Here is a 57,153-nt window from a genome sequence, read left to right as displayed (position 1 = left end):
AGATGTTGCGCGTGCCACTCGTTGGAATACCGGTCGCCAACGCGTGCGAGATCCGGTCCGGTTCGCTTGGAGCCCCACTGGAACGGATGATCGTACATCGATTCCGCCGCCAAGCTGTAATGACCGTAACGCTCGACCTCGTCGCGGAACGGCCGGATCATCTGGCTGTGACAGACGTAGCAGCCCTCGCGGACATAGATGTTGCGTCCCGCGAGCTCGAGCGGCGTGTAGGGACGCATCCCTTCGACCTTCTCGATCGTGTTCTGCAGGTAGAAGAGAGGGGCGATTTCGACGATGCCGCCGATGGTGACCACGAGCAGCGAGCCGATCAGCAGAAGGGTCGCGTTGCGCTCGATGATCGCGTGTTTATCCATAATGGCCATGGGGCGCTCCTATTCGGCCGGCTGTGGGTAGGGAAGCGTTCCGCCGCTCGGAGCTTCGTCGCGTTGATATCCAAGGATGGTCATGGTGATGTTGAAGGCCATCAGAAGCGCTCCCGACAGATACAGGACCCCACCCAGTGCGCGGATCAGGTAATAGGGATGGAGGGCCGCGACGCTTTCGACAAACGAGTAGATGAGGAAGCCCTGCTCATCATGCTCGCGCCACATCAGGCCCTGCTGAATGCCGGAAACCCACATGACGGCGGCGTAGACGACGATCCCGAGGGTCGCCAGCCACAGGTGCCAGCTGACCATGCGCAGCGAATAAAGGCGTTCCCGTACCCAGAGCTTCGGCACCATGTAATAGAGCGCTGCGAAAGCGATCAGGCCGTTCCAGCCGAGAGCGCCCGAGTGAACGTGACCGATGGTCCAGTCCGTGTAGTGCGACAGGGAGTTCACCGTCTTGATCGACATCATCGGACCTTCGAAGGTCGACATGCCGTAGAAGGCAATGGCGGCCACCATCATGCGGATGATCGGGTCGGTGCGCAGCTTGTCCCATGCGCCGGACAGCGTCATCAGGCCGTTGATCATGCCACCCCAGGAAGGCATCCACAGCATGATCGAGAACACCATGCCGAGCGTCTGCGCCCAGTCGGGCAGCGCCGTGAAGTGAAGGTGATGCGGGCCGGCCCAGATGTAGAGGAAGATCAGCGCCCAGAAGTGGATAATCGACAGGCGATAGGAATAGACCGGACGATTGGCCTGCTTGGGAACGAAATAATACATCATGCCGAGGAAGCCAGCCGTCAGGAAGAAACCGACAGCGTTATGACCATACCACCATTGCGTCAGCGCGTCCTGAACGCCGGAGAAGGCCGAATAGCTCTTCGAGCCGAGAAACGAGACCGGCAGGCTCAGATTGTTGACGATATGCAGCATGGCGACGGTGACGATGAACGCCAGGTAGAACCAGTTCGCCACATAGATGTGCGGTTCCTTGCGCTTGATGATCGTGCCGAGAAAGACGACGAGATAGGCAACCCAGACAACAGTCAGCCAGAGGTCGACATACCATTCCGGCTCGGCATATTCGCGTGCCTCGGTGATGCCCAGCAGATAGCCCGTCGCCGCCATGACGATGAAGAGCTGGTATCCCCAGAAGACGAACCACGCCAGATCACCGCCGAACAGCCGCGCACGCGAGGTTCGCTGGACGACGTAGAAGGAGGTTGCGATCAGCGCATTGCCGCAGAAAGCAAAGATGACACCGGATGTGTGCAGCGGACGCATGCGCCCGAAATTGAACCAGGGCTCTATGTTGAGTGCGGGATAGGTCAGCTGCAAGGCGACGATGACACCGACGAGCAGGCCGACAACCGCCCAGAACATGGTGGCGATGGCGCCGTAGCGAATCGGTCCGTCCATATAGGCGGACGGATCGACCGCGGCTGCAGGCTGGAAGTTTTCCCGCCGCAGCAGAACGATCACGGAAATGACCAGTACGGCAGCGAGGACCCACATATGGCTTGCAAACGCCTTGTCATGCGCAAAGGCCGCGGCAAGAATTGCGAGGAAGCTGGATATCCCCAGACTGATGATGGACGTTGCATGCCTCATGAGAAATTCCCCGACTTTTGGATAGCCGGAGATTTCCTCCATCCGAACCGGGACTGCCTTGATTTAGGTCAAGGATTTCGCATTCGCGCAGGAGCAGTCTGTATGTCCAGGGATCAGGAGCGAGAAGCATGTGGATCAACCAGAACGACGCGACCGCCTGTCTAGGGCCATGTGAATCCAGCTGCCTGTCGAGCGAGGCGCTGGGGCGGCTCGGCGTGGCCGAAGCGATGATGCGGATCCACGACAGGAAGATCGCGATCTGCGCGGAACTCGAAACCATCGCCGACTGTCTTCCCGCCAATGTCGATCACATGACATGCCTGCAGGTCGCGGCAACACTTCTGCCGACGTTGCGGCTGGCGCATGACTATGAGGAGACCGTGGTCTTTCCCGCTTACGAGAAGGCGGTCGCGGGGAGCGGTCGAGCTCTGTCTACAGACAGGTTGCGCGGCGAACATATTTCGGATGCATGCTTCGCGGCTGATCTGACCGGCATCCTGCTGGACATCGGGCATGGCGGCATGGTCCGGCAGCCAGAAACGGTCGGCTTCATGTTGCGCGGCTTCTTCGACAGCCTTCGCCGCCACGTGGCTTTTGAAAGAGAACATGTCGCTCCCCTCGTCAGCTACAGCGCATTCACGCCCCCGAACAGATCTTCAGACGCGCGGGGTTGTCCACGACAATGTGGCGCGCTTGCACGATCCGTATGACGCCGTCGATCCGCAAGCGGGTCAGTTGACGGCTGACCGTCTCGATGGTGAGGCCGAGGAAATCGGCGATTTCCTGCCGCGTCATCGGCAAGTCGAATTCGACTGCCTGACCCTGTGGTTTCGCCGCTGATTCAACAGAACTGGCGATCAGAAGCAGGTAGCTCGAAACTTTTTCGAGTGCGTTCTTTCGCCCCAGCGTCAACATCCAGTCGCGAGCACCATCGAGTTCGCGCAAGGCCTGTTGCAAAAGACCCTGCTTGAGTTGTGGCGACTGGTTGATCAACGCATCAACTGAACGCCTGGGGAAGGAACAGAGAACCACGTTGGTCGCGGCCTGTGCCGTCACGGTGCTCTCCGCCTGAAACGGCCGTCCGAGGAAATCGGGAGCAAACTGCAGGCCCACGATCTGCTCGCGCCCGTCGGGCAGTCCTTTCACGAGCTTGACCACGCCCGACAGAATATTGGCATAGCCTTCGACCGTCGTCGCATCGCCGATCAGTTCGGAGCCCATGTCCAGCCGCTTCTTTGTCGAAGACCGGGAAAGGGTACTCAACTGTTCCGCGTCGAGTGCTGCGCAAACACCGCGTTGCCGTGCCTGACAGGCGGCGCAGAGAACCGGGACATCGGATATACGCACCTCACATCTGTCATTCATCGCAAGTCCATCCTGGCATGCCGTTCGCGGCTGATGGGACAGGTATAGGCGAGAGCCTGTTTCCGGCGATTTGATCCAGATCAATTTTAGGCCAGCATCCTGCCTGCCGGGCAGCTTCATTTGGTCGCGGGTTGCGCCGGTGCGCCAAGGCTATGCCCGCGATCAGGCGACGCTCTCGAGAGGGTCCGCATCCGCCCGCCTTGAGGACGAGACCACCAGGTGATTGTGGAGGCCCGCGCATCCGCGAACCATCCGGGCCACCTGTTCCGCTCTTTCGAAATCGTCGCTGCAGCCGACATGGCCGGTCAGCGTGATCCAGCGGTCCTCGACACGGACACGAACGTCGCGTCCCTTCATCGAGAGGTTCCACTCGATCATCCTCAGCATCCGCCGCGCGATCTCCTCATCGGTATCGAGGAATTCCAGGTCGGCGAAGACGCGGATCTTCTGGGCCAATCCCCGGACGTTCGGAAGGTTCAGGATCGCGAACTCGATAATACCCTTGTGACTGGCCTCGCTCACATGGCCGGTCAGTACCACCACGCCCTGATGCACGGCGACGCCGATGTCGGACGGCGTGATGAGGGGCAGGCGTTCCAGAATTTCGAGCACCCGTACCCGCAAGCTGAGATCATCCATCGTCGCATTCCCTTCACGCTTATTACGCGTCACAAGATGCGCTCAAGCGGTGCCGGGGTCTTTGACGGGGATCAAACAACCGAAACAGTACAGCCTTTCCAAAGGCGAAAACTTAGCCGCACAGCAGGGCAAGCCGCTCCGGCTGCACGATCTCAATCGTCTTCACACCATGAAACTTGACAATGCCTTCATCTCGAAGCCTGGAGAAACTGCGGGAGACCGTCTCGATGGTCAGACCCAGATAATCGCCGATATCGAGCCGGGTCATCTGCAGATCGATCGTGTCGACATCACCCAGGCGTACGGCAATATCCACCAGGAACGCCCCGATCCTTTCGAGGGCGCTCTGGCGACCGACAACGAGCAAATGTTCGCGCGCATGCAACATGCTGCGAAGCGCGAGCGCCATCAGTTCCTGCGGCACCATTTCGCCGGCGAGCGAGACCTTCGACAGGCCGGTATGAACCGTCGTCTCGGCGAAGAAACTGTGCGTCCCGCCGGCCTCCAGGCCGAATGTTTCGCCGGCAAGATGGAATGCCACGATCTGGCGGCGGCCGTCTGCGTGCAGCCTGTAGACGCGAATAGCACCGAATTCGACCCGATACAGGAACCCCGCCCTCTCCCCTTGCGCGAAAATCTCGGCGTCGGGAGCAAACAGCGCGATCTGTCCGACACAGGGCGGGTAGGAGCCGGCAAGCGGGCGTAACGCTGCGGGGGTGCTGGGCTGGGTGAGGTTGCGTGCGCTTGTGAACATTGTCGTTTCCCCGTTGACCGTGGAGCGACTATGGCCTTGCGCTTCAATCCGGGAAATTCGGTTGTACCACTACGGGTTTTTACGTACGTGCCCGATCGAAGTGCCTGACGCCCGCGACGATATCGCTCCCATCCAGCGGCTTGGGGATCAGGCGGATGGTGGCGGCGACGTCCGGTTGCGGCATGCCGTCGGTGAGCATAACGATACGATTTTCCGGCTCCAGCAGCGCTTTTCTGGCCTCCACCTCCTTGCGGCAGATATCGACATCGACGATCACGCATGCCGACCGGGGGATCAGGTCGCGCGCCGCCTGCCAGGACCCGCAGGGTTGAACGGCATATCCCTCGACGCCCAGCGCAAACGCCAATGAACGCAGCAAGGCGTCATCACTGGCGATCGCGACGATGGGCTGAGGCGTTTGCAATTTTATTGTCCGTTATCCGCAGCCGGAACGCGTGCGGCAGACGATCAGATAACCTGCGAACGTTAGCGCCGCCTTGTTCTCGATCAATTGCGTCTCGAAGAATCACGCTGGCGAGGTAAAGCCCGCTGCAAGGACCATGCGCACGAGTTCGGGAAGACTCTTCGCCTTCATTTTCGCCATGACATTCGAGCGATGCACCTCGACCGTGCGCGGGCTGATGTCGAGATCATAGGCAATCGACTTGTTCGGCAAGCCGGCGACAACGGCGGACAGAACCTGCCGTTCACGGTCACTGAGCGTTGCCAGCCTGTCGCGCACATCCGCCACGGAATCGGTCATGACGGTCTTGTCGTGCAACTGCTCGGCGGCCCGCCGGATGGCTTCGATGATGACGGTATCTTCGAACGGCTTCTCGATGAAATCGATGGCACCGGCTTTCATGGCTTCCACGGCCATCGGCACATCGCCGTGTCCCGTTACAACCAGCGATGGAATCCTGTTCGGAAGCTTGGACAGAATCCGTATCAGGTCCACACCCGTCATGTCGGGCATGCGCAGATCCGTAACCAGAACGGCATGGCGCGCACCGGGCGCAAACTGGGCGAAGGTCGTGGCGGATTCGTGTACCCGCACGGCAAATCCGTTGATGGTCAGCATGAAGGCGAGCGATTTCCGCACAGCGTCCTCGTCATCGACGATGTGAACGGTAAAATCATCCTTCGACATGGTCTTCTCTTTCTTCGTGGGCCGGCAGGGTGAACTGGAAGCACGCGCCGCCGCGCGCCGTGTGCGACACGGTCATGGTTCCGCCATGGGCTTCGACGATTCGTTTCGATATCGACAGTCCGATGCCCATTCCTCCGGGTTTCGTCGTAGTGAATGGCTTGAACAACTGCGCCGAGATTTCCTCCGGGATACCAAAACCCGTATCCTCGACGGTGATCCGGACTTCTCCCGGCTCTCCCGGTTGAATGCGCACGACGAGATCTTTCTCAGGCGCATCCTTCATGGCCTCGACGGCGTTTCGCATCAGGTTGATCAGCACCTGTTGAATCTGGATACGATCGACCATCACCATGTCGGCGCCCGGGTGATAGTCGAAGACGGTCCTCACCCCTTTCTCGCGGGAGCCGACCAAGGCGAGAGCGGCCGCCTCCTCGACGAGCTGGCGAATGTTCTGCGGGGCTTTGTCCGTCTCGCCCTTGGTGACGAATTCCCGCAGGTGCTTGATGATCTGCCCGGCCCGCAACGATTGGTTTCCCGCTTGAGCCAGGGCGTCCCGCATCATCACCGCGACATCGGTATCCATGTCACGCAACAGTCGGGAGCAACCATGCACATAGTTTGCGATCGCCGACAGCGGCTGGTTGAGCTCATGCGCCAGGGTCGAAGCCATTTCTCCCATTTCATTGAGCCGGGCGAGACGTGCCAACTCCCCTTGGATTTCCTCCAGCCGCGCCGCAGACTCCTGTCGTTCGGTAAGATCGCGAATGAAGCCGGTGAAAAACCGCTTGCCACCGGACCGCATCTCGCCGACCGCGAGCTTCATCGGAAAGGTCGATCCATCCTTGCGCTGGCCGACGACGACGCGATCGAGACCGATAATCCGCTTCTCGCCGGTGACGAGATAACGGTTCATGTAACCATCATGTTGCTGGCGATAGGGCTGGGGCATCAGCATGCGCAGATTCTGGCCGATAACTTCATTTTCGGCGTACCCGAATTGCCTGACGGCAGCCGCATTGAAGGAAACGATCGTACCATCCTGCTGGCTGACGATTGTCGCATCGAGGACGGTGTCGAAAATCGATTTGAGATGCGCTTCCCTGACATCCAAAGCCTCCTCGGCGCTCTTTGCCTTCAGAAGCGCCGTCCTGAAAATCTCGCCCATAAAAGCGATGATTGCCGCGATCCCGATGAACAATGCAAGCTCGGGCCATAACGGTTCATAGGCGGCACTGTTTGTGGCCTCGATAAAGGTGGCGACCACGCACAAAAGCCCGGCAGTCACCAGCGTCGGAACAAGCCCTCCGACTGCGGAAACCACGAGGACTGCCGGAATGAACAGGTCGATCACCGAACGACCATCGAGGAAACCTCGCACCTGAAATGCGACGACAATAGAGAAGCAAATGACAAGAAGGGCCAGCAGGTGCAATTGCCTTCTGGAGATTTTTCGATCGAGAATCAATGAAGCGATGCTTGCCCCCGAAGTCTCTTTCCACTGCGACTTCATTCGAAGCTAGACCTTACTACCATACTCACCTGATCATCTCCGACAGATACCTGTGGGCGCGCGGTTCTAGCATGGCGAAAGATGCAGTGTCCACGCGGAGGGCTGGGCTCTGACGCCCGAGGAATGCCTTCCCTCCTTCCACGGCGCCTTAACCCTACCGGATAACCCTAACCGCCATGTTTGCACACAATCTGAGATCATTGTGGCATACCACTCTGGCCAGGTGCGGACCTGGCGCATTTGATAACCCAAGACTTTACGCCCTCGTCGCAAATGGCGAGGGCTGAAGTCTTGGCGTTGGTCCATGCAGCAGCCTTCACCAGTTCCGGGAAGAGCAGATGTCTGCTTAGCAGCGTTAAAGTTTGTCCGCCATCCAACAATCACGAAGCAGGCCCGGCGCAAGTGTCGCCTGCTAGTAGATGGGTCTTTCTTCTGGAGCGGACCAATGAAATACGATTGGAATGGCAAGGACCATCAAAGTCACGCAGAGTTTCGGCTGCTCATTGTTAGTGTGTTTTCGATTTTAGTCGCTTGTGTATATTTTCTGAGGGTCTGAATGACCTGAGTGAAACTTATATTGGAACCACGATGCTCCGCTTTATCGAGCAGGTATGCGGCATCGCGTTGGCTGTGTCGGTTTTGACGGTGCTTGGGTTGCTTGCTGCAATCGCCTTGAGCAACGGCGGAGGCGCGGGACCGCCTGCCTCGATGTCCGTGGCTCAAAACAATTGAAGTCATCGCCACTCGTGGAAGCGCGCCGAATGGTGCGGGCGCTCTTGAACGAGCTCGTTCGGACCAGCGATGGTTTCAGCGTAGCGCAGCGCATCCGTCTCGTCGTTCAGCCCGATGAATACCATCAGCATCGAGCGCGCCGACGGATGCCCCTTCTTTCGATAGGAAAAATTGACCGCGCAGTGTGGGTACTGAGGATCGATCGGCCGCCGCTGCTCGTCCGCGAACGCCGTGTCGCCTGCGAGCGCGACGAACTGGCCGAGTGCCAGGAAACGGTCGATCGCCGAGAAAGCCGCAGCTTGAGAAATCCGCTGGTTCGCGGCGTTGTCGCTTGAACGGCCATAATAGAGACTATCCGTCTGCCCCTTGCGACGCCTTGTTTCGTAGACGATGAGGCCGCCCGGCACTGCCAGTTCGAGGCGGGCATCGAACGTCTGAAAACCCTCTGGCTCACTATCAAGTTCCGTCAACAGGATCCGGAGGTCTGAGACGTAATCGGCGTAAAATGCAATGCTCATGGGGCGGACCTGTGGTGGATCGATCGGCTGACGCTTTCCTGGCATGTATACCACGAAGGCTACGCTGCTTCTTTGAACGCATCGCCGGGAAAAAGAAAGTGATTGATGAATACGAAAATCAGCGTTGCGGCTGCCGCGTTCACCATCGATCCGATCTGTTCAATTCTTGCCGATGACAGCGTTGGGCAACGTGCATCAAGCTATTGCAACAATAGCCAGCCGACGCAGTGGACGGGCTACCGACTGCTTTAAGACGTTGCCATTTGCCCCTGCTGTTTCCTCGGTAACGCGACGCCAAGCCAATCTCGGCTACTGGAGTTCCCCTATCTTAGGAGCACAGATCATGGAAACCCGCCACTTTCTCAAACAGCCCGAACGGATGATTGCGATCGCAGCAATTGTCATCTGGCTCGTATCGATCGCGCAGGCCGTAAACCTGGCCTGAATCGGCGCCTCAGTCCCGTGCTGAAATCCGTGCAGAAGTTTCGGCTATCCCCCAGGGCGCAATGACGCTGCGCGCGGTTTGGGTCACGCCAACAGTTGGCCGCGTCAAAATGGTCGTTCGGCTTCCGGTCACGCAAACCGCGCCCGAGTCGCTATTCGATGGACAGAGGAAAAATTCAGTGCTTCATTTGCCAACAGGAGGACCCCGGTATGGCGTATGAATGGGATCATGGGACAGCGCTGCGAGCGCGACGTCTAAAACTCATGTGCATTTTCGCACTGTGCTTGGCGGCTGCCGGTGTGCCGGCCGTGCTATTTATCTCGACTGGCATCTAGGCAGCACCCGAGATTCCAATATCTGCCATTTGAATACTGTGATTTGATGCTGAAGCGCGACTTGCGGGCCTGTCAAGCCAACCGGCTCGTTGAACGTGGGCGAGCCGTTTTTTGCCAGAAACTTTTACCGTCGTTCGATAGCCGAGGCGTTTAACTGGTGCGCCGTTTAACCTGTTGCGGATCGCGATAAGGTCGGGGTCGGTCCATAGCTATTTGCGCGTTCGTCTGCTTGTGTTTTCGAGGGTCGCTTTGTCAGGCCGATTGAGGGTCGGCAGAACCAGATTTGGACACCGATAGGAGCCGATTCATAGGCTAAGTATTGCGGTAACGTCGCACGCGCGAAAAAAGTGCGCGCAGATGCCTGAGATTTGAAGGCGCTAGACCGAGCGGCCTTTCTGTTCTCGATTTGCCTCAGCGGCCGCAATATTTTCGGAGCTCCAAGTCCTTACGGCTGGCTCTAGCTTCGAACACTCTGCGACCTATTCAATCGGATTTCACCCGACCAGCCATGCTTTCCCGGACGATCAGTCGACTGGGAATAACCCTTCGCATGGCTGATGGAGCGTCGGTGTCCTCGATGGCTTCAAGAAGCATATCGACTGCGGCAGTGCCCATCTCCTCGGCCGGCTGTTCAATCGTCGACAATGGCGGCGAACAGAAGGCGCAGACAGGGGAACCATCGAAGGAGACGATTGAAAGATCGTCCGGAACCGCGAGCCCCATACCCTTCATCCGGCTCATGAAGGAGATTGCCATATCATCGCTGGTGGCAATGACAGCCGTCGGCTTTTCGGCAAGTGCCGCGAAATCGTCGGCGGCCTGAAGGCCGATCTCGAAGCCTTGCTGATAGTCAAGCTTGCCGCCTGAACGAACCACTGCCGTTTCCGGAAGCCCCCCTTCCCGAAATGCCTCCAGCACCCCGCCGAAGCGCTCGACGTCGTGGTAGTTGCCTTCCGGACCTGCCAGATAGAAAAAGCGGCGATGACCGAGGCGAATAAGGTCCGCGGTTGCATCCCGAACGGCCTCGCGATCATTGGTCACGACACTCGGTACCCCGGATGCGCTCATATCGAGCAACATGGAGACGATCGGCAGGCCGGCATTGGCAAGCGAACGTCCTTCCAGTTCCGGCAGCTTGGAAGCCAGGATGATCGTGCCGCGGACCGTGCCGCCGAAAGCCAAGTTTAGGATATGCCGCTCGGAGGCTTCGTCACGGGCAAGGTTGGCAATCATCAGCGTATAGCCGCTCTGAAGCAGCGACTTGTTGATGGCCTGCAGCACCTGGGGAACGATCTGCGAGGCGCCATAATAGAGCGAGCCCGGCAGGACGATCATGATGATATTGGACTTGCCGACCCTGAGGCCTCGCGCCATGGCATTCGGCGTGTAGCCAAGCTGCTTGGCGGCGGCATCGATCTTGGCGCGGGTTTTCTCGTTCACGCGTCCTGGGTTTGCCAGCGCCCGGCTGACTGTGGAAATCGCCACGCCAGCGAGTTTTGCCACATCGGCCATTAGCGGCCCGGACTGCTCCTCCCCGAGCATCTCCTTGTTTTTACTCACCTTTGTTTTCCTTCCCGGACGCTTCGAGCTGCAACTCTAAGGCAAGCTGCGATTCATAGCAAACGTTTGCCAAAAACCGCTTGCGTAAAAAAGAAGCTTGTCTATTATCTAGTCATGGCAAACGATTGCCATAGCGTAATGCATTGAAATCACATGGCTTCCGGAATGCGAAAGCACAGTTTTCGCAAACGGCGTGCCATGTCTCAAGGAATGGTTGGCCATGACGACTGGTGAAAAGCTCCGCTTCGGCGTTGATCTCGTGACGTTCTTCCATCCCGGTTTCTGGGAGGTCGAGGACTATGACGCCATCATCGAGCATGCCCGCACCGAACCCCGGGCCTTCTGGGACAAGATCCTCGACAGCGTCCAGGCATCCGGCGTTACCGGCGTCGAACTGACCTTCTCGCCGTTCAACTGGCAGGATGCGGTCAAGACCTACGGCTCCGTTGAGGCCTTCGCCGGCGAACTGTCGCGCCGAGGGCTGACGCTCTGCAGCGGCTTCTTTGCGGAACTTGAAGCCGCCGGCGACTTCACCAAGGCCGAAGCTCAGGCGGCCATCATCGCCAAGGCCGAGAAATACGCCGATTTCCTCAAGGCCTGCGGCAGCGACATCATGGTGATCGGCGCTCCCTTGCGCCAGACGCTCGGTGCCCAGCCGGTAGAATTCTATGATTTCGATCGCGCCAAGGTGATCGCCGACTTCCTCAATCGGCTTGGTGCGACCCTTTATGCGCGGGGCGTCCGTCTTGCCCTTCACACTGAAGCTCACTCGATCTTTGCCGCCGCCCGCGATGTCGATCTAATGATGATGCTGACCGATCCGGCCTATGTGCATATGTGCCCGGATACGGCGCATGTCATCGTTGCCGGCTCCGATCCGGTGCAGCTTGTCGACCGCCACCATGAGCGCATGATCATCGCCCATTGGAAGGATGCAATCGGCCCGATGCCGGCCGATACCCCGATCGACGAACATATCCATGATCGCCATCGCCCTTATTTCTGCGGCTTTGGCCTCGGAAGGGTCGATTGGCCGGCCTGGGCGCGGTTGCTGCGCGACCGTCACTACCAAGGCTGGGCGATCCTCGAACTCGATGCCGCGCCGAACCCCGTCCGCGACATTGCAAACGGGCTGACGCTCGTCCGGCAGGCGCTCCTGCCGATTTATCGCTGATCAATCACTCCCAAAAAAGATAAACGCCCCGCCAAGAGGGCTTTTCAAGAGGTGGAACGATGAAGAACATGATGAAACTTTTTCTGGCCGGTGTTGCATTTGCCGGTTTCCTGACCACGGCCCAAGCCGAAGACAAGCCGACGATCGAAATGTTGTCGTCGTGGACGTCTGGCGGTGAAGCGGCCGCAATCAACGTCATCAAGACGGAATTCGAAAAGCGTGGCGGCGTCTGGAAGGACTCTTCCATCGCCGGCTTCGGGGCCGCGGACGCAGCCTTCCAGAACCGTGTTGTCGCCGGTGACCCACCGGGCGCCAAGCAGGGCGTTATCGGCCTCGCCGCTGCCGATTTCGTAAGCCAGGGCCTGTTCAACTCGATCGATGATGTCGCCAAGGCCGGCAAATGGGCGGATGTGCTGCCCAAGTCGATCCTCGACCTCATCTCCTATGATGGCCAGACATACCTCGTGCCGACCGGTGCCCATGGCGAAAGCTGGGTGTTCTACTCAAAGGAAGCCTTCGCGAAAGCCGGCATTGCCGAGGAACCCAAGACCTGGGACGAGTTCTTTGCCGGTCTCGACAAACTGAAGGCTGCCGGTCTCGTGCCTGTCGCCTGGGGCGGTCAGCCCTGGCAGCAGTCCAAGGTCTTCAATATGGTGCTTCTGTCCCAAGTCGGGATTGATGGGTTCCTGAAAATCTATGTCGACAAGGACAAGAGCGAAGCCTCGGTGGAGGGTGTCAAGAAGACACTGGCGATCCTTCACAAGCTGCACGGCTATATCGATGACGGTGCTGCCGGCCGCAACTGGAACGATGCGACCGCGATGCTGATCACCGCAAAGGCTGGCGTGCAGTTCATGGGTGACTGGGCCAAGGGCGAATTCACCGTCGCCGGCAAAGAAGCAGGCAAGGATTACGGCTGCATGATCGTTCCGGAATCGCCAGGTATGGTCTACATCGCAGACTCCTTCTACTTCCCGAAAACCGGCAATGCTGAAACCGATAAGGCGCAGAAGCTGCTCGCCGAAGTCGTGATGGACCCGGCCGTTCAGGTTGAATTCTCGCTGAAGAAGGGCTCTGTTCCCGCCCGCTCCGACGTCGACAAGTCGAAACTCGACGCCTGCGCCCAGAAGGGTGTGGAACTGATGAGCGCCGGTGCGATCGTGCCGGATCAGGCGATCGTGTTGACGCCGCAGCAAGTCGGCGCGCTCGACGATTTCGTCGATGAATACTGGAACAGCGGCTCCGACGACACGGCTGCCGCCGCCGAAAACTTCTTCGCCATCTTCGAGTAAGATCACGCAGACGGCGCCGGACTGGTTCCGGCGCCACGTCCCGCTGCCTTGCGGCGCGACGTCTGCTGTCCATCCGTCAACGAACTGGCGATATCCATGAAACGCAAGACCAATCTATCCGCGACCTTCGCGCTCCTGCCAACTTGGCTCGTTGCCGTGGTGGTCTTCATCGGCACCATGGCATGGTCGATCAATCTGTCGTTCACGAACTCGACAATCTTCCCATCTTCGACTTATGTTGGCTTCGCCCAGTATGCGAAGCTGTTTTCCTCCGCCAAGTGGCTCGCCTCGCTCCAAAACGTACTGATCTTTGGCGTTCTCTATGTCGGCGGCTGTCTGCTTCTGGGTTTTCTACTGGCCGCAGCGCTCGACCGCAAGATCCGCTTCGAAAGCGCCTTCCGGACAATCTTCCTCTACCCCTACGCCATGTCCTTCGTCGTGACCGGCCTGATCTGGCAATGGATGCTCAATCCGACGCTCGGCATTCAAGCCAGTGTGCGCTCCCTCGGCTGGGAGAGCTTCGTGCTCGATTGGGTGGTGAATCGCGATTTGGCGATCTACGCGCTGGTGCTTGCCGGTGTCTGGCAGGGTGCCGGTCTCGTCATGGTCATTGCGCTTGCCGGCATGCGTGGTATCGAAGCCGAGCAGTGGAAGGCGGCAAGGATCGACGGCATCCCGGTCTGGCGCATCTATGTCTCGATCATCCTGCCGCAGCTCGGGCCTGCATTGGCCGCCGCCGGCATGCTGCTCGCCATGGGTGTCATCAAGACCTACGATATCGTCGTCGCCATGACCAATGGCGGTCCCGGCAATGCAACGGAAGTGCCGGCCAAGTTCATCATGGACAATCTCTTCGGCCGCCAGAACCTCGGCCTTGCCACGGCGGGCGCCACGGTTCTCGTGCTGGGCGTGATCATGATCGTCGCTCCATTCCGCTACGCTATGCACATGCATAGCAAAGCCCGGGGAGCCCGCTGATGGCCCGCCTCCATCCCAACGGCCCGAAGCCGACGCAGATTACCGCTGGCCGCATCGGTCTTTATGTTTTCCTTCTTGTCGCGGTGCTGTTCTTCACGCTGCCGCTCTACACGATGGTTGTCACCTCGCTGAAAACCATGGACGAAATCCGCCTCGGCCAGATCTTCTCGCTGCCGTCAAAGCTGGACTTCTCGGCCTGGACCACGGCCTGGTCCGGCGCCTGCATGGGCACGGTCTGCGTCGGCATCCGCAGCGGTTTCTGGAACTCGTTGGCGATCACCATTCCGTCCGTCGCGCTCTCTGTCTTCGTCGGCGCGGTCAACGGCTATGCCCTGTCGCTCTGGCGGCCGCGCGGGGCGAGCGTACTGTTCGGCCTGCTGATGGCAGGCGGCCTCATCCCCTACCAGATATTCCTCTATCCGATGGTTCGGGCCATGGCGACGGTCGGTCTCTACAACTCGCTGGCTGGGATCATCCTTGTCCATGTAATCTTCGGCCTGCCGCTGGTGACGCTGCTCTTCCGAAACTACTTCGTCAGCGTGCCGGAAGAGCTGTGTAAGGCCGCGCGCGTCGATGGTGCCGGCTTCTGGCGCATCTTCTTCGAAATCATGCTGCCGATCGCCGTGCCGATGGTCGTCGTTGTGTCTATGCTGCAGTTTACGGGCATCTGGAACGACTTCCTGCTCGGACTCGTCTTTGCCGGCCGCGACAACCTGCCGATGACGGTTCAGCTCAACAACATCGTCAACACCACCATGGGCGAGCGCACCTACAACGTGAACATGGCGGCGACGATCCTGACCGCTCTTGTTCCGCTCGCCATCTATTTCCTGTCCGGCCGCTGGTTCGTGCGCGGCATCGCCGCCGGCGCAGTCAAGGGGTAATGCTGCCATGCAATCCGCTGTTTCCATCAAGGACCTGAAGATCGCCTATGGCGACAACACGGTCATCGAAAAGATGTCACTCGACATCGCGCCGAAGGAATTCCTGGTCCTGCTCGGCCCTTCCGGCTGCGGCAAGTCCACGCTCCTGAACGCAATCGCCGGCCTGCAAGACATCACCTCAGGCGAGATCTGGATTTCCGACAAAAACGTCACCTGGGAAGAGCCGAAGGATCGCGGCATCGGCATGGTGTTCCAGTCCTATGCGCTTTATCCGCGCATGTCGGTGCGCAAGAACCTCTCCTTCGGGCTGCGCGTCGCCGGTTTGCCAAAGGCGGAAATCGAGGCGCGGGTTGCCCGCACTGCCGCCCTGCTTCACCTCGATAAACTGCTGGACCGACGCCCGGCCGAACTTTCCGGCGGCCAGCGCCAGCGCGTCGCGATTGGCCGCGCGCTGGTCCGCCAGGTCGATGTCTTCCTGTTCGACGAACCGCTTTCCAATCTGGACGCAAAGCTGCGCAACGAACTCCGTGTCGAGATCAAGAAGCTGCACCAGAGCCTCGGCAATACGATGATCTATGTGACCCACGATCAGGTAGAAGCCCTGACGCTGGCAGATCGCATCGCCATCATGCGCGACGGCGTGATCCAGCAGCTGGCGTCTCCCTCGGAAATCTACCATCGCCCGGCAAACCTCTTCGTGGCGGGCTTCATCGGGGCCCCGGCGATGAACTTCATCGAGGGCCGCATCGAAACCGCCAATGGTTCGCCCACGTTCCAGAGCAATGAGCTCAGCTTCGATCTCTCCGGTTATGGCTTCAAGACACCTCCGGTGTCGGGGCAAGCAACCCTCGGTTTCCGGCCGGACCATCTGGTTCTCGATGGCGCGGCAAGCGGCCTGCCGACCATTCCCGGCCGCATTTCCGTCGTCGAGCCGATGGGATCGGAGGCTGTGCTTTGGTTCGACTGGGCCAAACAAACCCTCTCGCTTCGACTGATGGGCGATGTGACCTTGCTGCCCGGCGACGCGCTTTCGCCCGGCCTCGACATATCGAAGGCGTCGCTCTTCGGCGCGGACGGATCGCGCCTGTAACGCTGATCGCATGTGTTTTTCTGCAATGTCCAGAAGGCGTTTCTCCGGACAGTGCCCCACGACAGGATTTGGACTGACATGACTGAAATACTCTATGATGCGCTGGTGATCGGCTCCGGCGCTGCGGGCTCGTTTGCGGTCAAGGAACTGACGGCACAAGGATTGTCGGTGCTGCTTCTGGAGGCCGGCCCCGATGTCGGGCCGAAGGATTTCGATCCGTCCCGCAAGAAGCCGCCGGCGAGCAGCATCAATATCTGGGAACGCGCTCGCGCGACGATGAAAGGCCAGCCGATCCAGGCCCGTGCAGCATTCTTCACCGAGCGCTTCAGCCATTTCTTCGTCAACGACCGCAAGAACCCGTATACGACGCCGAAGAACGAGCCCTTCCTGTGGATCCGTGGCCGCCAGAGCGGCGGGCGGCTGCACAGCTTCGGGCGCGTGCTGCTGCGCTGGACCGACGAGGACTTCAAGATCCACTCGAAGACCGGTAAGGGCGTCGACTGGCCGATTTCCTACACGGAGATGGCACCGCTTTATGACGAAGTCGAAAGCTATCTCGGACTCTATGGAAACACGGATAATGTCTCCACCCTGCCCGATGGAGCCTATGCCAAGCCCGCGAGCCTCACCCCGGCGGAACAGACGTTCAAGCAAACGGTCGAAAGCCGTTGGCCGGACCGGCATGTCGTGTCCTGGCGCTATATCGCGCCGGATGCCGCGCGCGTTCCAAAGCCGCTGAAGGAGGCGCTTGCGAGTGGGAACCTGACTGTGAAGTACAACGCCGTTGTACGCCGTATCACAACGGATGGCACGACCGGTCGCGCAACCGGCGCGGAATTCATTGATCGCACCACGGGTGCGCCCTCGACCGCCCACGCGGCCATGGTCGTGCTTGCAGCGTCACCGATCGAAAGTGTCCGGCTCCTCCTGAATTCCGCCTCGGCGAGACATCCGGGCGGACTTGGAAACAGTTCCGGAGCGCTCGGCCGTTATTTCATGGACCAGTTGCCGTGCCTCGCTTTCGGCTCTTTCTCCGGCGCGAAAGGGTGGGCGCTGGATGAATCCGCGCCGACGGACGCCTTCTATAATCCCTCCGGCGGCATCTTCATTCCGCGTTTCGGAGAAGGCGATACAGCCCGCGGCGATTTCGACTATCAGGGCAGCGTCGGACGTGCGCCAGTGTCGGATCAGGAAGATGCCCGCCTCGCCTTCTTCGGCTTCGGCCGCATGCTGCCCTATGCCGATAACCGCATCACGCTGGATACGCGGCGCAAGGATGCCTGGAACATTCCCGTGCCGCATATCCGCTGCGTCATGCAGGCGGAAGAACATGCTCTTCTGAAGCGGCAGGAGGAAATGCTGATCTCGATGATCAAGGGCGTCGGCGGCGATCTGGAATTCATCGGCTCCCCGACGGGCCTGAAGGAGATGGGGAAGGGCGCCTTCCCTGAAGCCAGTGCCTTCAGCCGTTTCATGTTCCGCACATGGTTCAAGAAGACCATGTGCATGGGGGCCGCCATTCATGAGACGGGTGGCGCCCGCATGGGTGAGACGTCCGAGGCATCGGTTCTCAATCCCTACAACCAGCTCTGGGATGCGCCGAACCTCATCGTTACCGACGCAAGCGCCTTCCCAGGCAGTGGTATTGCCGGCACGACGCTGACGGTGATGGGGCTGACGCTACGCGCCTGCCGCAATCTCGTGGCACAGTACCGCAGGGAGGATTTTTCCGCGCACTGAAGCACGACGCCCCGCGAGCGGCGGATGAGACATAGGGGAGCGCACCCACCGCCGCAAACTGCAGCGCTTGGCGCGTTAGGAATCCCGTGGTTTGCTCTGGATAAGCAAGTGCGGAAAGGAAATAGATTTGCTCGTAACGCGTCCTCGGTGGTCCGCGGCTGAAGATATCCGCTCGATAATCGTCGCAGTCATTGCAATGACGTGCTCGCAATTATCGATGATCAAAAGGAGTTTGTTGCGACGGAGGGCGTCGATCACGCCTGCGATAAGATCGCCCAATCCAAGAATGATGTTGAGTGCGAAGACTATCGTCGCGGCCTCATGCCATCGCCGAAACCCCGCAGGAAACCTGGCGCTCAAGTTGTCACGCTCAACTGCTCATCAACACCATGCCTCCTGCTAACGGCCACTAAAAAGAAGTAGACCCGCCTCGGAATTTGCTGGGCGCCCATGGAGCGCCCCGCACTTCTTGAACCTCAGCTCCAGGCGTGAAGCGGCGGCTTTTCGCCGTTGAGGAAATACTTGCCGAGGATTGAATATTTCCATCGCACCGGATCGTGCAGAGTATGTGTGCGGGCGTTGCGCCAATGGCGGTCGAGGTGATGTTCCGCAAGCGTGGAGCGGGTGCCCGCAAGTTCGAAGAGCTTGTTGGTGGCCGCGATGGCGATCTCGGTCGAAAGGATTTTTGCCTCTGCCGTAACGATCTGCGCCTCGGCAACCGTTTCGGCGGTCGGGTTCAGGATGGCCCGGTCGATGGCGTAGCCGGCTTTTTCGAGCAGGGCCTGCGCTGCGTGCAGGCGCAGTGTCAGGTCACCCACCGCCTGGATCGTGTAGGGATCATCCCAGGCATGATCAACACCGCTATCCACCCATGCGCGGCTCTTGGTGCGCACGAAGGAAACGGTCTCGTCGATTGCAGCCTGCGCAATACCCGTATCGACCGCGACCTGGATGATCTGGAAGATCGCACCATCCGCCGTCGGTTCCGCATAGCCCTTGTAGCCGGGAACGAGGTGGGTCTTCGGTACCTTGACATTGTTCAGGAGCACCGTGCCGGAAAGCGTCGTGCGCTGGCCGAAAGATGACCAGTCGTCGATAACGGTCAATCCGGGTGCATCCCGCTCAGCAATCGCGTACCAGGCACGGCCTTCGTCATCGAGTGCTACGATCGGCACGAGATGGGCGAGAAGCGCACCGGAGGAATAGAACTTCTGACCGTTGACGATTACATGGTCACCGGCATCCGTGAACTTGGTCTCGAAATCCACCGCCCGTTTTGAACCGAATTCGGAAAAGGCATTGCCGAAGCGCGTGCCGCGCAGAACTTCGGCAAACAGCAGCTTCTGCTGGACTTCGTCGGAAACCGTGCGGATCGCCGCAACGACGCCGAGGTGGTTCTGCGCGATCTGACCGATGGAGGAATCGGCCGCGGAAACGATCTCGATCACCTTGGCGAGTGTCGCATAGGAGACTTCCGGACCACCGAACTGTTTCGGCACATTGATCGACCAGAGACCGCTTTGCGAAAAGGCGTCGAGTTCCTTCACCGGCCAGATACGGTCACGGTCGCGAAGGGCAGCGCCCGGCGCGATTTCGGCGGCCAGTTTCTTAGCGACTTCAATCGCCTCGGCATCGCTCTCGATGATGTGGGCCGGCTCGCTTGGCCGCGGCACGGCCGGAATGCCTTCGACGGCGTCCTTCGTATTAATGTTCGAAATGGTCATCTCACGTCTCCTCTTCGATGTTGTTGTCAGTGAATATGTGCGGCGGCGGGTGCCGCCGGTTTCTGGCCGAGATAGAAAGCCTTGACGTCATCCCGTGCCTTCAGTTCGGCAGCCGTGCCGGAAAGTACGCTGACGCCGTTTTCCAGGATGACGGCTCTGTCGGCATAGGTAAGCGCCACTGCCGAGTTCTGTTCGGCAACAAGGATCGACAGCCCTTCCTCCCGGTTGAGGCGTTTCAGCGTGCGGAAAATGTCCTGCACGACAAGCGGTGCAAGCCCCATCGACGGCTCGTCGAGCACCAGCAGCCGTGGACGCGACATCAGCGCCCGGCCAATGGCCGTCATCTGCTGTTCGCCACCCGAGGTGAGGCCGGAGAGAACCCGGCGCTTTTCCCTGAGCCGCGGGAAATGCGTGTAGATCTTTTCAAGATCGACAGCGATTTCAGCGCTCGAGGCGGAACGGCCAAGGCCGCCGGAGATCAGGTTTTCCTCCACTGTCAGCGTCTTGAAGCAATGGCGTCCTTCGAGCACCTGCACCAGACCGAGTCGCACCAGGCTCGCCGGGGCTTCGCGCGTCACATCGCGGCCTTCGAACAGGATCTGGCCAGCGAGCACCTGGCCGCGCTCGGCCGGAAGAAGGTTCGAAACCGCCTTCAGCGTCGTCGTCTTGCCGGCACCGTTCGCGCCGAGAATGGCGAGGATTTCGCCTCGGTCGAGCGAAAGGGTGACGCCATACAAAGCGGTGATGGCATGATTGTAGGTGGCATGGAGGTCCTCCACGGTGAGCAGCCTGTTATCCACAGTCATCACAAACTCCTTGAGGCATTTCAGGATTTGCGGCCGGGCACGGAGAAGGAATCGCGCCCGGCCATAGGGCATCAGTTCGTCACGGCGTCCGCGTCTTCGGACGTGCGAAGCTTGATGCCCTTTTCAGCCGCATAAGCCTCGGACGACTTTTCGATGATCGGGCGAAGCAAGGCCCAATCCGGCGCGATCCAATCGGAGACCACGTTCCACTTCTTGCCGTCCCATTGCTGGAACGTCACGTAGCCGTTGCCCTCGTGGTTATCCCAGGTGACATTGATCGAGTGGAAGAGGTCCTTGGCGCCGAGCGCTTCGACACGGGCCTGATCGAGTTGCAGATGCTCGAAGCCCCAGCGAACTTCGTCGCCGGTGAGCGTGCGCTTGCCGAATTTCTCTTGGGCGATCCGCACCGCCTCGACGTTCAGGATGCCGTTGACGATACCCAGATTGTGGTAGACGGAGCCGATGCGGTTCTTGTCTTCAAGGTTGCCCTTGCCGGCATCGTAAACCGTCTTCACGATTTCCTTGACGACCGGATATTCGGCGCCCGATGCCTGGGTGGTGATGGCGGTATAGCCCTTCGCTGCATCGCCGGCGGGGATGACGTCCTCTTCCGAGTTCGACCAGACATTGCCGATGATATGATCGACCGGGAAGCCGGTCTTCGCCGCCGTCTTCAGCGCCACCGGGTTCATGACGCCCCAGCCGCGCAGAACGACATAATCCGGCTTGGCGCGGCGGATCGTCAGCCACTGCGACTGCTGCTCGTTGCCCGGATGCGGGACTTCGATCTGCTGCAGTTCGAAGCCATACTTTTCGGCCAGCAATTCATAGATCGGGATCGTTTCCTTGCCATAGGGCGAGCCGTGGTAGAGTACCACGATCTTCTTGCCCTTGAGGCTTTCGACGCCACCTTCCTTCGATGCGATGTAGTTCACGATACCGGAAGTTTCGCTGTAGGGATTGAGCAGCAGCGGGAAGACGTAAGGGAAAACGCGGCCATCGGTCGAATCCGTACGGCCGTGATTGATGGTGATAAGCGGCACCTTGTCCTGAGTGATGCGGTCGATCATGGCATAGGCGATGCCGACCGACAGCGGGTTCCAGGCGGCAATGCCGGGATTGCTCTTCAACCGTTCATAGGCCTCGACTCCGCGCTCGACCTCGTACTGGGTTTCGGCTTCCGACCAGGTGAGTTTCACGCCGTTCACGCCACCGTCACGGGTGTTGATGAGGTTGAGATAATCGATGAAGCCGCCGAAGAAGCCGGTGCCGCCGGCCGCATAGGGGCCGACCCGGTAGCTCTGGAGGGGAAAGTGCTGTTCGTCGGCCACGGCCGGAAAGGCGATTGCAGCAAGGCTGATGCCGGCGGCGAAGGCTGCCGCTTTGATCTTGGTGTAAAGGGTCATTTTTGGACAAACTCCGTCTGTCGGCTGGCGCTCTGCCATCCGTGCTGGTTTCAGGAATTGAATGTTTTTCTTGTTGGAAGCCCCCTGGCTTTTCAGGGCCGAGGCTTCGAGGATTTCACGCCCGCCTGATGGCGGCCGTAACGCGTGACCTCAAGCGATCCCACAACGACACCAGGCCGTCAGGCTCGAGGATCAAAAACAAAATGATGAGCGCACCAAGGACAATCCGCTGCGTCATGTCGAGCACGCCGGAATCGAAGACATCGCCTAAGAGAAATGCGCCGAGCCGCGACAGGATGAGGGGGAAGACAACGATCAGCGCGGCCCCGAAGAAGGCACCACGGATCGACGCGAGCCCGCCGATGATGACAATGAACAGGATTTGGAACGAACGGTCGAGATTGAAGCCCGCCGGTTCCACCGTGCGCAGATAGGCAAAGGCCCAGATCACACCGGCAACCCCGATGATGAAGGAGGAGATCGCAAAGGCCAGCAGTTTCGTGCGCAGGACCGGAACGCCGATGATGCGGGCAGCGGTCTCGTTGTCACGCACCGCGATGAAGTTGCGGCCAGTCTGCGACGAGACCAGACGATAGGAGAGGAAGGTAAGAACGGCGACGATAGTCAGCGCAAAGAAATAGCGCCCGACCGGCCCCTCGAAGGAAATTCCGGCCAGCGACAAGACTGGCGCATCGATCACGCCCGACGCGGAATCGTTCGAGAACCAACTGAATTTCGTCAGCGCCCATTGCACGAAAAACTGTGCCGCCAACGTCGAAACCGCGAGGTAGAAGCCGCGCAGCCGAAGGCTCGGCAGGCCAAAGACGATACCGATAACTGCTGCAGAAAGACCGGCCAGTACGATCGAGACGAGGAGCGGCAGCCCATCGACCCGCAGATTGAAATTGTAGGCTGCGAAGGCACCGACAGCCATGAAGGCGGCCGAACCGAGCGACACTTGGCCGGCATAACCGGTGAGAAGATTGAGGCCGACCCCGGCGAGGCTAAGCGCCAGGAACGGCAAGAGGATCGCCTCGAAGAGATAACTGGTGCCGACGAAGGGCACGATGAGGTAGGCGATGGCAAGCACCGCAACCGTTCCGGCGTAACGTGGCAAGGAAAACGGGAGCGAAAAATCGGCTGTGACAGCGGACACATCAGACCCTTTCCACGAGTTTCTGACCGAACAGGCCGGAGGGACGGATCAGCAGGAAGGCAAGCGCTACGACATAGGCGAACCAGCCCTCGATGCCGCCGCCGAAATATTCGCCGATATAGACCTCGGCGAGCTTTTCCGACGCGCCGATGAGCAGGCCGCCGATGATCGCTCCGAGAATGGAATCGAAGCCACCGAGAACCAGCACCGGTAGCGCCTTGAGCACCACTAGCGACAGGGAAAACTGCACGCCAAGTCGAGCGCCCCAGAGCAATCCCGCGACGAGCGCCACGAGCCCCGCCGCCGCCCAGACGCTCGCCCATATCCATGGCAGCTTGAGGCCGACGGCCAATGCCGCGAACTGGTCATCCGCGACGGCGCGGAAGCCGAGGCCAATGCGGGTGTAGCGGAAGAAAGCCGAGAGAGCGGCTACCATGCCGGCCGCCACGACAGCGGCGAAGATATCGAACTGGCTGATGAACACGCCGCCGACATCGAAGGGAATGTCCTCGATGCCGAGATCGAGACCATGAACCTGCGTACCCCAGAGCAACTGCGCGGCACCCTCGATGATGTAGGACAGGCCGAGCGTCGCCATGAACAGCGTGATCGGCGGCTTGTTGGTCAGCGGCCGAAGCACCGTGCGCTCGATCGCGATGCCGATGACCACCATGATGGCAAACGTAATGGCGAAGGCAGCCGCAAAGGGAACGCCGCGCTCGACGAGGCTGACGAAGGTCAACGCGGCGAACAGGAGGAGCGCGCCCTGCGAAAAGTTCAAGACACCGGACGTCTTGTAGATCAGCACAAAACCGATGGCGACGAGCGAGTACATAACTCCGGAGAGCAAGCCTCCGATCAGCACCTCGGTAAAGAAAAGCCAGTCGAACTCGGCCATCAGATGCCCTCCCCATCTTCATTTTCCGGCGGCACGCCGAGATAGGCATCGATCACACGCTGATCACTGGCAATTTCCTGCGGCGTACCGTCGGCGATCTTGCGGCCGTAGTCGAGCACGGCAATCCGGTCAGAAAGCCCCATCACGACGCCGATATCGTGCTCAATCAGCACGACGGTGATCGCATATTCGTCCCGCGCGAGCCGCACATAGTCGGCAAGTTCGTTTTTCTCTGTCGCAGTCATCCCGGCCATCGGCTCGTCAAGCAAAAGGATGCGCGGCTCAGCGGCAAGGGCGCGCGCAAGCTCGACCCGCTTTTGCAGGCCATAGGGCAGCGTGCCGGCAAGCCGGTCGGCATAGGGCGTCAAATGCAGGAAATCGATGATGCGTCCTGCCCGCTCGCGGGCATCGGCCTGCTCGCGGCGTGCACGCGGCAGACCGGCGATCTGGCTCAGAAAATTCGACCGGCCGACGTAAGCACGTCCGGCGGCAACATTGTCGAGAACGCTCAGCCCCTTGAACAAGGCAAGGTTTTGGAATGTGCGTGCTACGCCAAGTCGGGCGAGCTTCTGCGTCGGCACCGGACGATAGGCTCTTCCATCGATGGCGACATGGCCACGATCCGGCCGGTAGACGCCGGAAATGACATTGATCAGCGAACTCTTGCCAGCGCCGTTCGGACCGATGATCGCACGGATTTCACCATGCCGGACGGCAAGATCGACACCTTGAAGCGCCACAACGCCACCGAAGGAAAGGTCGATGCCGCGAAGCTCCAACGCCACGGGCTCGTCCGGGCGCGGTACAGCGCGGTCATGCTCGAGGCGTTCGCCATGGAGAGCGAGGTGTTCCCGAATATCAGGCGGGATCGCCACCTCGGCGCCGAGGTTTGCAAGCAGAAAATTCGATGCCGACATCGTTCAGTCCATGCTTCGCCCAACGGGCACAGGTTTCCGGTCGCAGGCGCGATTGCGCCCGCGTTACAGGCAAGGCGAAAGGCCCGGCCTCTTCAGTTTGTCGTGTTACTCGGCGGCGATTGCGGCGCCGGCTTCCGCCTCTTCCAACTCGCGTACGAGCGGAATGACGTGCTTACCGAAATATTCGACCTCTTCCTGGAAGTGCAGGAAGCCCAAGAGGATAAGGTCGGCGCCGGCGCGTTTCAGGTTGACCACGCGCTCCGCCACCTGACGCGGCGTGCCGATCAGGTTGGAGCGGAAGCCGTCGTTGTATTGCACGAGATCTTCGAAGCTGGATTTCGCCCAGTTGCCCTCGCCTTCCGGTGAAGACTTGCCGGCATTTTTCACTTCATGACCAAAGGCGTTGACAGCTTCCGGATTGGCCTTTTCGATGATCTCGGCGAGTACGGCCCTGGCTTCTTCCTCGGTCTCGCGCACGATGGCGAAGGCGTTTACGCCGACCTTGACCGAATGATTGTTTTCCTTGGCCTTGGCGCGGATGTCGTTGACCTGCTTGGCGATCTCCTCCGGCGTGTTGCCGTTGGTGAAATACCAGTCCGACACGCGGGCCGCCATGTCGCGGGCTGCACGCGAAGAACCGCCCTGGAAGATTTCCGGCTGCGGATCGATCGGCTTCGGCTTCAGGGAGTAGTTGTTGAAACGATAGAAATCACCGCGGAAGGTGAAATTTTCTTCTGTCCAGATACCGCGCAGCGCCCGGATGAACTCTTCCGAACGGCGATAGCGCTCGTCGTGATCGAGCCACGGTTCGCCGATGGCATGGAACTCGCCGCGGAACCAGCCGCTGACGACATTGACGGCGACGCGGCCGTTGGTGAGGTGATTGATCGTGGCGATCTGCTTGGCGGCAAGCGCAGGATTCCACGGACCGGGCAAAATGGCGGCGATAACCTTCAGCGTCGTCGTCGATTCCAGCAAAGCATGGCTGAAGGAGACGGATTCATGCTGGAATTCGGCGCCGTAGCCGGCCGTGAAACGGATCTGGCTCAGTGCGTAATCGAAGCCATTCGCTTCCGCGATCTGCGCGAGCTTGCGGTTATAGTCGATGGTCCAGCTGGTGCGCTGCTCGATATTCGAGATGACGAGACCACCGGAAACATTCGGCACCCAATAGGCGAATTTCACGGGCTCGGCGTGGTGTTCAGTCATGATGATGTTCCTCTCTGGCAATGTCAGTTTGCGAGCGCTTCGCGCGAAACGACGCGAAGAGCCGGATGGTGATCGGTGGCGGCAAGCGCCGCGGCTGGCAAAAGATCGATCAGTTCGGCGACGGCGCGATCGATTCGCGCTTCAACAGCCGGGTTCGAAAGTGTGTATTCGGTGAAATCCGCCTCGACGGCGTAGACTGTCGTCGGCACAGTGACGGCGCCGAAGAAGCCGAATAGCGGCCGGAACTGATGCTCCAGCATCAGGCCATGCAACGGCGTGCCGCCCGTCGCGGCCAGGACCACGCGCTTGCCCTGAAGCGCCCGGAAATCGACGAGATCGAAAAGGTACTTCAACGCACCGGTGTAGGACGCGCGGTAGACCGGCGAACCGACGACAAGAACATCGGCGGCTTCCACGGCATCGACAATCCTGCGGCCCTCTTCGTCCAACTGGTCGGAGCGGAGAGCCCTGAAAAGGATTGGTGCTACCACGGCCAGATCGATGGTATCCGCGGTGACATCCGCCCGTTTCTCGATTGCGGCGATAATGTCCGACACCACGCGTGACGTGCGTGACGGTTGTTTTACGCTTCCGCTGATGCCTAGTACCTTCATGTGCTTCCTCATCGGCCAATAATTTATAAAATCTATTATTTTAATAGATTATCAAAGGTGCATATTCCAAATTGAGCCTGATTTGGGGAATTCAATCTCGCCCCGGCGCATCGGGGCGCAACACGTCCTTGCTGGCTTCGATGATCAGATGTCGGACTGCAAATGACGGCGAGTGTGCCTAAGATCGTCGCAATCGTTTGAAGACCCACCAGGGACCTGCGCCGCAAGTCACCGCAGCCCTCATCCTATGGAGCGGCACAACTTGCGCCTCAAAGTACCCATGTTCCAGCCAAATGCCCGATCCTGATCAATTATCTTGGCCGCGGCACCCACACCTTTACTCGATCTCGTCGAGGCCGAACAAGTATCCGGGCGATGTGCATCTCATGGTCGGCGAGGTGCATTACCGGCTTCAGGATCATCCGCGCACGGGCGTGGCCTTAACGTATGTCGGCAACCGGCTGCAAAATGGCGGAGCCGTCGGCGTGTATGTCCAGCGCTCCGCTCACTTCCATCTGCCAGAAATAACGATGCACCGGTCATCATGATCGGTCTTGGCATAGGTATTGCCCCTTCCGCTCCTTGGAGCGCGAAATGCGCGGCGCAACGGGTCCGAACTGTTTGTTCTTTGGCGACCAGCACGAGGCAACGAATTACCTCTACCGCGAAGAAATCGCCAATTCGCAGAAAATGCGGCTTGCTGACGAAACTCATGAGGCGGTGCCTGTCGGTTGCTGAGGCGGTTGGGCCGACGCCAGATTTTCCTGGCGTCGGCCTGATAAACGCTCACGCCACTTCCAGCGTCCGCTTTGCTGTCACCGCTTTCCGTCCCTTCATCGCCTTGCCGGCGACATAGACTTGTGCCACGCAGCGGTCGTCGCCCATGGTCTGCAGGATGAACAGTTCGTCGGTCAGGGATTTCGCCGTGCGCATGCGCAGTTCCATCGCCGATTTGCCGCTGGAATCGAGCACGACGATATCGGCGTCGGCGCCGACATGCAGCGAGCCGATGCGGTCCTGAAGGCCCAGCGCCCGCGCATTTCCGAGCGTCATCCGGTAGAACGAGTTGAGCGGCGACAGGCGCTGGCCCTGCAGGTGCAGCACCTTGTAAGCCTCGTCCATCGTCTCCAGCATCGAGAAGCTGGTCCCGGCCCCGACATCGGTCGCCACCGACCAGCGCGCGCCCAGCTTGTCGAACCGGTCGCGGTCGAACAGACCCGAGCCGAGGAAGAGGTTGGAGGTCGGGCAAAACACGCCGACCGCGCCGGTTTCTGCCAAGACCGAAATCTCCCGGTCGCTGAGATAAATGCAGTGTCCGAGCAGCATCTTGTCCGTCAGCAGGCCGTAACGGGCATAGATGTCGGTGTAATCCTTTGCCTGCGGGTAGAGCGAGGTGGCGAAAGCGATCTCGTCCTTGTTCTCCGAAAGATGTGTCTGAACATGGCAATCGGGATGTTCGGCAACCAGAGCCTGCGCCATCTCCATCTGTTCCGGCGTCGAGGTGATCGCGAAGCGCGGGCTGATGGCATAATGCGCCCGGCCGCGGCCATGCCACTTACCGATCAGCCGCTTGGTCTCGTCATAGCCCTTCTGCGGCGTGTCGCGCAGCGCATCCGGCGCGTTGCGATCCATCATCACCTTGCCGCCGACCATCAGCATGCCGCGCTGTTCGGCTGCGGTGAAATAGGCATCGACGCTTTGCGGATGAACCGAGCAATAGGCGACCGCGGTCGTCGTGCCGTTGGAGAGAAGCTCGTCCATGAAACGCCCGGCGATGAAGGCCGCATGTTCCGGCTCGGCGAATTTCTGCTCCTCGACGAAGATATAGGTGTTCAGCCATTCGAGCAGCTGCGCGCCGTAGGACGCGATCGCCTGTGTCTGGGGAAAGTGCAGATGCGTGTCGATCAGGCCGGGCAGGATAAGGTGCGGACGATGATCGGCGACCTCCACGCCGGCGCTAGCGCCCTTGCTGACTTCGGCATAGTCACCGACGGCGGCGATCTTGCCATCTCGCACCAGAACCGCACCATCATCCACGGTGAGGTAGGATGCGGTATCGTCAATCCCCTTTGGCTCTTCGATAAAGGTCAGCAGGCGACCACGGATCAGGAGTTCGCTCATTCGGTTTTTCCTCCGTTCACAACTGTCTCGTACCAGGCGACCAGCAGCTTGCGCTCGTCGTCGGTCACTGCGGTCACATTGGCGGGCGGCATGGCGTGGCTGCGGCCGGCCTGCAGGTAGATTTCGCGCGCATGGGCGGCGATCTCGGCGTCAGTTTCCAGCACGACGCCCTTCGGCGGCTTGATCATGCCTTCCCAGCCCGGCTCCTGCGCATGGCACATGGAACAGCGGCCAAGGATGGTATCGCGCACCTTGGGAAAGTTTTCCGCCGTGACGAAAGGCTGTTGTGCCGCCGAGACCTTCTCCGGTTCGCCGGTCAGGATTTTCGGCACGGTGGAAAGCCACATGATGACGATGAAGAGCAGCACGGTTACCAGCCAGGTCCAGGTCGGATCGCCGGCATTGGCGTGGCGCGTGTTGAAGTAGTGGCGGATGGTGACGCCCATCAGGAAGACCAGAGAGGCGATGATCCAGTTGAACTGCGTGCCGAAGGCCAGCGGATAGTGGTTCGACAGCATCAGAAACAGGACGGGCAGCGTCAGGTAATTGTTATGCGTCGAGCGCTGCTTGGCGATTCGGCCATATTTCGCGTCCGGTATGCGGCCGGCGATCAGGTCGGCAACGACGATGCGCTGGTTCGGCATGATGATGAAGAACACGTTCGCCGACATGATCGTCGCGGTAAACGCGCCCAGATGCAGGAAGGCAGCGCGACCGGTGAACAGCTGCGTATAGCCCCAGGCGACCACGACCAGGATGAAGTACAGCGCCACCATCAGCCGCGTATTGTCATTGCCGTAGGGCGACTTGCAGATCAGGTCGTAGACGATCCAGCCGGTCGCGAGCGAACCCAGAGAGATCAGGATCGCGACGGGCTTGGAGACATCGAGCACGTTCGGATCGATCAGGTAGAGATCGGCGCCGGCGTAGTAGACCAGACACAGCATGCCGAAGCCGGAGAGCCAGGTGACGTAGCTTTCCCATTTGAACCAGATCAGGTGCTCCGGCATGTTGGCCGGCGCCACCAGATATTTCTGGATGTGGTAGAAGCCGCCCCCATGGACCTGCCATTCCTCGCCATAGGCGCCAGCGGGAAGGTCCGGCCGCTTGCGAAGACCGAGATCGAGCGCGACGAAATAGAAGGACGAGCCGATCCAGGCGATGGCGGTGATGACGTGGAGCCAGCGGACGGCGAAGGTCAGCCAGTCCCAGGCAATGGCGTATTCATACATGTAGGCCTCCCTGTTTGAGAGACTTCTGCCATCGCGCGATCTTCTTCAAAATGCCGGTTAATCCCCAACACTTTCAAAAAAATCTATAAGATCAACCCCGCTGTGGTCGGCATTCCCATGTGGTACAAGGGTCTATGTCCTATCTCGATAATATCCGCGTCTTCGTCCGGGTCGTCGAACTCGGTACTCTCTCCTCCGCCGGCCGCGACCAGCGGGTGACGCCGGCTGTCGCTAGCAACCGCATCAAGGAGCTGGAGCGGCATCTCGGTGTGCGCCTATTCAACCGCACCACTCGCAAGCTCTCGCCCACCGAACACGGGCGGGTGTTCTATCAGGGCGCGGTCAAGATCATCGAGGCGGTGAACGAGGCGGAGAGCGCGATCGCCGATCTCTCGCACAATCCGAAGGGGTCGCTGCGGATCACCGCCCCGCTCGGCATCGGCCGCCGCCTGATCGCGTCCGGTATTCCCGAGTTCCACGACAAATATCCGGATATCGAGGTGCGGCTGCGCCTCTCCGACCACAATATCGATATCCTCAGCGAAGGCGTCGATGTGGCGTTCAAGCTCGGCATTCTCGAGGATTCCAACCTGCGCATGCGCGGCATCCTCAACTGTCAGCGCGTCATCTGCGCAGCGCCTTCCTACCTCGCAAAACGCGGCACGCCGGAAACGCCGGATGCCCTGATCGACGACAAGCACGACTGTCTGCTGCTGCGCTATCCGGGCTCCAAGGAATATTACTGGACGCTGCAGACCCCGGACGGCACCCGCAAGCTGGAAATCGGCGGCCCCTACGATTCCGACGATGGCGATGTGCTGACCCAATGGGCGCTCGAAGGCCGGGGCATCATCAACAAGCCTCTGTTCGAGGTGAAGAGCTACCTGAATGACGGCACTTTGGTCGAAATCCTGCAGGACACACCGCCTGCCAGCGTCCAACTCGCCGCAATCTATCCGCACAAGCGCTTCCAAGACCCGAAGGTCCGTCTGATGATCGATTTCATGGCCGAACGCTGCCAGCGGATGATCGGGAAGATGCTGGAATAGAATCCACGACGCCAGATGATGTGGTAGTCTGTCGTTCGAGAAGGTGGCTATGGGGTGCGAGCATGAAATTCCCTTCCATGAGCAGTACCGAATTCGGGAGAAACCCAAAGGCAGCAAAGAGGCAGGCTGACGCTCAGCCGCTTGTCGTCACCGAATACGGTCAGCCGCGGACCAGGATTTTGAGCCGGAAAGGATCGATTTTTCCGGTCGCGATTTTACATTCTGAAACCGGCAGACTGGTGAAACGGTCTCAGCGCAAGGCGGTCAATTTGGCCGACGCGCCGTTGCTTTGAGGGGAGCGAAGATCGCCGTCCCGATCGTAATTTAGTGCCGCCGCCATGATCTCGGCCGCCGCCAGAGCGGCGATCACCGCGGGCCTCTTGTCCTTCACAGCCGTGCCGCCGATCGGGCAGATCAGGCGGTTGAACAGGTCGGCGCGTCCGACTTCGCGCGACAGCCAGTTCTTGAAGGTAGCGCGTTTGGTCTTCGAGCCGATCATGCCGACATAGGCGGCGTCCTCGCGGCGCAGGGCCTCGGCGGTGATCAGGAAATCCAGGGCGTGATCATGGGTGAGGACAACGAAGGCGCTGCCGGCTGGTGCATCGCGAACCAGAGTTTCGGGCATCGCCGTCAGGCAGGTCTCGATGCCCGGAATATTGGAGGCCGACAGTTCTTCCTCCCGCGTATCGACCAGCACGATGCGCAGCGGCACCAGCGACAGCGCCATGGCCAGCGCATCACCGACATGGCCGGCGCCAAAGATATAGACATGCGGCCGGGCGGAAATTTCCCGGTCGCTGCGGGCGATCAGGTGGTTTGAAAGCTCGGTATTCACAGCGGTGAAGGCAAGGCCGACGCGGCCGCCGCAGCACTGACCGATTTCCGGGCCGAGCGGCACATTCATCGGCTCTGCCGGCAATCTCTGCCGCAATGCACGGCGAGCGTGGTCGATGGCCATATATTCCAGCTGGCCGCCGCCGATCGTGCCGAAGATGCATTCGCCCGCTACCAGCATCCAGGCATCGGTATCGCGCGGCGTCGAGCCGGCGGCGCCCGTTACTTCGACGAGCACGCAGTCCGGTTCGCGGCGAAGGAAGTCCCTGATGTCCTCGCGCTTGGCAGCCATGCCGATCACCCGTTCCTTGCCGCGCGGCGCATTCGCTCAATGGCGAGCAACACCCGCTCCGGTGTTGCCGGTGCATCGAGGCGCGGCGCGATACGATACTCCGCAACGCTGGCCGCCGCCATCGAGATTGCTTCCAGAACCGAGATCGGCAGCATGAAGGGCGGTTCACCCACGGCCTTGGAGCGGCGGATGGTCTCCTCCCGGTTGACCGACCATTCGGCCAGCTTGACGTTGAAGATGCGCGGCCGGTCGGAGGCGAGCGGGATCTTGTAGGTGGACGGCGCATGGGTGCGCAGCCGCCCCTTTGCGTCCCACCACAATTCCTCCGTTGTCAGCCAGCCCATGCCCTGCACGAAGGCACCTTCGACCTGACCGATATCCAGCGCCGGATTGAGCGACTTGCCGACATCGTGCAGCACGTCGGTGCGATCCACCTGATATTCGCCGGTCAATGTGTCGATGCTGACCTCTGAGCAGGAGGCGCCATAGGCATAATAGAAGAACGGGCGGCCCCGGCCTTCCGAACGGTTCCAGTGGATCTTCGGCGTCTTGTAGTAGCCGGCGGCCGATAGCTGGATGCGCGATCCATAGGCGATCTTGATGAAATCCGAAAAGGCCATGCGTTCGGCACCGATACGAATCGTGTTCGGCTCGAAGGCAACGTCCTTCTCGCTGACGCCCCAGCGTTCGGCGGCGAAGGTTACCAGTCGTGCCTTGATCTGCTGGGCCGCGTTGGCGGCGGCCATGCCGTTGAGGTCGGAACCGGAGGAAGCTGCCGTCGCCGAAGTGTTCGGCACCTTGCCGGTGGTGGTCGCCGTCACCTTGATCCGGTCGAGATCGACCTGGAATTCGTCGGCCACGACCTGCGCGACCTTGGTGTAGAGCCCCTGCCCCATCTCCGTGCCGCCATGGTTCAGATGGATCGAACCATCGGCATAGACATGCACCAGCGCGCCGGCCTGGTTGTACTCGGTCTTGGTGAAGGAGATGCCGAATTTCACCGGCGTCAGCGCGATGCCGCGCTTGATGATTTGGCTCTTGCGATTGAAGGCCAGCACTGCCTCACGCCGCGCGGCATAATCGCAGGACGTTTCCAGCTCGTCGATGATCCGGCCGATGATGTTGTCCTCGACGGTCTGGTGATAGGGAGTCAGATTGCGCCCCCCGCCGCCGTAGAAATTCAGTTTGCGGATTTCCAGCGGGTCCTTGCCAAGCGCATAGGCGACCTCCTCGATCATCCGCTCGCCGCCGACCATGCCCTGCGGCCCGCCGAAGCCACGGAAAGCTGTGTTGGAGACGGTGTTGGTCTTCAATGGCCGCGAGCGTAGCCGGACATGCGGATAGAAATAGCAATTGTCGGCATGGAACAGGGCGCGGTCGGTGACCGGGCCAGAAAGGTCGGCGGAGAAGCCGCAACGGGCCGAGAACGTCGCATCGACAGCCTCGATCCGGCCATCATCATCGAAGCCGACCTTGTAGCCGACATGGAAATCGTGGCGCTTGCCGGTCGCCGTCATGTCGTCGTCGCGATCCGGGCGGATCTTGACGGCGCGGCGATATTTGCGGGCGGCGAGTGCGGCGACAGCTGCAAACAGGTTCGCCTGCGTTTCCTTACCGCCAAAGGCCCCGCCCATGCGGCGCACATTGATGGTGACGGCATTGGAAGCGACACCGAGAACCTGGCCGACCATGTGCTGGGTTTCGCTCGGGTGCTGAGTCGACGAGTAGAGCAGAATTTCGTCGTCTTCACCGGGGATGGCGAAGGAGATGTGGCCCTCGAGGTAGAAATGATCCTGCCCGCCGATGCGCATCTCTCCTTCGAGAATGTTCTTTGCCTTGGCAAAGCCGGCTGCGATATCGCCGCGCTCCAGCTTCAGCGGATCGATGACCAGCGGGTAATTGGCAGCTGCCGCTTCCAGAACGTCGGTGACGTGCGGCAGGTCCTGATAGTCGATCCTGACCCTGGCGGCTGCGCGACGGGCCTCATCGCGGGTTTCGGCGATGACGGCGAAGATCGGCTGGCCGTGAAACTCGACCTTGTCGGTCGCAAAGACCGGATCGTCGTGCTTGTGCGCCGGGCTGACGTCATTCTCGCCGGTGATGTCGTCGGCCGTCAGGATCCCGAGGACGCCGGGAGCCGACAGGACGGGCTCGAAATCGATCGAAAGGATTTGCGCATGGGCACGCTGGGATAGGCCGAGATAGGCGTGGAGTGTACCGGCAGGTTCCGGAATATCGTCGATATATTCGGCGGTTCCGGTCACATGCTTGTGGCCGGATTCATGGCGCTCGTTTTCGTGGACGCCGCCGCGGATACGCTCGATGGGCTGCATGACGTTCATGATCTTCTCCTCACACAGCCTGCTTGCGGTCGAGCCGCACCGGCTCGTCGCCCTTCGTTTCCAGATAGAAGCGGCGCAGAAGGTTTTTCGCCACCAGAAGGCGGTAATCGGCCGAAGCGCGCCAGTCGGTGAGAGGGGTGTAATCCTGTGCCAAGGCTTCCATGGCGGCTTCGGTGCTTGCCTCGGTCCAGGCAGTTCCAGTTAGTGCCGACTCGGCATGGGACGCTCGCTTTGGCGTTCCTGCCATCCCGCCATAGGCGATCACTGCGTCCGTGACGGTTCCGGCCCCATCGACTGTCAGGCGGAAGGCGCCGCAGACTGCGGAGATGTCCTCGTCCAGTCGCTTGGTGATTTTATAGACGGCGTAAAGCGCATTCTCGGGTAGGAATGGAATTTTTACGGCCTCAACGAATTCGCCGGGCTGGCGATCCTGTTTGCCATATTCGATGAAGAAATCTTCGAGCAGAACCGTGCGCCGTTTTTTGCCCAGACGCAGCACGACGGATGCACCGAGCGCAATCAGTGCCGGCGGCGTATCGCCGATCGGCGAGCCGTTGGCGATGTTGCCGCCAATCGTGCCCATATTGCGCACCTGCTGGCCGCCGATGCGGTTCCACAGTTCGGTGAGCTGAGGGAAATGTTTCGAGATCAGCGGGAAGGATTCCGTGTAGCTGACGCCGGCGCCGAAAGTGATGCCGGTCTCATCGACCACGATGCGGCGCAATTCGTCGAGATGGCTGAGATGCACGACCGGCGCGATATCGCGCATGAATTTCGTCACCCACAGGCCGACATCGGTCGACCCGGCGACGATTCGCGCCTTCGGCTCGGCTACATAGATTTCGGCGAGATCATCGACGGAGGCCGGCAGCAGGAAGCGCTCGGATCCCTCGCCGATCTCGACGCGTTTGCCATCCTTCAGGCTTTCCAGTTTCTGGATGATCGTCGCGCGCTCCGCGATCAGCGGATCGCGGTCGAGATCGCCGATGACCGACACGGCTTCGGCGGCGCGGATGATGGCGGCATAGCCGGTGCAGCGACAGAGATTGCCTTGCAGCGCCTTTTCGATCTCGGCGACAGACGGCTTCGGATTTTCCATCCACAGGCCATAAAGCGACATGACGAAACCCGGCGTGCAGAAGCCGCATTGCGAGGCATGGGTCTCGACCATCGCCTGCTGTACGGGATGCAGTGGGCCGCCGGGCTGGGCAAGCGAATCCACCGTGACGACATGGCAGCCATCGAGCGAGCCGACGAACCGGATGCAGGCATTGACGCTCTCGTATTTCAGCCGCCCTTCAAGAAGCCGGCCGACCAGCACGGTGCAGGCGCCGCAATCGCCCTCGGCGCAGCCTTCCTTGGTGCCGCGCAGATTGCGGTCGAGTCGCAGGAAATCGAGCAGGGTCTGGACCGCCGACACGGCCGAAAGCTCTACCAAACGATGATTGAGCAGGAAGCGGATGGAACTGCGAATCTGGACAGTCATGGCTCAGCTCCCGCGATAGGTAGAATAGCTGTAGGGCGACAGCAGCAACGGCACGTGGTAGTGCGCCGACGAATCGGCGATGCCGAAGCGGATGGGAATGATGTCGAGGAACGGCACGTCTCCGCTCGCATGGCCGAGATAGCCGCCGGCATGGAAGCGCAGTTCATAAGTTCCGGGCTTCATTGTTTCGCCGCTCAGGAGCGGTGCATCACAGCGGCCGTCATCATTGGTGCGGGTTGTGCCGATCGGCACGGCGCGCTCGCCGTCTATGCGGAAAAGGTCGATGCGCAGGTTTTCGGCCGGTTTGCCGAGTGCGGTATCCAGCACATGGGTCGTCAGCCGCCCGGCTGTTCCTGATTGCATGCGATTCACCTCCCGAAGACTGCATTGGTGCGGTCACTATCGACCAGCCCACTTCCCTGCGGTAGCGCCCTGATCCTTCGAGACTTTCAAAATTTTGAGGGGGAATGGCGCGCGCGTTTTCTGGTTAGAAATTGCCCGATCACATGATTTGGAGGAGGCAATTCCATGAGATATCCCCGCGATCTGCAGGGCTATGGCGCGAAGACGCCCGGTGCTGTCTGGCCGAACGATGCCCGCATCGCCGTTCAGTTCGTCGTCAATTACGAGGAAGGCGGCGAGAATAACGTCCTGCACGGGGATATCGCCTCGGAGGCCTTTCTCTCGGAAATCGTCGGCGCCCAGGCATGGCCGGGACAACGCCACTGGAACATGGAATCGATCTACGAATACGGCGCTCGCGCCGGTTTCTGGCGGCTGTATCGACTGCTGACGGAGCGGAATGTTCCCGTAACCGTCTATGGTGTCGCCACGGCACTCAAGCGCTCGCCTGAACAGGTGGCGGCAATGCAAAAGGCCAATTGGGAAATCGCCTCGCACGGTTTGAAATGGGTCGAGCACAAGGACATGGACCCGACCGAAGAGCGTAGGCAGATCGCCGAGGCGATCCGGCTGCACACGGTCGTCACCGGTGAGCGGCCGCGCGGCTGGTACACGGGGCGCTGTTCGGACAACACCGTTGATCTGGTGACAGAAGAAGTCGGCTTCGCCTATGTCTCCGACAGCTATGCCGACGACCTGCCCTACTGGCACGAGCGTGGCGACAAGCATCAACTGGTCATTCCCTACACGCTCGACACCAACGACATGCGTTTCGCCACCGCGCAAGGGTTCAACAGCGGTGACCAGTTCTTCAGCTATCTGAAGGATACGTTCGATGTGCTCTATGCCGAAGGGGCGCAAGGCGCGCCGAAGATGATGAATATCGGTCTGCACTGCCGGCTGGCTGGGCGGCCGGGGCGCGCCGCGGCGCTGATGCGCTTCATCGATTATCTGAAAAGCCATGACAAGGTCTGGATCGCGCGTCGGATCGATATCGCCGAGCATTGGGCAACCGCATTTCCGTTCCAGCCCAATGAAAACCGGCCGTCCCGTTTGGCGGAGGAGGATTTCGTCGCCCGGTTCGGTGGCGTCTTCGAGCATTCCGACTGGATCGCCAAGCGGGCCTTTGCCGGCGAACTTGGCGCCGTCAACGATACGGCGGTCGGTCTTCATACGGCGCTGTCGGCGGTGTTTCGCGCCGCGAGCGAAGCGGAGCGGTTGGCCGTGTTGAACGCCCATCCGGATCTTGCTGGAAAGCTGGCACAGGCCAAGCGTTTGACCGAAAGCTCAACCAGCGAACAGGCTTCTGCCGGGCTCGATGCCCTGACGGATGGCGAGCGAGAGGAATTCAACATCCTCAACGGCCGTTACGTCAAGACGTTCGGATTTCCCTTCATCATTGCCGTGCGCGGGCTCGGCAAGGCGGATATCCTGGCGGCCTTCAAGCGGCGGATCGGCAATGACTGGCAGACGGAATTTTCGACTGCCTGCCGCCAGGTCGAGCGGATCGCCCTGCTGCGCCTCACCGACATGCTGCCGAACTGAAAGGGGCGATCATGAAGACGATCGATATCCAGCCGCTGACCCGCGAAGCCTTCGCCCCTTTCGGCGAAGTTCTGGAAACAGAGGGCGCACAGAATTTTCTGATCAATGCCGGCAAATGCGTCCGCTACCATGATCTGGCGAAGATCGAGACGACGGGCGAGAAGGCGCGGCCGATGATCAGCCTGCTGCGCGGCGAGCCCTATCCTCTGCCGCTGGAACTTGGCATGGTCGAGCGGCATCCGCTCGGCAGCCAGGCGTTCATTCCGCTGAGCGAGCATCCATTCCTTGTCGTCGTCGCGCAGGAAACGCCCGACGGGCCGGGCGAGCCGATCGCGTTCAAAACGGCCCCCGGACAGGGCGTGAATATCGGCCGCAACGTCTGGCACGGCATCCTGACACCGCTCGATGGCATCTCCGATTTCGCCGTGGTCGATCGCGGCGGCGATGGCGTCAATCTGGAAGAGCACTTCTACGAGACGCCGTTCCTGATCCGGTAGATTTCCGTCTCATCAGGCCTTTTGCGGTATCAGAATCGCGCTTGCGATGATGTCGAATACATGATCGGCGCGAGGCACCAGCGGCGGCTGGTCCGCAAGCCAGGCCAGCGCGCTGATCAGCGCGAACAGATCGTTGCCATCCATATCGGCGCGCGCCTGTCCCTTTTCCTGGGCGCGTTCCAGAATCCGCGTGCCGGCCGTCTTGAGTGTCACACAGGATGTGTGGAGCGCGGAATTTTCATCCGCGATGGCCGCGACCATTGCGGCAATGGCACCACTGTAATCGTGCGTCATCGCGACGGCTTCATGCAGCCATGTCGTCAACGCCTTTCCGGCGTCATCCGATCGCTCCAGTTCATCGGCCCTTTGCGCCAGCGCTTCAAAGCTGTCGCGGAGCAGGGCTTCGAGCAGCGCTTCCCGTGTTGGGAAATGGCGGTAGAGCGTCCCGTCTCCCACACCGGCCTTGCGCGCGACATCCCGCAGCGATGTATCGGCGCCCCCTCCCCTGAACAGTTCGCGGGCGACGGCGAGAAGGTGCTCGTAGTTCTTTTTTGCGTCGGTTCTCATAGCGACTCTTGACAAACGGAGCGGCGCTCCCATTATATGGAGCATCGCTCCGGATAATTCGGGGCAGTGCTCCGATTTTGTAGCACATCGATCTGAATGGAGAAAGCGATGTCCAGCGAAACAATGAAAGCGATCCGAATCCACGCGTTTGGCGGTCCGGACGTGCTCGTGTACGAGGATGCGCCGAAGCCTGATGTCCAGCCGGGAGAAGTGCTTGTCCGCGTCCACGCCGTCGGGCTCAACCCGCCAGACTGGTATCTTCGCGATGGCTACAAGGCGTTGCCGCCGGAATGGCGGCCGCAGGTATCCTTCCCAATCATCCTGGGCACGGACATTTCCGGCATTGTCGAGGCGGTTGCGGATGATGTGGAGGGCTTTTCCGTCGGGGATGCGGTCTATTCCATGGTCCGGTTTTTCAGCGTCGGCGAGAGCAAGGCCTATGCCGAATATGTCAGCGTGCCGGCATCGGATCTGGCGCTCAAACCTGCCGGCATCGATCATCTGCATGCGGCCGCGGCACCCATGTCGCTGCTGACCGCATGGCAGTTCATGGTCGATGTGGGCCATGATGAACCCAACCCGCTTCAGCCGAACCGGCACGAGCCGGCGCCGCTCGACGGCAAGACTGTGCTGGTCAACGGAGCCGCAGGCGGCGTCGGGCATTTTGCGGTTCAGATCGCCAAGCTGAAGGGGGCGCATGTCATCGCTGTAGCGTCCGGCAAGCACGAGGCGCTGCTGCGCGATCTCGGTGCCGACGAGTTCATCGACTACAAGAAGACCGCGCCCGAGGACGTCGCCAGCGATCTCGATCTCGTCGTTGATGCATTGGGTGGGCCGACCACGGGCCGCTTTCTGCGTACGCTGAGACGTGGCGGAGCGCTGTTTCCTATCTTTCCTCTCGGATTTTCTGGTGCAGACGAGGCGGAAAGGCTCGGTGTTACGGTCTCCACAACTCAAGTCCGCTCCAACGGCGCGCAACTGAATGAGCTTGGTCGATTGCTTGATAACGGATCGATCCGTGTCGTTTTGGATAGCACCTTCCCGCTCGCCGATGCCCGCAAGGCCCATGAACGGGCCGCCGACGGACATATCCAGGGCAAGATAGTCCTGACGGTGGCGTGATAATGCTCGTTCTGATGGGTTACCTTCACGTCGATCCCTCCGAGGTCGACGATTTCGACGCCGATGTTCAGGAGATCATCCGTAGCACGAGAGCCGAAAGGCTGCCTCTTCTATGGCATAAGCCTGGACGACAGAACTGCCGGACGCTTTCTCGTCGCCGAACGCTGGCAGGATGAGGACGCCCTGCAGGTTCATTTGGAGACGGACGAGACTCGGGCATTCCTCCGGAAATGGGAGGGCAGGATGAAGGGTGACCTGAACGCTTACGATGTTACTCGGGAGCGTCCGCTCTAGGCACGAAAGCAAAGCCAGAGACCTGGCTGCAGGGGGAATGCGGCCGGGTCTCTGGCTTTGGTCATGCCTCCGTCTTCGCGCGTTTGGCAATCATCAAACTCATTTACGCCCCCAATCGACACTTGACGCATTCATAGCTATGTAGCTATACGTTAATTCATAGCTGAACGGATATGGATTGAGATGACTGCTGCACGCGATGAGATTTTCAGGACGCTCGCGGATCCCACACGCAGGGCGATTTTCGAACGGCTTTGCCGTGAAGGGGAGCGGACGGTTGGCGTTCTGACGGCGGGCGCGGGCGTCTCCCAGCCTGTGGTTTCCAAACACCTTGCATCATTGAAACGCGCTGGCCTCGTGCACGACCGCCATGAAGGCCGACAGACCCATTATCGTGCTGACTATGCCGCACTCGCCCCCCTCGTCGATTGGGCTCGCGAGATGACTGGCTTCTGGGAAAAGAAATTCGACGCCCTCGAAGATTTGCTGAACAGGATGGACCAATGATCGAAATGCTGACCGACACCCGAACCGTAACCGTCGAGCGCGAGATGGCGCATACGCCGGAAAAACTCTGGCGCGCGCTCACCCAGCCGCATCTGATCGCGGAATGGCTGATGAAAAACGATTTCGCGCCCGTCGTCGGCCACCGGTTCAAACTGCGTGGCGAATGGGGTGGCGTGCTAGATTGTGAAGTCTTGGTCGTGGAGGAAGGCAAACGACTGGCTTACACCTGGAACCATGCGCACGAAGACATAACCTACAACGTGAAAAGCGTCGTCACGCTGACGCTGACGCCGACTGCCAAGGGTATGCATCTTCGCGTGGAGCAAGCGGGCTTCCTGCCCGAGCAGAAGCAAGCGTTCCACGGTGCGCGCCACGGATGGGAAGGCTTCCTCGGGAAGCTGGATGCACTCGCGGCTACCCTTGACTGACAAACACATCCTGCAAGCGCTAACGACAATCTGGAGAGCATTTTCATGAGCTGTAGCAAATTCCTGCGGCAGGCCCATCGATGGATATCGATCATCTTTACCCTGACGGTCGCCGCCAATTTCGCGACCATGGCTTTCGGGCAGCCACCTGCCTGGGTCGTCTATTCACCGTTGTTGCCATTGTTTCTGTTGCTGGCAACCGGCCTTTATCTGTTTGCCCTGCCCTATCTGGTCAAGCGCAGCCCGTGACCAGATCGCCTTTCGATCCGCGCACCGCTGATTACGGATGCCGGACTTTCGAGGCAAAAAAGACGGGGCCGCGATGTTTGCGGCCCCGCCTTTTTATTGATCATCGCATAAGACGCGATTTCTCCACCACCTGTTGCCGTTCACTCCGCGAAGAAGGCGAAGCGGATGACGAACAGCACCGCGACGATCAGCGTGGCCGGGTGGATCGCCCGCCACTTGCCGGTGCAGGCCTTGAGCACGACATAGCTGATGAAGCCGAAGGCGAGGCCGTTGGCGATCGAGTAGGTGAAGGGCATGGCGAGCGCGGTGAGTGCTGCCGGTGCGGCTTCGGTCAGGTCTTCCCAATCGACTTCCGTCAGTTCGCGCATCATCAGGCCGGCCACATAGAGCAGCGCCGGCGCCGTCGCATAAGTCGGCACGGAGCCGGCGAGCGGTGAGATGAACAGCGAGGCGAGGAAGAGCACGGCGATCACGAGCGCGGTGAGGCCCGTGCGGCCACCGGCCTGCACACCGGAAGCGCTTTCGACATAGGCCGTCGTGCTGCTGGTGCCCATCAGCGAGCCCGCCACGATGGCCGTGCTGTCGGCGAGGAGCGCGCGGCCGAGGCGGCTCGGCTTGCCTTCCTGGACGAGATTGGCGCGCTTGGCGACGCCGATCAGCGTGCCGGTGGCATCGAAGACCTCGACGAGAACGAAGACCAGGATGACGTGAACGAGGCCGCCATGCAGCGCGCCGACAAGGTCAAGCTGCAGGAAAGTCGGCGCCATGCTCGGCGGCATCGAAACGATGCCCTGAAACTGGCTGACGCCGGTGATCCAGGACAGGACCGTCACGACAAGAATACCGATCAGGATGGCGCCGCGCACCCTCAGCGCATCGAGAACGGCGATGACGAAGAAGCCGAGGATCGCCAGCAGTGGCCCGGTCTCTTTCAGGCTGCCGAGACCGACCAGGGTTGCGGGATTATCGACGACGATACCGGCATTCTTCAGCGCGATGATACCGAGGAACAGACCGATACCGGTTGCGATGGCACTGCGCAGCGAATGCGGAATGCCCTGGATCAGCCAGCTGCGGATGCCGGTCACGGTCAGGAAGAGGAAGATCAGGCCCGAGATGAAGACCGCGCCAAGCGCCTGCTGCCAGGTGAAGCCGAGGGCGGCCACCACGGTGAAGGCGAAGAAGGCATTGAGGCCCATCCCCGGCGCCATGCCGATCGGCCAGTTGGCGACGAGCGCCATGATGATCGAGCCGAGCGCGGCAGCGAGACAGGTGGCCACGAAGATCGCATCGCGGTCCATGCCGGTGGTCGACAGGATGTCCGGGTTGACGAAGATGATGTACGACATCGTCAGGAATGTCGTCAGGCCCGCGATCAGCTCGGTGCGGATCGTGGTATTGTGCTCAGTCAGCTTGAAGAGCCGTTCAAACATAGTTCCTCCCTTGGCCAGGATCTCCGATCCCGGCAAACGCCATGGCCGCTCCACCGTACTCCCCCGGCGCGGCCTCCATTTACCGATTTTCAAGTCATTTCGACTTGTCAGGGCCTCTGCCCGATCAGGAACCGGCTCCCATTGCGGAAGGCCGGACATGCCTCATTTACGGTTTGATAATTGTGCGTTTTCGCGACGAAGATCGCTACCCGTCCATTTCGACGGGGCAAGCGAAAGACTTTCAAATTTTTCGGGGTCAGTGCGAGGCGGATTTTTAGAGCGGATTTGGCCCGATATCTGGACGGTATCGCCGAATTTCGCGCGAAAGAGCTCCGTTATCGGCTCAACGGCCTGGGAATAATCTTGTGAGCAATCGCAGCAAAGTCAAGGGAGCGGCATTGCAACGCGTCTCGGCGGCTCCGGGTCATCCTTGGTCCAGTTCCAGCCCGTTTCGCCGATGATCAGATCCTCGAAGTCACAGGCCGCCATAACAATGCGTCCGCCATCGCGCAATCTCGATACCAGTGTCGCGACGGCCGACTGGAAACCGGCTGCTTGCTGCGGGGTTTCATCTGCTGTCTCGATATCCGCATAGAATCGAGCGCTTCTGATGAAGTCGTAAGGCCCTTGATTCCTCGCCGAGGAGTCGAAGGCCTCGTTGCGACGGAGAGATGTCTCCAGATTCAGGTCATGGAAAAGGATGCGGCAATGCTCGTCGAGCGCTTTGCGCAGGCCGTCAATCGTCTCGTCGGTATCGATATAGAGCTTGCAGTAAAACGGATCGGACATGCGGCCTCCTGACGAACGGGTCGAGCATAGCCATCGCTACGAGCAATGCAAAATGCGCATCCCATTGCTTCCGCGATGGTGCAATCATGTCCGGCTTTTAAGAGAAGAAAAAGGTCCAGAATCGAAAAAGCCTGCCGCGGGAGGAGGTGCGGCAGGCTTTCGAATAGAACCGAACGGCAACTGGGAGGAGGAGTGTTGCCATTCCGCAAGTGCCCTCTGGGAGGAGGAGTGAAGGCACTTACAATATCGAAGCTTTGCGGGAGGAGGTGCATCGCTTCGATGATTTGACTATATATTGGTTTCGCTTAAATCATAGGCAGAATTTTGCAATGCAGCCATGCGCCATGCGCGTATCAGATGGCTGGTGGCCCTCGGATGTCGCCGAGGCGTGCTCGGCACAATCCTCTTTATCACCAATTTCATTCTTCCCGGCGCAATCATGAGAATTTTTTGAGAAAAGGTTTTTTCAGTTGACAGTTTGCCTGGTAAAAGGTTTTCTCACCGCAACGGGAGGATATGAGACTGGATACCGGGGGGGCAAAGAAGCGGATTACGATCCATGATGTCGCGGCTGCGGCAGGTGTGAGTATTTCAACGGCCTCCAAGGCCCTGAACAACACCGGGCGCATGGGAGACGAGACACGCGAACGGGTTAAGCGGGTGGCGAGCGAGATCGGTTTCCGGCCGAACGCACTGGCCCGCGGCCTGCTCAGCAAGCGCAGCTTCACCATCGGGCTTTTGACCAACGACACCTACGGTCGTTTCACACTGCCGGTGATGGCTGGTGTCTCGGAGGCGCTGGTAGATCACGGCGTATCGGTCTTCCTTTGCGCCATCGAGGACGATCCGGCGCTCGGTCAGGTTCATGTCGAAGCCATGCTGGACAAGCAGGTTGACGGTATCATCGCGAGTGGAAAGCGTCTGGATAGGAGGTTGCCCGTCGATCTGTCGAACCTGCCGGTTCCTGTCGTCTACGCCTTCACGGAGGGCGCGCCCGATAGCGTCACCTTCCGGTCGGATGACGCGCATGGTGCGACGCTGGCGGTGGAGTGGCTGCAGTCAATGGGGCGGCGGCGGGTCGTGCATGTCACCGGTCCGAAGGAGTTTTTCTCGGTGCGCGAGCGTGCCGACGCTTTCCGGTCCGTGGCCGGCGAGAGCGCCGAGGTGCTTTGCGGCATCTGGTCGGAAGGCTGGGGCCATGACGCGGTCGATCAACTCTGGAAGCGCGATGGCGAAAAGCCGGATGCGTTGTTCTGCGGCAACGACCAGATTGCCAGGGGTGCCGTCGATGCCCTGCGTGAGCGCGGAATCCGGGTGCCGGAGGATGTATCGGTCATCGGTTTCGACAATTGGGAGATTGTCGCGGCCCAGACGCGGCCGCCGCTGACGACGGTGGACATGGAACTGAAGGAACTCGGGCGGCAGGCGGGATTGACCGTGCTGGCGCTCGCGGAGGGACGGCCCGTCGAGCCGGGAGTGAGGAAACTGCCATGCCGGCTGGTGGTCCGGCAGTCATGCGGGGGTAACAGCCCGAAGCTATGAGCGACGTCAGGGAGATGGCGTCAAATTGGGAGGAGTATCATGATCAAGCGTCTATTGGCGGCGACAAGCGTCGTCACTTTGTGCCTGGTGTCCGGTGCGTCGGCCGCCGAAAAGGTGGAAATGTGGGTGCGCAGCGGCATCGGCGAATCCTTCAAGAAGGTCGTCGAGGCTTATAATTCAAGCCATGAGAACCAGGTCGCCATGACCGAAGTGCCGTTCTCGGAGCTGGTGCAGAAATATGCGACGGCAATTGCCGGTGGACAGGCGCCCGATGCGCTGTCGATGGACCTGATCTACAATCCGGCCTTCGCCGCTGCCGGCCAGCTTGAAGACCTGACGGACTGGGCAAAGTCCCTGCCCTATTTCAACGCCCTCTCGCCGTCGCATGTGAAGCTCGGCACCTACGAAGATCGCATCTATGGCCTGCCGCTGTCGGTCGAGACGTCCGTTTTCGCCTGGAACAAGGATCTGTACAAGAAGGCCGGCCTCGATCCCGAAAAGGCGCCGACCACCTGGGATGAAATCACTGCGAACGCGGAAAAGATCCGTGCGCTCGGCGACGATACCTACGGCTTCTATTTCTCCGGCGGCGGTTGCGGCGGCTGCATGATCTTCACCTTCACCCCGCTCGTCTGGGGCTCGGGTGCGGATATCCTTTCGGCCGACAGCAAGACGGCGACGCTCGATACGCCGGAAATGCGCAAGGCGATCGATATCTACCGCAACATGGTCAAGAAGGACCTGGTTCCGGCCGGCGCCGCCAGCGACAACGGTGCGAACTTCCTGACCTTCACCAATGGCAAGATCGGCCAGCAGAGCCTCGGCGCCTTCGCGATCGGATCGCTGGTGACCGAGCATCCGGATATCAATTTCGGCGTGACGCTCATCCCGGGTGCCACGGGCGGAACCTCGTCCTTCGCCGGTGGCGACAATTTCGTCATCACCAAGGGCACGCCGAAGATGGACGCCGTCAAGGAGTTCCTGCAGTACATCTATTCGGAAGACGGCCAGAAGGTGATGGCGAAATACGGCAGCCTGCCGACGCGCGGCGATATCGCCGACAAGGTGCTGGAAGGTCTCGATCCCCGCCTGCAGGTCGGCATTCAGGCCATCGCCGTCGCCAAGACGCCCTACACGCTGCAGTTCAACGACCTGATCAATAGCGCCAACGGTCCGTGGGCCAGCTTCACCAATGCCGCGATCTTCGGCGATGATGTCGATGCTGCGTTCTCGAATGCCCAAGGTGAAATGCAGTCGATCATCGACAGCGGCCAGTAATCTCCCCGGCTGCTGTGGCCGGGAGGCAAAGCCGCCTCCCGGTCAATTTCATGACATTCATGCGGAGCATTCCTGATGACCGGTTCCGGATCGGAAACCCCATCGCCTCGTCGCAAGAGGCGACGCAGATCGGGTTGGCGCGGCCTTGTCTATATCGCGCCGGCAATGGCACTCGTCATACTCTTCTTCGTGATGCCGGTGATCTTCACCGGCTGGATGAGCCTTCACAACTGGCCGCTGATGGGCGGCACGCGCTGGATCGGCTTCAAGAACTATGTGCGGATGTTCAATGATGCCCGCTTCCTGTCGGCCTTGCAGTTCACCGCCTATTATACCGTGATCGTCACCATCGCGATCTTTGCCGTCGCCTTTCCGCTGGCGATCTTCGTCGAGAAGCAGCGCCGCTTCGTCAGCGCCTATCGCACCATCATCTTCCTGCCCGTCGTGGTGGGTCTCGCCACCGCTTCGCTGCTCTGGGTGTGGCTTTCCAATGTCGACAGCGGCTTCATCGGTCCCGCGCTCAAGGCGCTGGGATGGGTGGACAAGAGCCCGAACCTGCTTGCCACCTTCGACAGCGCCTTTCTCACGATCATCATCATGGTGGTCTGGAAAATCGCGGGCTTCACCATGATCATTCTGCTGACCGGCCTGCAAGCCATTCCCTCTGAGCTGACGGAGGCTGCCTGTATCGACGGTGCCGGCCGCTGGCAGCGTTTCCGTCACCTGACCCTTCCCCTGATGCGCAAGACGATCGCGCTGGCGCTGATCATTTCCGTCACCGGCTCGATCCTCGCCTTCGACCAGTTCTACATCATGACTTCGGGCGGGCCGCAGAACCGGATGATCTCGGTGGTCTACTACATCTTCAACCAGTCCTTCGTGTCCTTCAACCTCGGTTATGGTGCAGCCCTGTCGATCGCTCTTCTGGCCATCCTGGTTGCCATCAGCATCGTGCAACTCTGGCTGCTGCGTGTCGGGGAGGAACGGCCATGAACGCCGCCACCATGAGTTCGTCGAAAAAGCGACGCGCCGCCAGAGCTTTCCGTGCCAACAGCGCCTATCACGCCACGGGCATCGCCATCTGCCTGTTCTTTCTGGCGCCGTTCGTCATCACCTTCCTTGCCTCGTTCCGGCATGGAACGGAAGCCCGGCTGCCGCCGCTGCCGCCGTGGCCGACCTCGGGAATCAGCATCGATTCCTACCTGTCGCTCGATACGTTCGGTGCCGGAATCTGGCAGCACACGATCAATTCGCTGCTGGTATCGATCGCGACCGTCGTACTCACAGTCGCCGTCAGCCTGCTCGCCGGTTATGGCTTCTCGCGCTATCGCTTCCCGCTCAAGAACGTGCTGTTCGTGCTGATCATCGCCACGCTGATGATCCCGTTCCAGTCGATCCTGACGCCGCTGTTCATCATTCTTGCCAAGCTGGGACTGAACAATTCGCTGCTCGGGCTGACGCTGGTCTATGTGACGCTGCAACTGCCATTCTCGGTCTTCATGATGCGCAACGCGTTCGACGCGGTGCCGAAGGAGATCGAGGAGGCCGCCCGCATCGATGGTGCGCGCGATCTCCGGCTACTGGTGCGCGTCCTGCTGCCGCTCGTCCTGCCGGGTGTCGCGACGGTGGCGATCTTTGCCTTCCTCAATGCCTGGAACGAGTTTCTGGCCGCGCTGATCCTCTTGTCCAGCAATGAAAAATACACGCTGCCCGTCCTGATGATGGCGGTGCGTGCCGGTCGCCTGGGGGCGATCAACTGGGGTGCCGTACAAGCCGGCGTTGCCGTCATGACGGTCCCCTGCCTGATCGTCTTCCTGTTGTTGCAACGCTACTACATGCGCGGGCTGATGGCCGGCGCGGTGAAATGATCTCAAGAAACGGATGAAGCCATGAACACGATGAAAAGAGACCGCCAGTTCCGCCCGCTGCCCGTGCCGAGCGTCGATATTCAGGGCCTGTTCGGCGATCGGCAGGAAGCGATCTGCGACACGACGGCCGAAACGCTGCTCGACCGCTGCGTCGAGGCGGGCATGGTCGATGCGATCGACACCAGCAAGCCCGGTCCCGGCATCGTCATCCCGATCCAGGCCTGGGGCGGCACGACGCAGATGTTCTGGGATTCCGATCTCGGCAAGTCGATCGAGACGGTCGCCTATTCGCTCTATCGTCGGGCCAATCCGAAGCTGGAGGCCCGCGTCGATGAAATCATCGACATGTACGAGAAGATGCAGGATGCGGACGGCTATCTCAATGCCTGGTTCCAGCGCGTCCAGCCGGAGCGGCGCTGGAAGAACCTGCGCGACCATCACGAACTCTATTGCGCTGGCCACTTGATCGAGGGCGCCGTTGCCTATTTCCAGGCGACGGGCAAACGCAAGCTGCTCGATATCATGTGCCGTTATTCCGATTATCTCATAAAGGTCTTCGGTCGCGGAGAAGGCCAGTTGCGGGGCTATTGCGGTCACGAAGAGGTCGAACTGGCGCTGGTGCGGCTCGCCCGCGTCACCGGGCAGAAGAAGTATCTCGATCTGGCGAAATTCTTCATCGACGAGCGCGGCACCGAGCCGCACTTCTTTACAGACGAAGCGATCCGCGACCATCGCTCGGCCGCCGATTTCCACCAGAAGACCTACGAATACGGTCAGGCCCACCAGCCAGTGCGTGACCAGAAGAAGGTGGTCGGGCATGCCGTTCGCGCCATGTATCTCTATTCCGGCATGGCCGACATCGCCACCGAATACAATGACGACAGCCTGACGCAGGCGCTGGAAACGCTCTGGGACGACCTGACGACCAAGCAGATGTATGTAACCGGCGGAATCGGCCCGGCAGCCTCGAACGAGGGCTTTACTGATTACTACGACCTGCCGAACGAAAGCGCCTATGCCGAGACCTGCGCCTCCGTCGGCCTCGTTTTCTGGGCCAACCGCATGCTCGGGCGCGGCCCGAACCGCCGCTATGCCGATATCATGGAACAAGCCCTCTACAACGGCGCCATGTCCGGCCTGTCGCTCGACGGCAAGACGTTCTTCTACGAGAACCCGCTCGAAAGCGGCGGCAAGCATCATCGCTGGGTTTGGCACCATTGCCCCTGCTGCCCGCCGAACATCGCCCGCCTTCTCGCCTCCATCGGCTCCTACATGTATGCCGTTGCGGAGGACGAAATCGCGGTTCATCTCTACGGCGAAAGCACCGCTCGCTTCGATATCGGCGGGGCCGCGATCGAGCTTCACCAGCAGACCAAGTATCCCTGGAACGGCGCGATCCGCTTCGATGTGAAAACCGACAAGACGACCCGCTTCGCCATTTCGTTGCGTATCCCCGAATGGGCGGAAGGTTCGACATTGAAGGTCAACGGGCATGCTGTCGATCTCGCCTCGGTGACAACAGACGGTTATGCCCGGATCGAGCGGGATTGGGCGAGTGGCGACCATATCGATCTCGATATCCCGCTTGCGCCTCGTGCCCTGTTCGCCAATCCGCTGGTCCGCCAGGACGCGGGCCGGGCGGCCGTGATGCGCGGCCCGCTGGTCTACTGCGTCGAGGCGGTGGACAATGGCAAGGAATTGAACGCGATCGAATTGAACGGTAATCTTGCCGACGCAAAGACGACAGAGGTCTCCGAACTGCGCGGGGCCGTGGCGCTCGATCTCCCTGTCATGCGCGACGAAACGGACTGGGGTGCCACGCTCTATCGCACCACGCCGCCGAAGACGAAGAAGGCGACGGCGCGTTTCGTGCCCTATCCTTTCTGGGACAACCGGGAGCCCGGCGAAATGCTGGTCTGGGTCAGAGCGGGTGAACTGAGCGGTGAATAAGACCATGTCCGATACCGGTGTCGTCCTCACCGACATTCGCAAGAGCTTCGGCAGCCTCGAGGTGATCCACGGCATCGACCTTAAGATTACGGAGGGTTCCTTCGTGGTCTTCGTCGGGCCATCCGGCTGCGGCAAGTCGACCTTGCTCCGGATGATCGCCGGGCTGGAAGAGGTGACCGACGGCGAAATCGAGATCAAGGGACGAAATGTCACCGATCTCGATCCATCCGACCGTGGCATTGCCATGGTGTTCCAATCCTATGCGCTTTATCCACATATGAGCGTGCGGGAAAATCTGGCTTTCGGGCTGAAGATGGCGCGCACACCGGAGGCGGAGATCGAGGCCCGCGTCAAGGCGGCCTCGGCGATCCTGAAGATCGATCCGTTGCTGGAACGACGGCCCGGTCAACTTTCGGGTGGCCAGCGCCAGCGCGTGGCGATCGGCCGGGCAATCGTGCGCAAGCCCGAGGTGTTCCTGTTCGACGAGCCGCTGTCGAACCTTGACGCGGAATTGCGGGTGTCTATGCGCATCGAGATTGCCCGACTGCACCGCGAGCTTGGCAATACGATGATCTATGTCACCCATGACCAGACAGAGGCGATGACGCTGGCCGACATGATTGTCGTTTTGCGGGATGGCCGGATCGAGCAGACCGGCAGTCCGCGTGAAATCTACGAAAACCCCGCCAATTTGTTCGTGGCGGGCTTCATCGGCTCGCCCCGGATGAACCTGCTCATTGGACAATGGATCGGAAACGGCAAGGTGCGGATCGGACAGACCGAGATGAGCATTTCGGTTGCGAGCGAAAGCCTGCGCCCAGGCGCCCAAGTCAGTTTCGGCATTCGCCCCGAGCATCTGGTCGTCTCGGCCCAGGCCGCCGAAGGCTTCGACGCCCGGGTCGATTTCTTCGAATATCTCGGCGGCACGCAATATCTCTACTGCCAGCTTGCTGACGGCCAGCCGATCACGGCGGAACATCGCGGAGCGGAACCGATCGAGGCAGGCAGCACGGTGCGGCTGTCGTCCGAGAACGACAAGCGGCGCCTCTTCGATGGTGAAGGGCGCCGCGTGATTTGATAATGGCTTCCGACTATTCGGCGGCGATCGCCGTCGGATAACGGGGTTCTTCTTCGACCTCTTCCGAGGCCTCTTCCGGCGCCGGATCGGTCTTCTTCGGCTCCTTGCCGAAGAACAGGGCGTAGCCGGCCGGCAGCACGACGATGGTCAGCACCGTAGCGACCAGGATACCACCCATCATCGCGTAGGCGAGCGGACCCCAGAAGACGCCGCGCGAGATCGGGATCAGTGCCAGCACCGCCGTCAGAGCGGTGAGCACGATCGGGCGGAAGCGGCGCACGGCCGAACCGACGATCGCCTCCGTGCGGTCCATGCCGGCGGCGATATCCTGGTCGATCTGGTCGACGAGGATGATCGAATTGCGCATGATGATGCCAAGCAGCGCAATGACGCCGAGGATCGCGACGAAACCGAAAGGTGCGCCGCTGATTAGAAGAGCCGCGGCGGCGCCGATGATCCCCAGCGGGCCGGTTGCCAGCACCAGCATGGCCTTGCCGAAATGCTGCAGTTGGATCATCAGCAGGACGACGATGACGGCAAGCATGATCGGCGCCTTGTCGGCAATCGACTGCTGGCTTTCCGCCGCATCCTCGGCACCGCCCTGGATTTCGACCTTGTAGCCGGGGGCGAGGCTGTCGCGAAGCGGCTTCATGTCCGCATACATCTTCATCGCCACGTCATTTGGCTGAACGCCATCCGGCAGCGTGCCGCGCACGGTGATGGTCGGTAGGCGGTCGCGGCGCCATTCGAGGCCCTGCTCCAGAACCGGAACGACCTTGGCTACTTGCGACAGCGGCACCGAACCGCCGAAATCGGTCGGCACGTAGATAGAATCTACCGAGGATAACAGGTGACGGCTTGCATCGGGTTCGCGGGCGACGATCGAGACCGTCTCCTCGCCATCGCGGAAGTCGTCCAGCGGCGCGCCGGACATCGACGCCTGCAGGATCTGGCGGATGCGCTGCGACGAGACACCGAGGGCACGGGCGCGATCCTGATCGATCACCAGTTTCATGGCCGTCACCGGCTCCAGCCAGTCGTCATGCAGTGCACCGATCTCAGGGTTTTCGGCAAACTTCGTCTTCACCTGGTCGGCAATGCGGCGAACTTCTGCGCGATCTGGCCCCATGATGCGCATCTGTACTGGCCAGCCGGTCGGCGGGCCGAGGAACAGGCGATCGACCTTGCCGCGGATCGTCGGGAAATCTTCGGCCAGGATGGTGCGCAGCTTGACGATCAGTCGCTCGCGCGCCGGTTCGTCATTGGCCATGACGAGAAGCTGGGCGAAGTTCGGATTGCGCAATTGCTGGTCGAGCGGCAGGAAGAAGCGCGGCGCGCCTTCGCCGATATAGGTGGCGATGAACTTCTTGTCCTTGTCGTCCATCATCTTCGCTTCCAGCGCTTTGGCCTGGCTTTCGACCTCCTTGATGCTGGTGCCTTCAGGCAGCCAGAGATCGACGAGGATTTCGGGACGCGAGGACTGCGGGAAGAAGTTCTTCGGGATGAACTGGAACGCCCAGAGGCTTGTCGCGAAGACGACGAGCGTCATCGACAGGACGACGATCCGGTGGCGCACTGCCCAGCCGACTGTTCCGCGCAGGCGACGGTAGAACCGCGTGTCGAAGACGTCGTGGTGCTCGCCGGCATGCTTGCGCTGCTTCAGGATCATGTAGCCGAGCCAGGGCGTGAAATAGACGGCGACGAACCAGGAGACGACCAGCGCGATGCCGACCACATAGAACAGCGAGCGGACATATTCACCGGCCGTGGACGCGGCAAACCCGACCGGGATAAAGCCGGCCGTGGTGATCAGCGTGCCAGTCAGCATGGGGAAGGCGGTCGAGGAGTAGGCAAAGCTGGCGGCATCGAGCTTGACTAGCCCCTCCTCCAGTTTTCGCTCCATGAGTTCGACGACGATCATCGCGTCATCGACCAGCAGCCCAAGCGCGATGATCAGAGCGCCGAGCGAGATACGCTGCAGGTCGATTCCGAGTTCGTACATGATGGCGAAGGTGGCGGCGAGAACGAGCGGAATAGCGATCGCGATCACCAGACCGGAGCGCCAGCCGATCGAGAGGAAGGAGACCACGAGTACGATGACCAGCGCTTCGCCAAGCGCATGCATGAACTCGCTGACCGCGTCGGTCACGACCTCCGGCTGGTTGGCGGTCTGGTCAACCGAGACACCATAGGGCAGCGCCGCTTCAAATCGTTGATAGGTCTCCTCGACGGCCGCGCCGACATCGGTCACCTTGTAACCCTTGGCCATGACGACGCCGAGTTGGACGCTATCGTGACCATTGTAACGATACTTGCGCTGGAATGGATCCTCGAGGCCGGACGAGACAGTCGCGATATCGCCAAGGCGTGTCACCTGACCGCCCGCACGCAGCCGCAGTTCGCGAATGTCCTCCGCCTTTGTCACGCTGCCTTCGACGGAAATGCGCACCGAGCGCAGGCCGGTATCGACCGAGCCGGCGGGATCGACATTGTTCTGGCCCTTCAGGGCGTTCTGGACATCGACGAGCGTCAGGTTCCGCTCGGAAAGCGCCTTGGAGGAGATGTCGATGTAGATCTTTTCCGGCTGGTCGCCGATGATCACGGCTTTTTCGACGCCGGGCGTGGTCAAGAGCATGTCGCGCGCCTGGATGGCGAAGCGCTTCAGTTCGGGATAGCTGTAACCATCGCCGCTCAGCGAGTGCAGCGTGATGAAGGTATCGCCGAACTCGTCGTTGAAATAGGGACCGAGCAGGCCCTGCGGCAGTTCGTTGGCGATGTCGCCGACTTTCTTGCGCACTTGGTAGAAGGCATCGGCAACCTCGGCGGCATTCGTGTCACCCTCGACCTGCAGCGTGATGATGGCGCTGCCCGCCCGAGTGTAGGAGCGGACGAAATCGAGATGCGGGGTTTCCTGCAGCTTGCGCTCGATCTTGTTGACGACCTGGTCTTCCATGTCCTGGATCGACGCGCCCGGCCAGATGGCCTGCACGACCATGACGCGGAAGGTGAAATCAGGGTCTTCCTTCTGGCCCATGCGCATCAGACCGAGCACGCCGGTGATGAGGATCAGCCCGAAGAGGAAGCGCGCGAAGTTTGGATGCGCAATCGCCCAGCGTGACAGGTTGAAGGACTGCTTTTGATCGGTGGAGGTGGTCATCGGCGTGGTTCCGCGTTCGATGGATCTGGGATCAGCGCAAGCGCTGGGCGCTGCCCTGCGTATCGTCGGCCGACGCCGACTGCTGCTCGGCTGGCGCTTCGAGCTTTACTTTCAGGCCTTCGGTCATGAACTGCGTGCCGGCGGATACGACGAGGTCGCCGGGCTTGAGGCCGTCCGAAATCCGCACCCCGTCGCCGGTGAAATCGCCGACCTTGACCGGGCGGGCGTGAACCGTTGTGGCTGCACGATCGACCGTCCAGACGATCGGCTGCTTGTCTTTTTCTGTGAGAGCGCTCAGGGGAATGGAAACGGCCTGTTTTGCATTCGTGGCAGTGGCCTCGATATTGGCGGTCATGCCGAGCAGCACGTTCGGGTCGTTCGGCAGGCTGACACGCACGGCGAATGTGCGCGATTGCGGATCGGCACTGCCGGCGACCTCACGCACCCTGCCCTGCAAGGTCAGCGCATCATCGGACCAGAAGCCGGCCTTGACCGTTTTGCCCGGCTTGAACTGGGCAATATCCATTTCCGGAACGGCGATCAGCACTTCCTTTTCGCCATCGACCGCGACCGTGACCACCGGCGTTCCGGAGCCGACTACCTGCCCGGCATCGGCGCTAACTGCGGTCACGATACCGTTCTGGTCCGACCGCAATTCGGAGTAGCTGACCTGGTTTCGCGCCTGCTCCAGCGTCGATTTCGCGGAATCGCGCGTCGCGACGGCCTGATTGTAGCTCAGAACGGCCTGTTCCAGCTGCGACTTCGGCGAGACCTGCTTTGCATAGAGCTGTTCGGCGCGCCTGCGCACCAGTTCTGCGGTCTCGACCTGCCGCTCGGCTGCATCGAGGCTTGCCTCGGCGCTGCGCACGGAAAGCTGATAGTCGGCCGGGTCGACACGGGCGAGCAGATCACCGGACTTGACCCGCTGGCCGATATCCACCAGCCGCTCGATGATCTTGCCGTTGATCCGGAAACCGAGGTTCATCTCGGTGCGGGCGCGCACCGAGCCGGAATAATCCAGTGTACGGGTCTCGTCGGCCTTGGTGATCTCGACTGTCTTGACGGGGCGGATGATCTCGACTGTCTCGGCTTTTTCCTCGGAGCATCCGGAGAGCGCGAGGGCCGCGACGGTCAGAAGGACAGCGGGTGAAAAACGGACAAGGGTATGACTGGGCGAAGTCATTTCGCGCTCCTGGCAACGACTGAAGAATATGGATGGGGCCTTGCGGCGTTATCTGAGGGCTTTGAGGGCGAACGCGATAAGTTCTTCCGGCGTGGCCCTGTTCGGTTTGGAGAGACATTGCGCCACCATCTGCGGGTGGCACATGTTCACCGTGGCGGCGCCGAAACATCGGGCGGCGACGGCGGAATCCTGCTCGGCGAATTCGCCGGCGGCGATACCCTGCTTGATGATTTCCTCGATCACATCGTTCATGCGGTCGATGTGCTTCTCGATGACATGCCAGTCGCGCTCGATGGCAACGATGACCATCTCGTGCACCTTTTCGTGATCGAGCATGGCAGTAACGATCAGTTCATGCTGTGCATGCAGATATTGGCTGAGGCGGTCGGCCGCGCTGATCGGTAGGCGGGAGATTTCAAGCGCCTGCTGGTAGCTGGCACTGAGCATCCGGCCGCAGATGGCCTGATGGATCTCGGTCTTGGACGCGAAGAAGCGATAGATGTTGGCGGGCGACATGCCAAGGTCGCGGGCAATGTCGGCGACATTTGTCTTCGAGTAGCCGTAGTGGCGGAACAGCGCCTCGGCGGCATCAAGGATCCGCGTCACGTTTTCCTGCCGCGTCGCATCAAGGATCTGGGCGTTTTCAATCATGGTTCAGTCTTTCGTTTTACGACTGACGAATTTTGAATTTCGTCAGTCGTAAAACGAAAGAGAAGTTTTGTCAACTGCGGCAATGTGGCCCTGTCCCATTATGCGGCAGCCTGAACGTGCCGATCCGCCCGCAAGTGCTCCACAAGATGATCAACAAAGGCGCGGGTCTTGGCCGAAATATGCCGACCTTCGACATGCATGACATGAATGGGAATAGGACGTTCTTCGTGGTCCGAAAGCACGATTTGCAGCCGCCCCTCCCCGACAGCCCGCGCCACCTGGTAGGACAGCGCGCTCGCGAGTCCCCAGCCACTGACCGCCGCCGAGATTGCCGCCTCGCCGGTATTGCAGAACAGCC

General features: G+C 60.4%; 54 protein-coding genes (2 of these 54 only partly in view). 23 read left to right on the top strand and 31 right to left on the bottom strand.

Annotated elements, in window-relative coordinates:
* Both ccoO and ccoN read right to left on the bottom strand, forming a co-directional pair.
* Positions 1–383, bottom strand: partial view of a cytochrome-c oxidase, cbb3-type subunit II gene (gene ccoO / locus ASG68_RS25690; protein ID WP_062584244.1) — the 5' portion only. Its footprint begins 349 nt before the window's first position; only the first 383 of its 732 coding nucleotides appear in the window; it begins with the start codon at positions 381–383; the stop codon falls past the left edge of the window.
* Between the two features lie 9 nt (positions 384–392).
* Complete coding sequence (ccoN, locus tag ASG68_RS25685) at positions 393–2,003, bottom strand: cytochrome-c oxidase, cbb3-type subunit I (protein WP_062584542.1); 1,611 nt, start codon at positions 2,001–2,003, stop codon at positions 393–395.
* 128 nt (positions 2,004–2,131) lie between these two features.
* Between ccoN and ASG68_RS30940 the strand changes: the two genes are divergently transcribed.
* Positions 2,132–2,713 carry a hemerythrin domain-containing protein gene (locus ASG68_RS30940; protein WP_244484330.1) on the top strand — a complete coding sequence of 194 codons (582 nt, stop codon included), beginning with the start codon at positions 2,132–2,134 and terminating at the stop codon, positions 2,711–2,713.
* Here the strand turns inward: ASG68_RS30940 and ASG68_RS25675 are convergent.
* From ASG68_RS25675 to ASG68_RS25645, 7 genes are all read right to left on the bottom strand, one after another.
* Entirely contained in the window at positions 2,640–3,224 is a 585-nt protein-coding gene (locus tag ASG68_RS25675) for a Crp/Fnr family transcriptional regulator (RefSeq protein WP_320416530.1), read from the bottom strand. The genes ASG68_RS30940 and ASG68_RS25675 overlap by 74 nt on opposite strands.
* A gap of 306 nt (positions 3,225–3,530) precedes the next feature.
* The gene (locus ASG68_RS25670; protein WP_062584240.1) at positions 3,531–4,007 is read right to left on the bottom strand and encodes a BON domain-containing protein; all 477 of its coding nucleotides are present in this window, start codon (positions 4,005–4,007) and stop codon (positions 3,531–3,533) included.
* Positions 4,008–4,119: 112 nt separating this feature from the next.
* Entirely contained in the window at positions 4,120–4,761 is a 642-nt protein-coding gene (locus ASG68_RS25665; RefSeq protein ID WP_062584238.1) for a helix-turn-helix domain-containing protein, read from the bottom strand.
* A 79-nt stretch (positions 4,762–4,840) separates the two neighbouring features.
* On the bottom strand, positions 4,841–5,185 hold the full coding sequence (locus tag ASG68_RS25660; protein ID WP_062584236.1) for a hypothetical protein: 345 nt from the start codon (positions 5,183–5,185) through the stop codon (positions 4,841–4,843).
* A gap of 102 nt (positions 5,186–5,287) precedes the next feature.
* Entirely contained in the window at positions 5,288–5,911 is a 624-nt protein-coding gene (fixJ, locus tag ASG68_RS25655) for a response regulator FixJ (protein WP_062584233.1), read from the bottom strand.
* Positions 5,898–7,421: a PAS domain-containing sensor histidine kinase gene (locus ASG68_RS25650; RefSeq protein ID WP_062610253.1), complete on the bottom strand. Its 1,524-nt coding sequence runs from the start codon at positions 7,419–7,421 to the stop codon at positions 5,898–5,900. Before ASG68_RS25650 ends, fixJ begins: the two co-directional genes overlap by 14 nt.
* A gap of 734 nt (positions 7,422–8,155) precedes the next feature.
* Positions 8,156–8,671, bottom strand: coding sequence for a hypothetical protein (locus ASG68_RS25645; protein ID WP_062584229.1), 516 nt, complete (start codon positions 8,669–8,671; stop codon positions 8,156–8,158).
* 105 nt (positions 8,672–8,776) lie between these two features.
* Between ASG68_RS25645 and ASG68_RS31645 the strand changes: the two genes are divergently transcribed.
* Positions 8,777–8,923, top strand: a complete 147-nt coding sequence (locus tag ASG68_RS31645) for a hypothetical protein (protein ID WP_156373974.1) — start codon at positions 8,777–8,779, stop codon at positions 8,921–8,923.
* A gap of 1,011 nt (positions 8,924–9,934) precedes the next feature.
* On the opposite strand, the gene ASG68_RS25640 is transcribed toward ASG68_RS31645, so the two are convergent.
* Entirely contained in the window at positions 9,935–11,011 is a 1,077-nt protein-coding gene (locus tag ASG68_RS25640; protein ID WP_062584227.1) for a LacI family DNA-binding transcriptional regulator, read from the bottom strand.
* Between the two features lie 220 nt (positions 11,012–11,231).
* On the opposite strand from ASG68_RS25640, the gene ASG68_RS25635 reads away from it, so the two are divergent.
* The 6 genes from ASG68_RS25635 to ASG68_RS25610 all read left to right on the top strand — a co-directional run bounded on the left by ASG68_RS25635 (position 11,232) and on the right by ASG68_RS25610 (position 18,169).
* Entirely contained in the window at positions 11,232–12,185 is a 954-nt protein-coding gene (locus tag ASG68_RS25635; RefSeq protein ID WP_062584225.1) for a sugar phosphate isomerase/epimerase family protein, read from the top strand.
* A 59-nt stretch (positions 12,186–12,244) separates the two neighbouring features.
* On the top strand, positions 12,245–13,477 hold the full coding sequence (locus ASG68_RS25630; protein ID WP_062584223.1) for an ABC transporter substrate-binding protein: 1,233 nt from the start codon (positions 12,245–12,247) through the stop codon (positions 13,475–13,477).
* Positions 13,478–13,567: 90 nt separating this feature from the next.
* Positions 13,568–14,455: a carbohydrate ABC transporter permease gene (locus ASG68_RS25625; protein WP_062584537.1), complete on the top strand. Its 888-nt coding sequence runs from the start codon at positions 13,568–13,570 to the stop codon at positions 14,453–14,455.
* Positions 14,455–15,339 (top strand): carbohydrate ABC transporter permease, encoded by an 885-nt coding sequence (locus tag ASG68_RS25620; RefSeq protein ID WP_062584221.1) that lies wholly within the window; start codon positions 14,455–14,457, stop codon positions 15,337–15,339. Before ASG68_RS25625 ends, ASG68_RS25620 begins: the two co-directional genes overlap by 1 nt.
* Positions 15,340–15,346: 7 nt before the next feature.
* Complete coding sequence (locus tag ASG68_RS25615; RefSeq protein WP_062584219.1) at positions 15,347–16,429, top strand: ABC transporter ATP-binding protein; 1,083 nt, start codon at positions 15,347–15,349, stop codon at positions 16,427–16,429.
* 78 nt (positions 16,430–16,507) lie between these two features.
* Entirely contained in the window at positions 16,508–18,169 is a 1,662-nt protein-coding gene (locus tag ASG68_RS25610) for a GMC oxidoreductase (RefSeq protein ID WP_062584218.1), read from the top strand.
* 476 nt (positions 18,170–18,645) lie between these two features.
* On the opposite strand, the gene ASG68_RS25600 is transcribed toward ASG68_RS25610, so the two are convergent.
* The 8 genes from ASG68_RS25600 to msuE form a co-directional block, all read right to left on the bottom strand.
* A complete protein-coding gene (locus ASG68_RS25600) occupies positions 18,646–19,893 on the bottom strand; it encodes an SfnB family sulfur acquisition oxidoreductase (protein WP_062584214.1) in 1,248 nt (415 codons plus the stop codon).
* Between the two features lie 26 nt (positions 19,894–19,919).
* The gene (locus ASG68_RS25595; RefSeq protein ID WP_062584535.1) at positions 19,920–20,699 is read right to left on the bottom strand and encodes an ABC transporter ATP-binding protein; all 780 of its coding nucleotides are present in this window, start codon (positions 20,697–20,699) and stop codon (positions 19,920–19,922) included.
* Positions 20,700–20,770: 71 nt separating this feature from the next.
* Positions 20,771–22,105 carry an ABC transporter substrate-binding protein gene (locus ASG68_RS25590; protein WP_062584212.1) on the bottom strand — a complete coding sequence of 445 codons (1,335 nt, stop codon included), beginning with the start codon at positions 22,103–22,105 and terminating at the stop codon, positions 20,771–20,773.
* A 115-nt stretch (positions 22,106–22,220) separates the two neighbouring features.
* Positions 22,221–23,261, bottom strand: coding sequence for a branched-chain amino acid ABC transporter permease (locus ASG68_RS25585; RefSeq protein WP_062584211.1), 1,041 nt, complete (start codon positions 23,259–23,261; stop codon positions 22,221–22,223).
* Between the two features lies 1 nt (position 23,262).
* Entirely contained in the window at positions 23,263–24,159 is an 897-nt protein-coding gene (locus ASG68_RS25580) for a branched-chain amino acid ABC transporter permease (protein ID WP_062584209.1), read from the bottom strand.
* Positions 24,159–25,076, bottom strand: coding sequence for an ABC transporter ATP-binding protein (locus ASG68_RS25575; RefSeq protein WP_082478605.1), 918 nt, complete (start codon positions 25,074–25,076; stop codon positions 24,159–24,161). Before ASG68_RS25575 ends, ASG68_RS25580 begins: the two co-directional genes overlap by 1 nt.
* 105 nt (positions 25,077–25,181) lie before the next feature.
* Complete coding sequence (gene sfnG, locus ASG68_RS25570) at positions 25,182–26,285, bottom strand: dimethylsulfone monooxygenase SfnG (protein WP_062584207.1); 1,104 nt, start codon at positions 26,283–26,285, stop codon at positions 25,182–25,184.
* Between the two features lie 23 nt (positions 26,286–26,308).
* Positions 26,309–26,899, bottom strand: coding sequence for an FMN reductase (gene msuE, locus ASG68_RS25565; RefSeq protein ID WP_062584205.1), 591 nt, complete (start codon positions 26,897–26,899; stop codon positions 26,309–26,311).
* Positions 26,900–27,493: 594 nt separating this feature from the next.
* Here msuE and ASG68_RS31640 point away from each other — a divergent pair.
* Positions 27,494–27,637, top strand: coding sequence for a hypothetical protein (locus tag ASG68_RS31640; RefSeq protein WP_156373977.1), 144 nt, complete (start codon positions 27,494–27,496; stop codon positions 27,635–27,637).
* A 48-nt stretch (positions 27,638–27,685) separates the two neighbouring features.
* Here ASG68_RS31640 and guaD read toward each other — a convergent pair whose 3' ends face one another.
* Entirely contained in the window at positions 27,686–29,020 is a 1,335-nt protein-coding gene (gene guaD / locus ASG68_RS25560) for a guanine deaminase (RefSeq protein WP_062584203.1), read from the bottom strand.
* Positions 29,017–30,252 (bottom strand): urate hydroxylase PuuD, encoded by a 1,236-nt coding sequence (locus ASG68_RS25555; RefSeq protein WP_062584201.1) that lies wholly within the window; start codon positions 30,250–30,252, stop codon positions 29,017–29,019. Before ASG68_RS25555 ends, guaD begins: the two co-directional genes overlap by 4 nt.
* A gap of 134 nt (positions 30,253–30,386) precedes the next feature.
* On the opposite strand from ASG68_RS25555, the gene ASG68_RS25550 reads away from it, so the two are divergent.
* The gene (locus ASG68_RS25550) at positions 30,387–31,301 is read left to right on the top strand and encodes a LysR family transcriptional regulator (protein WP_062604011.1); all 915 of its coding nucleotides are present in this window, start codon (positions 30,387–30,389) and stop codon (positions 31,299–31,301) included.
* 250 nt (positions 31,302–31,551) lie between these two features.
* Here the strand turns inward: ASG68_RS25550 and xdhC are convergent, their stop codons facing one another.
* The 4 genes from xdhC to uraH are packed head-to-tail and all read right to left on the bottom strand — an operon-like array spanning position 31,552 to position 36,618.
* Entirely contained in the window at positions 31,552–32,427 is an 876-nt protein-coding gene (gene xdhC, locus ASG68_RS25545) for a xanthine dehydrogenase accessory protein XdhC (protein ID WP_062584525.1), read from the bottom strand.
* A gap of 5 nt (positions 32,428–32,432) precedes the next feature.
* Positions 32,433–34,769 (bottom strand): xanthine dehydrogenase molybdopterin binding subunit, encoded by a 2,337-nt coding sequence (gene xdhB, locus ASG68_RS25540; protein WP_062584198.1) that lies wholly within the window; start codon positions 34,767–34,769, stop codon positions 32,433–32,435.
* 10 nt (positions 34,770–34,779) lie between these two features.
* The gene (gene xdhA / locus ASG68_RS25535; RefSeq protein ID WP_062584196.1) at positions 34,780–36,255 is read right to left on the bottom strand and encodes a xanthine dehydrogenase small subunit; all 1,476 of its coding nucleotides are present in this window, start codon (positions 36,253–36,255) and stop codon (positions 34,780–34,782) included.
* A gap of 3 nt (positions 36,256–36,258) precedes the next feature.
* Positions 36,259–36,618 carry a hydroxyisourate hydrolase gene (uraH, locus tag ASG68_RS25530; RefSeq protein ID WP_062584194.1) on the bottom strand — a complete coding sequence of 120 codons (360 nt, stop codon included), beginning with the start codon at positions 36,616–36,618 and terminating at the stop codon, positions 36,259–36,261.
* Between the two features lie 165 nt (positions 36,619–36,783).
* On the opposite strand from uraH, the gene puuE reads away from it, so the two are divergent.
* Both puuE and ASG68_RS25520 read left to right on the top strand, forming a co-directional pair.
* On the top strand, positions 36,784–38,202 hold the full coding sequence (gene puuE, locus ASG68_RS25525) for an allantoinase PuuE (RefSeq protein WP_062584192.1): 1,419 nt from the start codon (positions 36,784–36,786) through the stop codon (positions 38,200–38,202).
* 11 nt (positions 38,203–38,213) lie between these two features.
* Complete coding sequence (locus ASG68_RS25520) at positions 38,214–38,699, top strand: ureidoglycolate lyase (protein WP_062584190.1); 486 nt, start codon at positions 38,214–38,216, stop codon at positions 38,697–38,699.
* A gap of 12 nt (positions 38,700–38,711) precedes the next feature.
* On the opposite strand, the gene ASG68_RS25515 is transcribed toward ASG68_RS25520, so the two are convergent.
* Positions 38,712–39,266, bottom strand: a complete 555-nt coding sequence (locus tag ASG68_RS25515) for a TetR/AcrR family transcriptional regulator (RefSeq protein ID WP_062584188.1) — start codon at positions 39,264–39,266, stop codon at positions 38,712–38,714.
* 108 nt (positions 39,267–39,374) lie between these two features.
* Here ASG68_RS25515 and ASG68_RS25510 point away from each other — a divergent pair, with 108 nt between their 5' ends.
* The 5 genes from ASG68_RS25510 (at position 39,375) to ASG68_RS25490 (ending at position 41,866) form a co-directional block, all read left to right on the top strand.
* Positions 39,375–40,388 (top strand): NADP-dependent oxidoreductase, encoded by a 1,014-nt coding sequence (locus ASG68_RS25510; protein ID WP_062584186.1) that lies wholly within the window; start codon positions 39,375–39,377, stop codon positions 40,386–40,388.
* Positions 40,389–40,451: 63 nt separating this feature from the next.
* Positions 40,452–40,682 carry a putative quinol monooxygenase gene (locus tag ASG68_RS25505; protein WP_244484329.1) on the top strand — a complete coding sequence of 77 codons (231 nt, stop codon included), beginning with the start codon at positions 40,452–40,454 and terminating at the stop codon, positions 40,680–40,682.
* A 183-nt stretch (positions 40,683–40,865) separates the two neighbouring features.
* On the top strand, positions 40,866–41,189 hold the full coding sequence (locus ASG68_RS25500) for an ArsR/SmtB family transcription factor (protein ID WP_062584184.1): 324 nt from the start codon (positions 40,866–40,868) through the stop codon (positions 41,187–41,189).
* Complete coding sequence (locus ASG68_RS25495) at positions 41,186–41,617, top strand: SRPBCC family protein (protein WP_062584183.1); 432 nt, start codon at positions 41,186–41,188, stop codon at positions 41,615–41,617. Before ASG68_RS25500 ends, ASG68_RS25495 begins: the two co-directional genes overlap by 4 nt.
* Before the next feature lie 45 nt (positions 41,618–41,662).
* Positions 41,663–41,866, top strand: coding sequence for a hypothetical protein (locus tag ASG68_RS25490; RefSeq protein WP_062584181.1), 204 nt, complete (start codon positions 41,663–41,665; stop codon positions 41,864–41,866).
* A gap of 140 nt (positions 41,867–42,006) precedes the next feature.
* On the opposite strand, the gene ASG68_RS25485 is transcribed toward ASG68_RS25490, so the two are convergent.
* Together ASG68_RS25485 and ASG68_RS25480 are read right to left on the bottom strand one after the other, a co-directional pair.
* Positions 42,007–43,299 (bottom strand): NCS2 family permease, encoded by a 1,293-nt coding sequence (locus ASG68_RS25485; RefSeq protein ID WP_062584179.1) that lies wholly within the window; start codon positions 43,297–43,299, stop codon positions 42,007–42,009.
* Between the two features lie 384 nt (positions 43,300–43,683).
* Positions 43,684–44,088 (bottom strand): hypothetical protein, encoded by a 405-nt coding sequence (locus ASG68_RS25480; RefSeq protein WP_062584176.1) that lies wholly within the window; start codon positions 44,086–44,088, stop codon positions 43,684–43,686.
* Between the two features lie 516 nt (positions 44,089–44,604).
* Between ASG68_RS25480 and ASG68_RS25475 the strand changes: the two genes are divergently transcribed.
* The 6 genes from ASG68_RS25475 (at position 44,605) to ASG68_RS25450 (ending at position 51,804) form a co-directional block, all read left to right on the top strand.
* Positions 44,605–45,630: a LacI family DNA-binding transcriptional regulator gene (locus tag ASG68_RS25475; protein ID WP_062584174.1), complete on the top strand. Its 1,026-nt coding sequence runs from the start codon at positions 44,605–44,607 to the stop codon at positions 45,628–45,630.
* 39 nt (positions 45,631–45,669) lie between these two features.
* Complete coding sequence (locus ASG68_RS25470; RefSeq protein ID WP_062584172.1) at positions 45,670–46,908, top strand: ABC transporter substrate-binding protein; 1,239 nt, start codon at positions 45,670–45,672, stop codon at positions 46,906–46,908.
* A 75-nt stretch (positions 46,909–46,983) separates the two neighbouring features.
* Positions 46,984–47,901 carry a carbohydrate ABC transporter permease gene (locus ASG68_RS25465; protein WP_062584171.1) on the top strand — a complete coding sequence of 306 codons (918 nt, stop codon included), beginning with the start codon at positions 46,984–46,986 and terminating at the stop codon, positions 47,899–47,901.
* 11 nt (positions 47,902–47,912) lie between these two features.
* On the top strand, positions 47,913–48,776 hold the full coding sequence (locus ASG68_RS25460) for a carbohydrate ABC transporter permease (protein ID WP_062584523.1): 864 nt from the start codon (positions 47,913–47,915) through the stop codon (positions 48,774–48,776).
* A gap of 21 nt (positions 48,777–48,797) precedes the next feature.
* Positions 48,798–50,726 (top strand): glycoside hydrolase family 127 protein, encoded by a 1,929-nt coding sequence (locus tag ASG68_RS25455; RefSeq protein WP_062584169.1) that lies wholly within the window; start codon positions 48,798–48,800, stop codon positions 50,724–50,726.
* A gap of 4 nt (positions 50,727–50,730) precedes the next feature.
* Positions 50,731–51,804 (top strand): ABC transporter ATP-binding protein, encoded by a 1,074-nt coding sequence (locus ASG68_RS25450; RefSeq protein ID WP_062584166.1) that lies wholly within the window; start codon positions 50,731–50,733, stop codon positions 51,802–51,804.
* Between the two features lie 13 nt (positions 51,805–51,817).
* Here the strand turns inward: ASG68_RS25450 and ASG68_RS25445 are convergent, their stop codons facing one another.
* The 4 genes from ASG68_RS25445 to ASG68_RS25430 form a co-directional block, all read right to left on the bottom strand.
* Complete coding sequence (locus ASG68_RS25445; RefSeq protein WP_062610251.1) at positions 51,818–54,961, bottom strand: efflux RND transporter permease subunit; 3,144 nt, start codon at positions 54,959–54,961, stop codon at positions 51,818–51,820.
* 31 nt (positions 54,962–54,992) lie between these two features.
* On the bottom strand, positions 54,993–56,144 hold the full coding sequence (locus ASG68_RS25440; protein WP_062604015.1) for an efflux RND transporter periplasmic adaptor subunit: 1,152 nt from the start codon (positions 56,142–56,144) through the stop codon (positions 54,993–54,995).
* A 48-nt stretch (positions 56,145–56,192) separates the two neighbouring features.
* A complete protein-coding gene (locus ASG68_RS25435; protein WP_062584160.1) occupies positions 56,193–56,795 on the bottom strand; it encodes a TetR family transcriptional regulator in 603 nt (200 codons plus the stop codon).
* 98 nt (positions 56,796–56,893) lie between these two features.
* Positions 56,894–57,153, bottom strand: the 3' end of a protein-coding gene (locus ASG68_RS25430; protein WP_062584158.1) for a LysR family transcriptional regulator. It continues 646 nt past the right edge of the window; only the last 260 of its 906 coding nucleotides appear in the window; its start codon lies off the right edge, out of view; the stop codon is at positions 56,894–56,896.

The organism is Rhizobium sp. Leaf453, assembly GCF_001425605.1.
Lineage (GTDB): Bacteria > Pseudomonadota > Alphaproteobacteria > Rhizobiales > Rhizobiaceae > Pararhizobium.
The sequence above is the reverse complement of the archived record's forward strand: the minus strand, read 5'-3'. Positions and strand labels throughout refer to the sequence as shown.

Excerpts from the sequence above, each read along its gene's own strand:
- ASG68_RS25590 (WP_062584212.1), bottom strand. The coding sequence starts at position 22,105 with ATGACCCTTTACACCAAGATCAAAGCGGCAGCCTTCGCCGCCGGCATC.
- ASG68_RS25520 (WP_062584190.1), top strand. The coding sequence starts at position 38,214 with ATGAAGACGATCGATATCCAGCCGCTGACCCGCGAAGCCTTCGCCCCT.
- ASG68_RS25600 (WP_062584214.1), bottom strand. The coding sequence starts at position 19,893 with ATGACCATTTCGAACATTAATACGAAGGACGCCGTCGAAGGCATTCCG.
- ASG68_RS25670 (WP_062584240.1), bottom strand. The coding sequence starts at position 4,007 with ATGGATGATCTCAGCTTGCGGGTACGGGTGCTCGAAATTCTGGAACGC.
- ASG68_RS25515 (WP_062584188.1), bottom strand. The coding sequence starts at position 39,266 with ATGAGAACCGACGCAAAAAAGAACTACGAGCACCTTCTCGCCGTCGCC.
- ASG68_RS25575 (WP_082478605.1), bottom strand. The coding sequence starts at position 25,076 with ATGTCGGCATCGAATTTTCTGCTTGCAAACCTCGGCGCCGAGGTGGCG.
- ASG68_RS25475 (WP_062584174.1), top strand. The coding sequence starts at position 44,605 with ATGAGACTGGATACCGGGGGGGCAAAGAAGCGGATTACGATCCATGAT.
- ASG68_RS25635 (WP_062584225.1), top strand. The coding sequence starts at position 11,232 with ATGACGACTGGTGAAAAGCTCCGCTTCGGCGTTGATCTCGTGACGTTC.
- msuE (WP_062584205.1), bottom strand. The coding sequence starts at position 26,899 with ATGAAGGTACTAGGCATCAGCGGAAGCGTAAAACAACCGTCACGCACG.
- ASG68_RS25500 (WP_062584184.1), top strand. The coding sequence starts at position 40,866 with ATGACTGCTGCACGCGATGAGATTTTCAGGACGCTCGCGGATCCCACA.
- ASG68_RS25550 (WP_062604011.1), top strand. The coding sequence starts at position 30,387 with ATGTCCTATCTCGATAATATCCGCGTCTTCGTCCGGGTCGTCGAACTC.
- xdhA (WP_062584196.1), bottom strand. The coding sequence starts at position 36,255 with ATGACTGTCCAGATTCGCAGTTCCATCCGCTTCCTGCTCAATCATCGT.
- ASG68_RS25445 (WP_062610251.1), bottom strand. The coding sequence starts at position 54,961 with ATGACCACCTCCACCGATCAAAAGCAGTCCTTCAACCTGTCACGCTGG.
- ASG68_RS31645 (WP_156373974.1), top strand. The coding sequence starts at position 8,777 with ATGAATACGAAAATCAGCGTTGCGGCTGCCGCGTTCACCATCGATCCG.
- ASG68_RS25450 (WP_062584166.1), top strand. The coding sequence starts at position 50,731 with ATGTCCGATACCGGTGTCGTCCTCACCGACATTCGCAAGAGCTTCGGC.
- ASG68_RS25665 (WP_062584238.1), bottom strand. The coding sequence starts at position 4,761 with ATGTTCACAAGCGCACGCAACCTCACCCAGCCCAGCACCCCCGCAGCG.
- ASG68_RS25645 (WP_062584229.1), bottom strand. The coding sequence starts at position 8,671 with ATGAGCATTGCATTTTACGCCGATTACGTCTCAGACCTCCGGATCCTG.
- ASG68_RS25650 (WP_062610253.1), bottom strand. The coding sequence starts at position 7,421 with ATGAAGTCGCAGTGGAAAGAGACTTCGGGGGCAAGCATCGCTTCATTG.
- ASG68_RS31640 (WP_156373977.1), top strand. The coding sequence starts at position 27,494 with ATGCGCGGCGCAACGGGTCCGAACTGTTTGTTCTTTGGCGACCAGCAC.
- ccoN (WP_062584542.1), bottom strand. The coding sequence starts at position 2,003 with ATGAGGCATGCAACGTCCATCATCAGTCTGGGGATATCCAGCTTCCTC.
- ASG68_RS25495 (WP_062584183.1), top strand. The coding sequence starts at position 41,186 with ATGATCGAAATGCTGACCGACACCCGAACCGTAACCGTCGAGCGCGAG.
- ASG68_RS25440 (WP_062604015.1), bottom strand. The coding sequence starts at position 56,144 with ATGACTTCGCCCAGTCATACCCTTGTCCGTTTTTCACCCGCTGTCCTT.
- ASG68_RS25610 (WP_062584218.1), top strand. The coding sequence starts at position 16,508 with ATGACTGAAATACTCTATGATGCGCTGGTGATCGGCTCCGGCGCTGCG.
- ASG68_RS25470 (WP_062584172.1), top strand. The coding sequence starts at position 45,670 with ATGATCAAGCGTCTATTGGCGGCGACAAGCGTCGTCACTTTGTGCCTG.
- ASG68_RS25480 (WP_062584176.1), bottom strand. The coding sequence starts at position 44,088 with ATGTCCGATCCGTTTTACTGCAAGCTCTATATCGATACCGACGAGACG.
- ASG68_RS25435 (WP_062584160.1), bottom strand. The coding sequence starts at position 56,795 with ATGATTGAAAACGCCCAGATCCTTGATGCGACGCGGCAGGAAAACGTG.
- xdhC (WP_062584525.1), bottom strand. The coding sequence starts at position 32,427 with ATGGCTGCCAAGCGCGAGGACATCAGGGACTTCCTTCGCCGCGAACCG.
- ASG68_RS25630 (WP_062584223.1), top strand. The coding sequence starts at position 12,245 with ATGAAGAACATGATGAAACTTTTTCTGGCCGGTGTTGCATTTGCCGGT.
- ASG68_RS25510 (WP_062584186.1), top strand. The coding sequence starts at position 39,375 with ATGTCCAGCGAAACAATGAAAGCGATCCGAATCCACGCGTTTGGCGGT.
- puuE (WP_062584192.1), top strand. The coding sequence starts at position 36,784 with ATGAGATATCCCCGCGATCTGCAGGGCTATGGCGCGAAGACGCCCGGT.
- ASG68_RS25555 (WP_062584201.1), bottom strand. The coding sequence starts at position 30,252 with ATGTATGAATACGCCATTGCCTGGGACTGGCTGACCTTCGCCGTCCGC.
- ASG68_RS25615 (WP_062584219.1), top strand. The coding sequence starts at position 15,347 with ATGCAATCCGCTGTTTCCATCAAGGACCTGAAGATCGCCTATGGCGAC.
- ASG68_RS25595 (WP_062584535.1), bottom strand. The coding sequence starts at position 20,699 with ATGACTGTGGATAACAGGCTGCTCACCGTGGAGGACCTCCATGCCACC.
- ASG68_RS25620 (WP_062584221.1), top strand. The coding sequence starts at position 14,455 with ATGGCCCGCCTCCATCCCAACGGCCCGAAGCCGACGCAGATTACCGCT.
- ASG68_RS25485 (WP_062584179.1), bottom strand. The coding sequence starts at position 43,299 with ATGTTTGAACGGCTCTTCAAGCTGACTGAGCACAATACCACGATCCGC.
- ASG68_RS30940 (WP_244484330.1), top strand. The coding sequence starts at position 2,132 with ATGTGGATCAACCAGAACGACGCGACCGCCTGTCTAGGGCCATGTGAA.
- ASG68_RS25505 (WP_244484329.1), top strand. The coding sequence starts at position 40,452 with ATGTTCAGGAGATCATCCGTAGCACGAGAGCCGAAAGGCTGCCTCTTC.
- uraH (WP_062584194.1), bottom strand. The coding sequence starts at position 36,618 with ATGCAATCAGGAACAGCCGGGCGGCTGACGACCCATGTGCTGGATACC.
- ASG68_RS25490 (WP_062584181.1), top strand. The coding sequence starts at position 41,663 with ATGAGCTGTAGCAAATTCCTGCGGCAGGCCCATCGATGGATATCGATC.
- guaD (WP_062584203.1), bottom strand. The coding sequence starts at position 29,020 with ATGAGCGAACTCCTGATCCGTGGTCGCCTGCTGACCTTTATCGAAGAG.
- ASG68_RS25460 (WP_062584523.1), top strand. The coding sequence starts at position 47,913 with ATGAGTTCGTCGAAAAAGCGACGCGCCGCCAGAGCTTTCCGTGCCAAC.
- ASG68_RS25580 (WP_062584209.1), bottom strand. The coding sequence starts at position 24,159 with ATGGCCGAGTTCGACTGGCTTTTCTTTACCGAGGTGCTGATCGGAGGC.
- ASG68_RS25675 (WP_320416530.1), bottom strand. The coding sequence starts at position 3,224 with ATGGGCTCCGAACTGATCGGCGATGCGACGACGGTCGAAGGCTATGCC.
- fixJ (WP_062584233.1), bottom strand. The coding sequence starts at position 5,911 with ATGTCGAAGGATGATTTTACCGTTCACATCGTCGATGACGAGGACGCT.
- sfnG (WP_062584207.1), bottom strand. The coding sequence starts at position 26,285 with ATGACTGAACACCACGCCGAGCCCGTGAAATTCGCCTATTGGGTGCCG.
- ASG68_RS25465 (WP_062584171.1), top strand. The coding sequence starts at position 46,984 with ATGACCGGTTCCGGATCGGAAACCCCATCGCCTCGTCGCAAGAGGCGA.
- xdhB (WP_062584198.1), bottom strand. The coding sequence starts at position 34,769 with ATGAACGTCATGCAGCCCATCGAGCGTATCCGCGGCGGCGTCCACGAA.
- ASG68_RS25455 (WP_062584169.1), top strand. The coding sequence starts at position 48,798 with ATGAACACGATGAAAAGAGACCGCCAGTTCCGCCCGCTGCCCGTGCCG.